The sequence below is a fragment of the Bradyrhizobium tunisiense genome (assembly GCF_042263385.1).
GTDB lineage: Bacteria > Pseudomonadota > Alphaproteobacteria > Rhizobiales > Xanthobacteraceae > Bradyrhizobium > Bradyrhizobium tunisiense.
Genome location: NZ_JBHLEV010000004.1, coordinates 220979 through 277932, shown reverse-complemented (window position 1 = coordinate 277932; position 56954 = coordinate 220979). Strand labels below are relative to the sequence as shown.

Below are 56954 nucleotides of genomic sequence, written 5' to 3'. Positions count from 1 at the left end.
ATCCAGAACTGCATCCACGGAGAAATTGTGGATTGCTTCGTCGCTTCGCTCCTCGCAATGACGGTGGAGAGAGCGTTCGCTACGGCGTCAGCACCGTACGTCCGACCACAGCGCCCTGCTGCAACTGCACCAGCGCATCGTTGGCCTTAGCGAGCGGTGCCGTCGTCACCGGGATCGGCGGCACCTTCTTCGTTCGCACGAGATCGAGCAGCTCCTGCGTCTCACGCAGATTGCCGACATAGCTGCCCTGAATCGTAATGGCCTTGATCGGAATCAGTGGCAGCGCCCAGGTCGCGCCGCCGCCGAACAGGCCTACGATGACGAGCTTGCCGCCCTTGGTGAGGCAATCGAAACCGAGCTGTGTCGTCGCGGCGTTGCCGACGAGGTCGATCACGGCGCGGATCGGCCCGCCCGCCTTCTTCGCAAGCTGCTCCAGCGCATCCGGGGCCTTGGGATCGACGGTGGCAAGCGCGCCGGCCTTCTCTGCCGCCTCACGCTTCCTGGCATCGATGTCGACCATGATGGCGCCCTTGCCGCCCATCGCCTTCAGGAGCGACAGCGCCATCAGGCCGAGACCGCCGGCACCGAACATCACGATCGGCGTGTCGAAATGCTGTTCGACCTTCTTCAGCGCGCTGTAGGTGGTGACGCCGGAGCAGGCATAGGGCGCGGTCGTCGCCGGGTCGAGGCCTTTCAGATTGAGCAAATAGCGCGGATGCGGCACCAGCATGTGATCGGAATAGCCGCCGTCGCAATAGACGCCGAGCGAGCGCGGCGTCAGGCACATGTTCTCGTCACCCGCCAGACACGTGGCGCACTTGCCGCAGCCGATCCAGGGATAGACGAGGCCGACATCGCCAGGCTTCAGGTCGCCCTGGTCGGTCGGCTTCACGTCCGGACCGAACGCCAGGATTTCACCGACGGTCTCATGGCCCATGGTCAGCGGCAGGTTGATGCCGCGGTCCTTCAGCGACAGCGGCTTGCGGCCATGGCCGAGATCGTAGCCGCCTTCCCAGATGTGGAGATCACTGTGGCAGACTCCGGCCGCCTTCACCTTAATCAGCACCTGCGTGCCCGACGGTTGCGGCGTCGCCTCGTCGAACTCCTGTAGCGGCGCCTTGAAATCGGCAACCTTGAAACTCTTCATCGGCGTCCTCCCGCATGGTTCTTGTTGTCGCGCCACCATGCCATGGCCGGCGAGGCGAGACAAACCGGTCTTAGTTCAGGCCAGCGGATGGTGGCAAGCCGCGAACTGGCCGGGTACGACCTCGCGCAACTCCGGTATCTCCGCGCTGCATTGCTGATCGGCGCGCGGACAGCGGGTGCGGAAGCGGCAGCCGGACGGCGGCGCAATCGGCGATGGTGGCTCGCCGGCCGCCACACTCTCGGCGGGACGCACATCCGGATCAGGCACCGGGATCGCCTGCAGGAGCAGCCCGGTATAGGGATGCGCCGGCCTTGCAAACAATTGCTCCGAGGGCCCGACTTCGCAGAGTCGGCCGAGATACATCACCGCGACCCGGTCGCTAACCGCTTTGACGACGGCGAGATCATGCGCGATGAACAATAGCGTCAGACCGAAGCGCGCCTTCATCTCTTCCAGCAGATTGAGGATCTGTGCGCGGATGGAGACGTCGAGCGCCGACACCGGCTCGTCGCAGACGATGAACTCGGGATTGAGCACCAGCGCGCGCGCGATGCAGATGCGTTGGCATTGCCCGCCGGAGAATTCATGCGGCAGGCGGCCCGCGACGAGATCGGGGTCGAGCCCGACCGCGGAGAGCACCTCGTGAACGCGTCGTCTGCGCTCGGCAGCATCCTTGACGCCGGCGATGATCAGCGGCTCGGCGACGATGTCGCCGATACGCCGGCGCGGATTGAGTGAGGCGATCGGATCCTGGAAGATCAGCTGCACGCGCCGGCGCATCCTGCGCAGCGCCTCGCCCTGCATCGCCGTCAGATCCTCGCCGTCGAACATGACCCGGCCGGAATTGGCGCGGCGCAGTTGCAGGACCGCGCGCCCCAGCGTCGACTTGCCGCAGCCGGATTCGCCGACCAATCCCAGCGTCTCGCCGCGCGCGACCTGAAGGCTGACGCCGGAGACGGCATGCACGGTCTTGTTGCCGAGACCATATTCGACCACGAGATTGTCGACGTTCAGCAGCGGCTCGGGACGCACGGCAAGTTGCATCATGCGCCGATCCCCTCGGCCATCCGGATCGGATGGAAGCAGGCATAGAGATGATCAGGCATCTCGGCGCCCCTCAGCTCCGGCTTGGCCTCGTGGCAGCGTCCCGACGCATAGCGGCAGCGCGGCGCAAACGAGCAGCCCTTCAGGGGCCGCGTCGGATCGGGCGGACGGCCGGAGATCGCCGGCAGCGGCGTATGCGGCGCGGCCTCGAGCTTGGGGATCGCCGCCAGCAGCGCCTCGGTGTAGGGCATGTGCATGCGCTTGAACAATGCCGACGTCGGCGCCCGCTCGACCACCCTGCCCGCATACATCACCGCGACCTCGTCGGCGCGGCCGGCGACGACGCCGAGATCGTGGGTGATGATGATCATCGCCATGTGGCGGCGGCGCTGCTCGCGCGCCAGCAGATCGAGGATCTGCGCCTGGATGGTGACGTCGAGCGCCGTGGTCGGCTCGTCCGCGATCAGCAGCTTCGGCTCGCACGACAGCGCGATCGCGATGGCGATGCGTTGGCGCATGCCGCCGGAACATTGATGCGGATATTGCACCAGCCGCTGCTCCGGCGCCGGAATGCCGACGGCCGCCAGCAGCTCGACGCTGCGCTTCTTCGCCGCCGGGGCATCCAGCTCGAGATGCTCCTGGATCGTCTCAATCAGCTGGGTGCCGATGGTGAGCACCGGGTTGAGGGAAGTCATGGGATCTTGGAACACGACTGCGAGATCGCGCCCGCGCAAGCGCCGCAGGCGTTCCGCATCGAGCTGCACCAGATCCTGGCCATCGAACATCACACGTCCGGTGAGTTTTGCCTTTTTCGGCAGCAGCTGAAGCACCGCGCGCGACAGCATCGTCTTGCCGCAACCGGATTCGCCGACGATGCCGAGCGTGCGGCCCGCGTCCAGCGAGAGATCGACATGATTGACGGCGCGCAAATTGCCGCGCGGCGTCGGCAGCTCGACCGCGACGTCCTCGATGGTCAACAGCGCGGTGTTCACAGCGCCCCCTGCCGCGGGTCGGTCAGCGCCCGCAAGGTGTCGCCCACGAGGTTGAACGCCAGCACGGTCAGGAACAGTCCCGCCGCCGGCAGGAAGGCGAGCCGCGGCGCGATGTCGAGGCTCTCGCGTCCCTCGCCGATCATGCTGCCCCAGCTGGCCATCGGCGGCGGCACGCCCAGGCCGAGGAACGACAACGCGCCTTCGACGACGATGGTGACGGCAACGCCGAGCAGGAAGAAGGCGAGCAGCGGCAGGATCACGTTCGGCAGCAGCTCGCGCAGGATGATGCGGGCATGGCTGGCGCCGAGCGCCTCGGCAGCGATCACGAATTCGCGCCGCGCCAGCGTCAGCGTCGCCGCGCGCGCCACGCGCATGAAGGCGGGAATGCCGAGCACGCCGAGGATCAGGGTGAGATTTTGAACGGATTGGCCGAGATAGGCGGTCACCGCGAGCGCGAAGATCAGCGGCGGAAAAGCCAGCAGCACGTCCATGCCGCCGACCACCAACGTCTCGAACCGGCCGCGAAAATAGCCGGCAAAGAGACCGAGGGCGCCGCCGAAAACGAGGCTGATCATCGGCGCGATCAGCCCGACTGTCAGGGAGACGCGCGCGCCGAAGATCAGGCGAGCGAGCTCGTCCCGCCCGAGCCCGTCGGTGCCGAGCCAGTGTTCTCCAGAGAACGCCGCGCGGCGCTCCAGCATGTCCATATCGGTCGGATTCTGCAGCGGCAGCACCGGCGCGAGGATTGCGAGCGTGAGGATGATTGCAAGCCAGCCGCTCGCGAGCCAGAACAGGACGCCGAGCTTGCGCCGGCGAACGGGCGCCGGCACGGCTTCGTCTTGAAGTGACAGCTCAAGCGTGGCCATGGCGGATCCTGGGGTCGAGCACGGCGTAGAGCATGTCGACGATGAAGTTCACGATGACGAAGCCGCAGGCGACCAGCAGCACCACGCCCTGGAGGATGATGAGGTCGCGGGTGTAGATCGCGCCGACCAGCAGCCGGCCGAGTCCCGGCAGCGCGAAGATCGATTCCACGATCAGCGTCCCGCCGAGCAATCGGCCGATATTGATACCCGTCACGGTCACGAGGGTCAGCGACGATGGCTTGAGGGCGTGCACGAACAGGATGCGCGCCGGCTTGAGGCCTTTCGCCTTGGCGAGCGCGATATAGTCCTCCTGCAAAGTCGCGATCATGTCGGAGCGCAGCACCCGCATGATGCCCGGCCATTCCGCCAGCGCCAATGTCAGCGCCGGCAGCACGAAGAAGCGCAGATTGGCGAGCGGCGCCTCGGTGAACGGCACATAGCCGGTCGCCGGCAGCCAGCGCAGCTCGACCGCGAACAGATAGATCAGGAGGATCGCGGTCAGGAAAGACGGCATCGACAGCATGGCGAAGGCGCTGCCGGTCATGAAGCGATCGAACGCGCCGCCGGCGCGCGCGGCGCAGGCGATCGCGAGCGGCACCCCGATCAGGAGCCCGATGAACTCGGCCATGAGCATCAGTTGAAGCGAGACCGGGAAGCGTTCGGATACCGCCTCCAGCACAGTCTGCCCGGTGCGAAAGGAACGGCCGAGATCGCCTTGCAGGACGTGACCGAGCCAGCTCAGATAGCGCCACCAGAGCGGCTGATCGAGCCCCATGTCATGGCGCAGTGCCGCGACATTCTCCGGCGTTGCCTGATCGCCGAGGATGACGAGCGCCAGATCACCCGGCAACAGCGAGGCGATCAGGAAGGTCAGCAGGGACACGGCGAGCAGAACCGGCAGCATGGCAAGCAGCCGCCGAACGACGAAGTTCAGCATCGCGCGTTCATTCAAGCCAGGTGGTGGAGACGTCGATCACGCCGTTGTAGATCTTCGGAAAGCCTTTCAGCTTGGTGCTCGACAAAGCGTAATAGGTGTTCTGGAAGGTCCAGAACCAGATCGCCTCCTTGTTGATCAGGCGGCTGATCGCGCAATAATCCTCGGTGCGCTGGCCGAGATCGGCGGTGACGCGGGAATGGTCGAGCAGCCGGTCCAATTCCGAATCGCTGAAGTTGGACAGCGCCAACGGGCTGCCGCTACGGAAGTTCGCATACATCTGCGGATCGGGATCGGCGAGGTCCACGATGCGCCACGGTGTCAGCTGGAACTGGCGGGTGAAGGCGCGCGAGGGAATGGTGGCCTGGTCGACCTGCTCGATCTCCATGTTGGCCCCGACGCGCTTCCAGAACTGCTGCAGCACCTGGCCGACCATGCGGCCGCGCGGCGTCGCGGTCACCAGCATCTTGAACTCGACCGGCTTGCCGTAATCCTTGATCAGGGCCTTGGCCTTTTCGACGTCGAACGGCAGTGCGCCGTCGTCCTTGCACTTGACCCAGGATCCGTCGCCATAGGGATTGCTCGCGGGGCGGCTCAGCCCGTTGCTGATCGCCTGTGACATCTTCGGACGGTCGATCGCCATCACCAGCGCCTGTCGCACGCGGACATCGTCGAACGGCGCCACTTTGGTGTTGAAGGCATAGACCTGCGCGCCCGAGCCCTTGTAGGTGTGCACGGTGAGCTTGGAGTCCTTCTGCGCCCTCATGATATTGTCGGCGTCGTTCTCGTCGTCCCAGATGATGTCGGCCTCGCCCGATTGCAGCGAGGCGAAGCGCGACTGCGCGTCGGGCAGCGGCTTCAGGATGATGCGATCGAGATACGGGCGGCCCTTGTCCCAGTAATTCGGGTTCTTCTCCAGCACCATGCGGTCGCCGGCGGTCCATGATTTCAGGATGTAGGGACCAGTGCCGACGGGATTGCGATTATAGTCGTCGCCCTTGCTCTTCCAGGCCGTGGGCGAGTGCACGACGTTGTTCTGGCTCTGAATGGTGATCACCGCCGGAAGGTTCACCGAGGGATCGGTGAGATTGTAGACGAGCGTGTAATCGTCAGGCGCCAGCACTTCCTTGACGTTGGTGATGTAGAAGGCGCAGCGACACTTGTTGGCCGGGTTCTTCTGCCGGTCGAAGTTTTCCTTGAAGGCCTGCGCGTTGAACGGCGTGCCGTCGTGGAATGTCACGCCCTGGCGCAGCTTGAAAGTCCAGCTCATGTAGTCGTCGGAATGGGTCCAGGACACCGCAAGTTTCGGCGCCGCCTCGCCTTTCTCATTGAGCGTGGTCAGCGTGTCGAAGATTGCGGCGGCGGCGGTGAAAGTCGAAGTGTCGTAGACGCCGACCTTCAGCGGGTCGAAGCCGGCGATTTCCAGCTCCTGGCCGACGGTGATGCTGCCGCCTGATTTCTGCGCCTGTGCCGGCGCGACCAGTGCAAATGCCGCAGCAAGGAAAATCGGCACGCGCTTGCGTGCAACGGCAGCCGCCTTCGTCATGGTTCCTCCCGGGATCCTCGTCCGATGTTTCGGATCGTTGAATGACTGGAAAGCGAGATTGACGACAAATACACGGGACGGCAAGAGGAACGGACGCGGGCTCGAGCGCGGATGTGCGGCGCAATGTGATTTAGTTTGTCGCGGCCGTCTTGCCCGGCGAAACCGGCGCATCGCTCGCGGGGCCGATTTCATCGCGCAACGCGTCCGTATGCTCGCCGAGCACAGCCACCGTCCTGGCGGGCGTGGTGTCGGCGCCCGACATCCGGAACGGCAGATTGAGCACCTGAAAGGAGCCGGCCTCGTCGCGCACCTCGGAGAGCGCCTGCCGGTGCGCGAGCTGCGGATCGGCCAGCGCCTCGGACACTGTCCGATAGGCCGAAGCCGGGACGCCGGCCGCGCCGAGCGCGGCAAGGCATGCGTCGGTCCTGAGCTGCCGTGACCAGGCCTCGACGCCATCCATCATCTCGACCCAGTTCTCGCGGCGCGCGGCGTAGGTCGAGAAGCGTGGATCAGAGATCCAGGCGGGGCGGCCGATCACGCCCATCAAGCCTTGAAACGTCTTCTCGCTGGCGACAGTGATCATGACATAGCCGTTTTCCGTCTCGGTTGGCCCGAACATCGGGCGCGCGGTGGGTTTCACCGCGAATTGCGAGGTCTGCAACTCGGTCAGCGTCAGCGACAGCATCGTTTCCATCATGGAGACATCGATGTGCTGGCCAACCCCTGTCACCGTGCGCTGATAGAGCGCGGACGCGATTGCGCCGAAGCCGTAGGTGCCGGTGACGACGTCGGCATGATAGATGCCGCAATGATCGGGGCGGCTGCGGCCGGGCTGATAGGACAGATGCGCCATGTCGTAGCCGGAGGCCGCGTGGACCACCGGCGCATAGGCCGGCAGCTCGGCCGAGGGGCCGGTCTGGCCGTAGCCCGAGATCGAGCAGTAGATCAGCTTCGGGTTGATCTGGCGCAGGCTGTCGTAGTCGAGACGCAGCCGCCGCATCACGCCGGGGCGGAAATTCTCGACCAGGATGTCTGATGTCGCCGCCAGCCGGCGCACCGTCTCCTTGCCGTCCTCGGATTTGAGGTCGAGCACCAGGCTCTTCTTGCCGACATTGAGCTGGCCGAACGCCGTGCTGCACCCCTGGCGCAGCGGTGGTCGGGTCCGCATCGTCTCGCCGCCATCGGTCTCGATCTTGATAACCTCGGCGCCCATGTCGGCCAGCATCCGCGTGCAATGGGGACCGGCGATCGTGGTCGAAAAATCCAGCACCCGCAGGCCCGCGAAGGCTTTTGTCGTCGTCCCCTCATGCTTATCTGCTAGCTGCATGCCTGCCTGCGTCCTTGGGCTCTCTTAGGAACTATCGAAGTTCTCTGTTGTTGATGCGGCGACCCTAGAGGGCGGCGGCTGAGTAGGAAAGTGTTTACCGAACGGACGCGCCGCGTGGGCGGGCTTTAAGATTTCCAGGACAACTGGACCTGTTCTTGCATAGCAGCAGACGGGATCGACAGAGGGCAGCTGTTCTTGAGGGTCTTGTTCGTCACGACAGAGATGGACGACTTCGTCCGTGTCGGCGGCCTTGGAGCCGTTTCCGCTGCCCTGCCCCGCGCCCTTCGCTCTTTTGCCGATATCCGGATCATGCTGCCCGGCTATCGCGACATCATCGAGCAACTCACGCATATTCAGGTCGTCGGCCGCTGCCCGGCTTTCGCGGAGATGCCGGCCTGCTCGCTCGGGCGAGCCGCGACCAAGGACGGCCTGCCGGTTTACGTGCTGTTGTGCTCACAGCTCTACGACCGGCCCGGTAACCCCTATGGCGACGAGTCCGGGCGCGATTGGCCGGACAACGACATACGCTTTGCGCGCTTTGCCTCGGCAGCTGCTGAGCTGGCCATGGGCAAGCTGGACAAGAATTGGGCAGCAGACCTGATCCATGCCAATGACTGGCCAGCCTCGCTCGTGCCGGCCTATCTCGCCTGGCGCGGCGCCAAGCTGCCGTCGATCCTGACCATTCACAACCTCGCCTATCAGGGTCTCTTCCCGAAGGACGCGCTGCGGCGGATCGGCGCACCGGAGAGCTCCTTCCACATCGACGGCGTCGAATTCTACGACCAGGTCTCCTTTCTCAAGGCCGGGCTGGTCTATGCCTCGCACCTCACCACCGTCAGCGGCACCTATGCGCGGGAGATCACGACGGAGGAATTCGGCTGCGGCCTCGAAGGCCTGCTTCGCGTCCGCTCCGACGCTTCCGAACTCACCGGCATCCTCAACGGCATCGACGAGAGCTGGGACCCGCGCTCCTGCGCCCAGCTTGCCCAGCAGTTCGGCGCCGGCGACTGGATCGGCAAGAAGGCCAATGCGGATTACGTCCGCAAGCAGTTCGGCCTCGCGGTGTCGCGTGGGCCGATGTTCGGCATCGTCGCCCGCCTCGTACATCAGAAGGGCATCGACCTCGTGCTGTCGGCCGCCGACGAGATCGTCGATGCCGGCGGACAGATCGTCGTGACGGGCTCGGGTGAGCCGGCGCTCGAGCAGGCCCTGATCGACGCCCATCGCCGCCGCCCTGACGCCATCGGCGTGGTGATCGGCTTCAACGACGCCCAGGCGCGCCGCATCTTCGCCGGCAGCGACTTCACGCTGATGCCCTCGCGCTTCGAGCCGTGCGGCCTCAGCCAGATGTACGCCCAGCGCTTCGGCTCGCTGCCGATCGGCCACCAGACCGGCGGCCTCGCCGAGACCATTACCGACGGCGAGACCGGCTTCCTGTTCTCGAAACCCTCGCGCGAGTCTTTCCTGGGCGGCGTCCGCCGCGCCTTCTCGGCTTTCGTGGCGCAAGACCAGCTCGACACCATGCGCCGCAGCGCCATGGGACGCTCGTTCTCCTGGAGCATCTCCGCCGGCAGCTACAGCGCGCTGTATCGGAAGCTGGCGTCCGTGTGAGACGCGACGGCGCTTCCACGGCCTCCGTTAATACGAGCCCCACCCCAACACCGTTTAGCCCGAGAGCTTCACAAGCTCTCAGGATGACGGGGCTAGTCTAGAAGCAGCGGAGATCCTCACCCCTTCCCGCGCACCTCCATCTGCGGCCGACCGATCCAGGCGCGGTTCAGGCAGCGGATCATCCAGTCGGGCTTCGGCTCGCCCCGCAAGCGCGCCTGCGCTTCCTGATAGGGGCCGACATAGCGCAGCCGGTTCGGCAGTCTTGGATAGACGCGCCGGATCCATCTCACCGCACGGTCAGCAGATCTGGTGTCGCGCTCGTCGAGCACAAACCCGAAGCCCGCACGCAACCGCTCCGGCAACATCCTCGCCGTGAGCGCGCGATACCAGCGCGGCGGCCGCAACCATGGACGCGCACCGCCAAAGATCTGCGTCGCGATCTCGCGTGCCGCCGGGCTCACGGTCAGCGTCTCCGATTGCACCATCCCCGCGGTGTAGGCTGTAAAGCCCGACCAGTCCGCCGGCAGGTCGTCCGCCGTCAATCCGAACAAGGCGCCGAACAGCCGGCTCTCGGTCCAGTAGCGCTCGCGCTCCTCCGCCGAGAGAGGTGGCAGCACCAGGTCGTGCGCCATGAGCGCGGACTCAACCAGCGTCGCGTACACCCACCGCAGCGACGGGATGTCGTTGGCACAATAGCGCGAGCCTGCCGCGAAGGGACCGACCGTCTCGGGCATCTCGCCGACGATCACGCCGTGGCGCCGATGCAATTGCCGAGACGACAGCAAGGCCCGGTCGAGCGAGCCGAACACCATGGCAAAGACGATGTCGAAGGTGCGATGGAAGCGGCCGATCGGGTCGGCCAAGGTGCGGGAATGCTCGGCGATGGCGGCGGCGACCCAGGGATGCGCCAGTTGCAGCAACAGCGCGCGTCCTGCGCCGAGAAAGATGACGGCCTCCCGGTCGATCCGCCAGGTCACCGTGTCAGGACCGAACACACCGGCAACCGGTCCCGCCGCGTCGGCGCGGACCCGATCGAGTGTTGCTTCGAGATCCTTCTCAGCGACCAATTGCAGGCCTCGTGACGAAGAGACGGCAACAGTAACCCAGACGGCGCCCTCGGGAAATCGTCATCGCTCAAGACAATGAGCGACGAGGCCTTCACTCCGCCGCAATCGGCAGCACGTCCATGTGCTCGTGCAGCACCACCCCCGCGAGCGGATCGAATTCGCCGATCCACGGTTTGCGTTCGAGCACGGACCTCGTGTGAGCATAGCCGGCGTCCCAGCGCCGCATGATGCCGGACGGGCTGAAGTCGATGTCCTTGGTATGGGTCTCACGGTCGAGCTGCGGCGCCAGCAGCCGCACGACATGCATCCTGGTCGGGCAGCCGTAGCCGACCAATTCCTTTACCGCGGGGTCGCGGCGCTCGCTCTCGGAGAGACGCGCGGCGAGCTGGTTGATGACGTGGCGCAGTCGGTGGGCCTGCTGCTGGCGGGCAATCTGGCTCGCGATGCGGCTGGAGTACTGCACGTCCTTGTGCCGGTTCAGCACCTCCGCCATCGTCGTCGGCTCGGCGCCGACGGGATTCCACAGGTGCACAGCGAAGATCAGCGAGTTCTTGCGCGGATTATCGTCGAACACAGCCTCCGTCGGCGTGTTCGAGAGAATGCCGCCATCCCAGTAAAGCTCGCCGTTGATGCGCACCGCCGGAAACGCCGGAGGCAACGCGCCCGAGGCCATGACATGCTTCACGGTCAGTTCGCCGTCGCGGCTGTCGAAATAGCGCATCTGGCTGCTGCGGACATGTGCCGCGCCGACCGTCAGCCGCGGTGAACAGCGATTGACCAGGCTGAAATCGACCAGCTCCAGCAGCGTCTTCTCCAACGGCGCGGTTGAATAGAAGCCGGCGTGATCCGCTCCCAGCGGATAGGAATCCCCCGCATGCGCAAGCGCGTTGGGACGAAAAAAACCGGGAATGCCGTGGGTGACGGTCGACCAATAGGCCAGCTTCTCGTTGAAGCCGGGAAAGGCGGTTCGCAGATTCCAGACCGGGTTCTGCTCCATCCGCTTCCAGAATTCCTTCAAATGGGCCAGCCGCTGGCCGGGCTCGTTGCCCGCGATCAGGCTCGCGTTGATCGCGCCGATCGAGGTGCCGATGATCCAGTCCGGCTCGATCCCGGCCTCATGCAGCGCCTGGTACACCCCAGCCTGGTAGGACCCGAGCGCACCGCCGCCCTGGAGCACCAGCACGACCTGCCCCGGCAGTGTTGCACCCTTGCTCTGCGTGTTGTCCTGCATGCCGTTCATGTCTTGCTCCTGGTCAGCTTGCACCGATCGAATTCGTCGCTGCAGCTTGTTGCGCCGGCCCATGTCAATGCGCGGTCCAGCCGCCATCGACCGGCAGCGCGATGCCAGTAATCGAAGCGGCCGCGTCCGTCGACAGGAACACCGTGAGTGCGCCGAGCTCACCGACCGTGGCAAAGCGCTTGTTCGGCTGCTGCGCGAGCAGCACGTCGCGGATGACCTGATCGCGGGAAATGCCGTGCGCCTTGGCTTGCCCGTCGATCTGCGCTTCCACCAGCGGCGTAGAGACGTAGCCCGGACAGACCGCGTTGCAGGTGATCCCCTCCTCCGCAGTCTCCAGCGCCGTGACTTTGGTCAGACCGACGATACCGTGCTTGGCGGCGACATAGGCCGCCTTGAACGGCGAGCCGACCAGGCCGTGCGCCGAGGCAATGTTGATGATCCGGCCAAAACCGTTCTGGCGCATCGCCGGCAGCGCGAGCCGCGTCGTGTGGAAGGCCGAGGTCAAGTTGATCGCAAGGATCTGGTCCCATTTCTCGATCGGAAACTGCTCGAGCGGCGCGACATGCTGGATACCGGCGTTGTTGACGAGAATGTCGAGCCGACTCGATTGGGCGATGGTGGCCGCGATCATCTCGGCAATGGACTTCGGCCTCGTCATGTCGGCCGGAGAGTAACTCGCCTTGACGCCGAACTCGGCGGCGATCTGCTCGCGCGCCCGCCCGATCTCGCTGGCGACGCCGAGGCCGTTCAGAACGACATCGGCGCCGGCCGCAGCCAAGGCGCGTGCGATGCCGAGACCGATGCCGCTGGTGGAGCCCGTGACCAGCGCCACCTTGCCGGCGAGTACGCGTGAAGGCTGAGATATCTGCGGCTTCAGCGGTATATTCATGGCATGGGCTCCGTTGGCGACGACTGGGCTTCCAGCTTTCGCAGAACCCTGGAGGATCGCCGGCGCAAACGGAAATACTGGCTGGCTTCCGACTCCATACGTCCGCGCTATCGCGGGCGGGATGTCATTTCCCGCTCCGATCGGTTAGATTTGCGGCCGATCTTGCTGGGAGCCGATCCATGGAAATGCACCAGGTCCGCTATTTCCTCGCGGTGGCGCAGCTGCTGAATTTCACGCGCGCGGCAGAGGAGTGCAACGTCACGCAGCCTTCGCTGACGCGCGCGATCAAGCAACTCGAGGCCGAGCTTGGCGGCGATCTGTTTCGCCGCGAGCGGCCGGCGGCGCAACTGACCGAGCTCGGCCAGCGCATGCATCCGCTCCTGAAGCAGTGTTTTGACGCCGCCGCCGGTGCGCGCTCGCTCGCCTCCTCGTTCAAGAGCGGCGAAGTCGGCGCGCTGCGCATTGCCTTGACGCATTCGATCGACCTCGCGCTGCTCATTCCCCATCTCGATCAGATCAAGCGGCAATTCAACCGGCTCGAATTCCGCTTCCTGCGCGGCTCGAATCGGGAGGTCGGCGACTTCCTCAAAAAGGGGGGAGCGGAGCTCGGCATCGCCGCCGAGATCGACGAGACCTGGGACCGGCTCGACGTCTGGCCGCTGTTCACCGAGAGCTTCGAGCTCGTGGTCGGTGACGGACATCGGCTGGCCGGCCGCAACAGCATCGAACTGGACGATCTGCGCTCGGAGCAACTGCTGAGCCGGACCTTCTGCGAGCACTCGCGACGCATCGCGGCGAGCCTGCGCGAGCACGGCATCGAGCATGGACACGAGATTTCAAGCGAGCGCGATCTGATCGAGCTCGTCGAGGCCGACATCGGCGTCGCCATGGTGCCGCACACTTCTCCCCTGCCGGAGAAGCTGACGCGAACCGCCGTCGCCGGGCTGGACGCCCGCCGCACAGTCAGCCTTTACGGGGTGGCCGGCCGGCAGCGCACGGCGGTCGCCAATGCCGTTATGCGTATGCTGCGCGGCGCAGACTGGCGCGAGATCGCGGGATAGCGGGCTCTTCCTTCTCCCCTTGTGGGAGAAGGTGGCGCGAAGCGCCGGATGAGGGGTTCTATCCGCGTACTCGACGCAAAAGACTCACGCGCGGAGAGACCCCCCTCACCCGTCTCGCCGCTCGCGCGGCGAGCCACCCTCTCCCACAAGCGGAGAGGGAAAGAACACGCCGCGCCATCAAAATTCCAGACCTAGCTCTCCCTGCTCGCATCCTCCAACGCCGCGAGCAGATCATCGATCTCCATGCGTTTGCGGAAATCGGGGTCGACGAAGCGGGCTTTGACGATCCCGTCGCGACCGACCACGAACACTGCCGGGATCGGCAGTATCCAGCCGTCATTGCCGTGGAATTTCGCCATGTCCTGATAGGATAACAGGTCCTGGATCTCGGCGCCAAGCCAGATCGCGAGATTGAGGGACAGCGCATAGCCGTTGTCGAGATCGGTCAGGACCGGAAACGGCGCGCCGGATTCGGCTTTGAGCTGCCTCGTGTATTCCTGCGTCTCCGGCATGACCGCAACGATCTGCGCCCCGGCGGCCTTGATACGATCGAGCGCCTGGACCACGGCGCGGACATTGAGCCGGCAATAGGGACACCAATGGCCGCGGAAGAACATGACGGCCAGCGGGCCGCGCTCCAGCAACGAAGGCAACGTGACGAGACGCCCGCCCTCGTCCGGCAGCATGAACGGCGGCATCGCATCGCCCGGGCGCGGCGCGGCTTCGCCACCGCCGTTCCCGCCCAGTCTCGCCACGAGGCGATCGACGGCCTCGCCATAGGCCGGAAAGACCGTACGACTGGCATCGGCATAGGCGCGGAGCTGTTCGTTCAGCGTGCCCTCCATGTCGCGGCAGCGCTGGAAGGCAAGTCTGAGCTGTTCGGCATCGGCTGGCGAGAGGAATGTCATCTTCTGCTCCGGCATGGGCGAATATTAGTTTCCCGGCTGGGCCGCCCGCAAGGGCGGCATGGATGCCACGATCGGTTCAGTTGACGTAGAAATTGCCGGTCGGATCGAGCCGTCCCGAGGTGGAGTACAGCGATCCGTTGTTCATGAAGAAAACGGTGTTGTCGGGCACCTTCCTGGCGTTCTTCATCATCGCCTCGTGACTCTTCTCGGCCGAGACCATGGCCATCGCCGACATCTTGCCGGGTCCGCCATAGACATAGGCCGTGCCGGCCTTGAGGTCCCAGGCGGCCTCCGAGAAGGCCGCGGTGCCGATGACCGCAAACGCAGCGGTGAAAATCAGGGCCTTGGACACTCTCGTCACGACATGCTCCTCCGGATCGACGCGAACGCCCGCCAATCGGGCGCTTGCCATCGGACGCCGAAAGCTGCGGAAGCGGAAATGCCGATACCCAATCGGTTCGATAGCGGGCGCGTATCGCGCTGCGATAGCGCCGGGCTATCGCAGCGAGAGCGAAAGGGCATTTCAGAACGAGCGTTGTTTCAAACAAGGTCCTGACACAGCCGGTGACCACCGCGGTCGCGGCCAACACAGGAGACTCTCATGTTCAAGCATCGCACATTGCTCCGCGCGGTCTGGCCGGGCCTCGCGGTCTTCGCCGCGCTTACGCTCTCGGCGCAGCCAGTCGTTGCCGGCGAGTGCCCGGCCGGCAAGATCAAGCCGAACGCCCAGCAGATGGTCGACTACAAGCCCGTCGGCGTGACCGATGTTACGCTCGGTGCGATCGACCTCGGCAAGCAGCCGGCCCGTATCGAGGGCCGCGAGCTGCGCTTCCGCAAGCTGACCATCGAGCCCGGCGGCATCGTGCCCTGGCACAGCCATGACGACCGTCCCGCGCTGATCTTCGTGCAGCAGGGCGAGATCGTCGAATACGCCTCCAATTGCGTCGATCCGATCTTGCACAAGGCCGGCGACATTCGTCCCGAAGTTCACGGCACCTCGCATTGGTGGAAGAACCTCGGCAAGGAGACCGTCATTCTGTATGTCGGCGACGTCCGCAAGGATCCCAACGACCACCACATGTAACGGGTGCACCCAGCCCCAGCGCACTCGTTACGAGATGTGGCGCCCGGGACTCCCCACCCCGGGCGCCGCATCCCCACAGGACAATCGCCATGACCGATCTTTCCGCGCCGATCAAACCGGCCGCAACGACGATGGAGGCGCACGCGCCGGGTCTGGCGCTCCGCTCGCTCGTGATCGGCCTCACCGCATTCCTGACCGTGGTCGACCTCTTCGCAACGCAGGCGATCCTGCCCTCGCTAACGCGGCACTACGGCGTCACGCCCGCGGCGATGGGGTTTGCCGTCAACGCCAGCACCTTCGGCATGGCCGTTGCCAGCGTCATCGTCGGTCTTTTTAGCCCGAACATCGACCGGCGGACCGGCATCCTGCTCAGCCTGACGCTGCTGGCGATCCCGACCAGCCTGCTGGCCTCGGCGCCGAACCTTGCCGTCTTCACCGCCCTGCGCGTCGCGCAGGGTCTGTGCATGGCGTCCGCCTTCGCGTTGACACTGGCTCATCTCGGCGAGCAATGCAGCGCGATGGACGCCGGCGGCGCCTTCGCGGCCTACATCACCGGAAACGTCGCGAGCAACCTCGTCGGCCGGCTGATCTCGGCGGCGGTCGCCGATGGGCTCGGCCTCGCCTGGAATTTCTACTTCTTCGCGGCGCTCAATCTGGCGGGCGCGGCGCTGGTTTACTTCACGATCAAGCACGTGCCGCCGATGCAGGCGGCGGCGCCGGCGAAATCTCCGCTGGCCGCCATGATCGCGCATTGGCGTGATCCGCGATTGCGCGCGGCCTTCGGCATCGGCTTCTGCATCCTGTTCGCCTTCATCGGCACCTTCACCTTCGTCAATTTCGTTCTGGTCCGGCCGCCGCTGACGCTGGGGATGATGGATCTGGGCCTGGTCTATTTCGTCTTCCTTCCATCGGTCGTCACGACGCTTCTGGCCGGCAAAGTGGCATCAAAGCTCGGAACGCGTCCGACGATCTGGGGCGCGCTCGCAGTTGCCGGGCTGGGCCTGCCCTTGATGCTGATGCCGCATCTGAGCGAAGTCCTCACGGGCATGGTTCTGGTCGGCGTCGGCACCTTCTTCGCGCAGGCCGCTGCCACCGGCTTCGTCGGACAGGCGGCGACCGACAACCGCGGCATCGCCAGCGGGACGTATCTTGCGTGCTATTTTGGCGGCGGGCTGGTCGGCACGGCCGTGCTCGGTCGTCTGTTCGACTCCTTCGGTTGGCGAGCATGTGTCGCCGGGGTCGGCATGGCGCTCGCGGCCGCGGCCATGCTCACCTTCGCCCTGAGGCGCTAACGATTGGCCGGCACATCCTGCGGTGGCTCGTCGTCGGCGATGGCGCGCCAGGCGGCGCCGTCGAGATCGTCGTACTGGCCGCTTCTGAGCGACCACAGGAAGGCGACGAGACCGGCACCTCCGAGCATCAGCGCCAGTGGAACGAGGATGACCAGGATTTCCATCACACGATCTCCCGCGAGGCGCTGCGCGCGCGCAGCGAATTCAGCATGACCAGGATCGAGGATCCGCTCATTGCAGCCGCCGCGATCAGGGGCGTCACCACGCCGCTGATGGCAACCGGCACCGCCAGGACATTGTAGCCGATCGCAAGCCAGAGGTTCTGCCGCATCAGGTGCAGCGCCTTGCGCGAAGCGTCGATGGCCGCGACCACCGGAGCCAGCGGCCGGCCGAGGAAGACGAGGTCGGCAGTGGCCTGGCTCAGATGCGCGGCCGAGATCGGCGACATCGAGACATGGGCTGCCGCGAGCGAGGGCGCGTCGTTCATGCCGTCGCCGACCATCAGCACTTTCGCGCCGCGCCGCTTCAATTCCTCGATCCGCGCGATCTTGTCGGCCGGGGTGACGCCGGCGCGCCATTCGGGAATGTCAAGCGCATGGGCCGCCGCCTTCACCGCCTGCTCGCGGTCGCCGGAGAGAATCTCGATGCCGATGTTGCGCGCCTTCAGTGCCGCGATCACGGTCTGTGCATCCGGACGCAGGCCTTGGCGGACCGAGAGGATGAACCTTTCCTCGCCCTTGCTGAAAGCGACGATGGAGGCTTCGGGATCGACCATGGCACTGCCGACCAATGCCTCCGCTCCGCAGAAAGATGGACGGCCGAGACGAATCTCGACGCCGTCCACGGTCGCACGGACGCCCTGCCCGGTCTCCTCGACCGCACCGACGACAGGTGATCTGGCGGCGGCCGCCTGCGCGACGGCGGCGGCAACCGGATGATGGCTCGACAACGCGAGGCGGCCGGCGAGCTCGAAGACATCGGCGGGAAGGTCCGAGGCATTCATCACTTCGAGATCGGGCAGCGTCAGCGTGCCGGTCTTGTCGAAGATGACATGGTCGGTCTCGGCCAACCGCTCGATCGCGTCGCCGGAATTCAGCAGCACGCCGGACTTGAACATCGCGCCGGAGGCGATCGTCTGCACGGTCGGAATAGCAAGCCCCAGCGCGCAGGGACAGGTGATGATCAGCACGGCGACGCCGGTTACGATCGCATCATGCCAGGACGCGCCGGCAATGACCCAGCCGAGAATGGTGATCAACGCGGTCGCATGCACCACCGGCGCGTACAGCCGCGAGGCGCGGTCGGCGAGGCGCATGTAGCGCGAGCGCGCCTGCAGCGCGTTGTCGAGCAGCCGCGTGATCTCGGCGAGCAGCGTCGCCTCGGACGCGGCCGAGACCCGCACCCGCAGGGTGCCGGAGATGTTCATGGAGCCCGCATAGACCGGCGTGCCCTGCCCGGCCGTGACATAGAGCGTCTCGCCGGTGATCAGGCTCTGGTCGATCTCCGAACGTCCCTCGATCACCGTGCCATCGACCGCGCAGCGCTCGCCGGGCCTGAGCAGCACGATGTCGCCGGGATGGATCGCGGCCACCGGCACCTGCGAGATTTCGTCAGGGCCGACGAACTTCGCGGCCGTCTCCGCCTTCAGCGCCGCAAGATTGCCGGCGACGGCGCGGGTCCGCCGCCGCATGTTCTGGTCGAGGAATCGCCCGACCAGCAGGAAGGTCAGCAGCATGATCGCCGCGTCGAAATAGGCGTGCTCGGCGTGGTGGATGGTCTCGACCACGGACATGCCGAGCGCCAGGATCACCCCGATCGAGATCGGCACGTCCATGTTGGTTGTCTTCGCCGACAGCGCGCGCCAGGCCGAGCGGAAGAACGGCTGACCGGCATAGGCCGCCGCCGGCAATGCGATCAACGCCGACAGCCAGTGGAAGAAGTCGCGCTGCTCGGGCAGCATGTCCGAGACGTTACCCGACCATACCGGGATCGACAGCATCATCACGTTCATGGTGGCGAACGCCGCGACGCCGAGGCAGCGCAACAGGAGGCGCGATTCGGCGACCTCCGCCACCTCCGCACTCTCGGTCTCGAACGGATAGGCCTTGTAGCCGAGTTCCTCGAGCCGATCGATGAAGCGGGAAGGATCGAGCGTGCCCGCTTTCCATTCCAGCGCGACGCGGCGGTCGGTCAGGTTGACGCGCGCCAGCGTGACGTCGGGGATTGCAGACAGGCCGCGTTCGATCTTGGCCATGCAGCCGGCGCAGTGAACGCCTTCGACCGCGAGATCGATGTGCTGGACACCCTCGCCCGCGGTCCGGACGTAGTGCGAAAAATCCCGCGTGACGTGCATGACGAAGTCCTTCAGTTCAGGATCACGCGGTTGCGCGACAAGAACACGCGCGTTCCCCGCGCCTCACCCTCGATCACCAGATCCCATTGACCCGGCCCGACGGACGCAGCATTGCCACGATAGAGGCCGATGCCGGCCTCGGTGAGCTCGACGGCGAGATCAGCGCGCTTGTCGGTCGGCCGCTCCAGGCGTCCGCCGAATTTCAGTCCGGCGATCGGCTGACCGCCGGCATCGCGCGCTTCGACCTGGACCACGGCGCCGCCGTCGCTGCGGCGCTTGATATGGGCGTTGACCTTCCATTTGCGCAGCGCCTGGTCATGCGCCGCCGAGATCTCGCGGTCGTAGGTCAGGCCCGCGGCATAGGGGCTGTCGACATCGGTGCCGGGCAGCGTCGCGATCGCCAGCTTCATCATGGTGACATTGACGCCGATCACGAGACCGAAGAATGCGACCAGCATCAGGAAGACCTTCGTTCCGGTCAGCGGCTTCGGGGCGGATGCCATGGCTTGCTCCAGACTTTTCTCAAGGAGAGACGAAATTGTCGGTGGCGGAAGCGACTTCGCCGAGCCCGATATCGGTAACGTGGAAACGGACGGGGACCGACTTCTCCGGATTGTTCTCGGCCGGCGCGGTGACGAGCAGCCGCAGCTCGCTGGTGGAGTCGCGCGGGATCACGATCATCGGCCGATCCGGCGTCACCGAATCGACGCCGATCACGTGAATGGTCGCGTTGGCCGGACCGTTCGCGTCGATCGCGATGACGCGGTCGTAGCCGCTCTTGTTCAGCAGGCGCACCGTGTAGGCGTTGCGGATCGAGCCGTCGCTGAGCTTGACCGCGACCGGATTTCGGTCGTGCAACACGTTGACGTCGAGCAGGCTGCGCGTCGCCAGCGTGTAGACCATGAAGCCGCCGATGGCCACGATGATCGCGCTGTAGACGATGGTGCGGGGCCGGACGACGCGGTAGATCGGCGCCTTGCCTTCCTGGCGGCGATGGATGTTGATGTCGTTGTCGTAGCCGATCAGGCGCTTCGGCCGGCCGATTTTCGTCATCACGTTGTCGCAGGCGTCGATGCAGAGACCGCACTGGATGCATTCCATCTGCGGTCCGTTGCGGATGTCGATGCCGGTGGGGCAAACCGCGACGCACTGGTAGCAATCGACGCAATCGCCGACCTGCTCGCCGAGCGCACGCAGCTCGGCGGCCTTCTTGACCGACGTGCGCTTCTCGCCGCGGTCGTAGCGGTAGGTGACGTTGAGTGCCCATTCGTCGGTGAGTGCGGCCTGGATCCGCGGCCACGGGCACATATAGGTGCAGACCTGCTCGCGCATGTAGCCGGCGAGCAGATAGGTCGTCGCGGTGAGGATGCCGATCCAGATGTAGGCGATCATGGGCCCTTGGAAGGTGACGAGCTCCTTCACCAGCGTCGGCGCATCGTTGAAGTAGAGCACCCAGGCGCCGCCGGTCCACCAGGCGATCATGAGCCAGATCGAATGCTTGAGCACGATCTCGGAGATGCGCTCGAGCTTCATCGGGTCGGACGATTTGTCCTTCTTCATCCGCTCGCGCCGGTCGCCCTCGATCAGACGTTCGACGGCGTAGAACAGGTCGGTCCAGACGGTCTGCGGACAGAGATAGCCGCACCAGATCCGGCCGCCGACCGAGTTCATCAGGAACAGCGCCACCGCAGCCACGATCAGCAGGCCGGTGAAGTAGTAGACCTCCTGCGGCCACAGCTCGATGAAGAAGAAGTAGAAGCGGCTGTTGGGAAGATCGATCAGAACGGCCTGGCTGGGAGCGCCGAGGCCGCGGTTCCAGCGCACGAAAGGCAGGAAATAATAGACGCCGAGGCAGACCGCCATCAAGCCCCATTTGATGCGGCGGAACGTTCCGGAGACGCTCTGGGGATAGACCTTCTTGTGGGCCGCATAAAGCGGCCCGCTATCGTCCGCCGGCTTCAGCTCTTTCGGGTTGACGATCTTGTTCATCGCGGAATCTTCTCAAGAGGTGCGATTGAACCTAGACCCGGTGTCCGCCGGTCACTTGATCCAGCGCAAACGGGGGCGTTTTTCTGCGCCCCCGTTTGGAAATCGGCCGTGGTCCGCCGGCTTATTTGCCGCCACCGAGCGAGTGGACGTAGACCGCCATCGCCTTGATGGTGGCGGGATCGAGCCGGCCTTCCCAGGCCGGCATCACGCCGGCGCGGCCCTGGCCGATGGTCTCGATCAGGCTCGCCTCGTCGGAGCCGTAGAGCCAGATCTTGTCGGTCAGGTTCGGTGCGCCCAACTCCTGGTTGCCTTTGCCGGCATCGCCGTGACAGGCGGCGCAATTCTCCGCGAAGATCTTCTCGCCCTTGGCGGCATCGAAGCCGTTGCGGGTCGAAAGGCCCGCCAGCGACCGCACGTAATTGGCGACGGTGACGATCTCGTCGCTCTTCAGCACGCCGTCCTTGCCGAAGGCGAGCATCTGGCCCTCATGCGTCTTGGCATGGCCGGACCGCACGCCGAACTGGATGGTCTGCATGATCTGGTCGAGCGTGCCGCCCCACAGCCATTCGTCGTCGTTCAGGTTCGGATAGCCCTTGGCGCCGGCGCCACCAGAGCCGTGGCAGGGCGCGCAATTGTCGCCGAACACGGTCTTGCCCTTGGCGCGTGCGAGCGCCAGCAAGGCCGGGTCCTTCTCGATGTCGGCGAGCGAGGCCGCGCCCAGCGCCACCATCTTGTCACCGCGGATCTTCTCGAGGTTGGCGAGTTCGACCGCGACGTCGGCGCGCGAGGAGTAACCGAACATGCCCGTGGTGTTGCTGGAGATCAGCGGCCAGGCCGGATAGACGACCCAGTAGCCGATCGACCAGACGATGGTGAGGTAGAAGCAGATCACCCACCAGCGCGGCAGCGGCGTGTTGAGCTCCTTGATGCCGTCCCACTCGTGTCCGGTCGTGGACTTGCCGGTGACGGTATCGATGTCGCTAGAATGGTCGGTCATGGTTCTCTACTCCTCCCGCAAGGGCAGGTGCGCGGCTTTGTCGAACACAGCCTTGTTACGGGGCCAGAATGCGTAGGCGATGATCGCGAGAAAGATCGCGACGAACACCGGTGTCCAGATCGTCGTCACGAGATCGGACGCTAGATTATGGACTGTCAGGATGGCTTTCATCGTTCATGCCTTCTCAGCGAAGATTGGCTTTCTCGTTGTAGATCTTGAAGTCGACCAGCGTGCCGAGCATCTGCAGGTACGCGACCAGCGCGTCCATCTCGGTCGGCGTACCGATCTTGCCGTCGAAGTTGCGCACGACGGCCTTGGCGTAGCGCTTGCCGAAGGCGTCGGTGCCGGCATTCTCGGGGTCGGCCTGGGCCTTCAGGTCGGCGGCCGCATTGGCGATCTGCTCGTCGCTGTAGGGGACGCCGACGGTCCTGAGCGCGCGCATGTCGCCGGCGATCGCATCGGGGTCGATCTCGTTCTTGCTGAGGAACGGATAGCCCGGCATCACCGACTGCGGCACGATCGCGCGCGGATTGGTCAGGTGGGTGACGTGCCAGTCGTCGGAGTATTTGGCGCCGACGCGGGCAAGATCGGGTCCGGTACGCTTGGAGCCCCACTGGAACGGGTGATCGTACATGCTCTCGGCGGCGAGCGAGAAGTGGCCGTAACGTTCGACCTCGTCGCGCAACGGCCGGACCATCTGCGAATGGCAGAGATAGCAGCCCTCGCGAACGTAGACGTTGCGGCCCACGAGCTCCAGCGGCGTATAGGGCCTGACCCCGTCGACCTTCTCGATCGTGCTCTTGAGGTAGAACAGCGGGGTGATCTCGACGAGACCACCGACCGCGATCACCAGCAGGATGCCGACGATCAAGATGATCGAGTTCTTTTCGAAGATTTGGTGACGTGTCCAGAACGACATGGTTGAGCTCCTCACTCCGCCGGCTGAAGAGCGACGGGCATCTGGACTTCCTGTTCGCCGACGCGGACGGTCATCCAGAGGTTATAGGCCATGATCAGCGCGCCGATCAGGAACAGACCGCCGCCGGCGGCGCGGATGATGTAGAAGGGATGCATCGCCTCGACGGTCTCGATGAAGGAATATTCGAGGAAGCCGAGCGAGGTGTAGGCGCGCCACATCAGACCCTGGAGGATGCCGGACACCCACATCGCCGAGATGTAGAGGACGATGCCGAGGGTCGCGACCCAGAAGTGCCAGTTGACGAGCTTCAGGCTGTAGAGGCCCTTGCGATTCCAGGCCCACGGCACCAGGCAATAGAGCGCGCCGAAGGAGACGAAGCCGACCCAGCCGAGCGCGCCGGAATGCACGTGGCCGATGGTCCAGTCGGTGTAGTGGCTGAGCGAGTTGACCACCTTGATCGACATCATCGGGCCTTCGAAGGTCGACATGCCGTAGAATGCGACGGAGACCACGAGCATGCGCAGCACGGGATCTGTGCGCAGCTTGTCCCAGGCGCCCGACAGCGTCATCAGGCCGTTGATCATGCCGCCCCAGGAGGGCATCCACAGCATGATCGAGAAGGTCATGCCCAGCGTCTGCGTCCAGTCCGGCAGCGCCGTGTAGTGCAGGTGGTGCGGGCCGGCCCAGATGTAGAGGAAGATCAGCGCCCAGAAGTGGATGATCGACAGCCGGTAGGAATAGATCGGCCGCTCGGCGCGCTTCGGGATGAAGTAGTACATGATGGCGAGGAAGCCGGCGGTCAGGAAGAAACCGACCGCATTGTGGCCGTACCACCACTGGAACATGGCGTCCTGGATTCCGCCCCAGGCGACGTAGGACTTCGAGCCGAACACCGAGACGGGAAGCGCCGGATTGTTGCCGAGATGCAGGACCGCGATCGTCACGATGAAGGCGAGATAGAACCAGTTCGCGACGAAGATATGCGGCTCTTTCCGCTTGATGAGAGTGGCGACGAAGACGAGCAGATAGACCACCCAGACGATGGTCAGCCAGAGGTCGGCATACCATTCCGGCTCGGCATATTCCTTCGATTGCGTGACGCCGAGCAGATAGCCGGTGCCGGCGATCAGAATGAAGAAGTTGTAGCCCAGCACGACGAACCACGGCGCGAGATCGCCGGCGAGGCGCGTGCGGCAGGACTTCTGCACCACGTAGAACGAGGTCGCGATCAGCACGTTGCCGCCGAAAGCGAAGATCACGGCGGAGGTGTGCAGCGGCCGCAGGCGGCCGAAGCTGGTCCAGGGCAGATCGAAGTTCAGCGCCGGCCAAGCCAGTTGCGAGGCGATGATAAGGCCGACGAGGAAGCCGGCAATGCCCCAGAACATGGCCATGAAGGAGGAGAACTTGATCGGGCCCATGTTGTAGTTCGGGCGGCCGTAGATCTCCGCCGGCGGAAGCGCCGCCGGACGGTCGAGGTAGCGGTTGACGATGACGAACACCGCGGCCAGGCTCGCAGCCGCGCTGAGCGCGGCATGGAAGGCGAAGGGTGCGTCGAGCGCCTTGGCCGAAGCGATCACGCAGAGGAAGGCGGTGACTGCGAACACGACAGCCAGGCCGCTTTCACCGATGGTCATGGATTTGGAGATGGAGGGCTGGCTCATGCGGATTCTCTCTGAAAGAACACGCCGCCAGAAACCACATTCACCCTCGCGGGGAATTGATTGAAATCAAGATAGGTGGATTTCTGTTAACGTGGACTGATGCAGCGCCAGTCGAAATGCCTTCTCCCCGTAGGCGCACGGCCATCTCCGTTGAGGGCTTTTCCTGAAACCATCCTTCGAGAGTCCGCTCAAGGCGGACTCCTCAGATGAGGGCGGAGTGCGTGGCAGTTAGATTCAACGGGCACCGGCGTCGATTAGCCTCGTCCCGAGGAAGGCGCGTAGGCGCCGTGAGGACGAGACGCGCCTGAAACGAAAACCTCCGTGAGATTACGGAAGTTGGAACCTCATGACCGAAGGGGGCCGCGTTCAGTCGCGCGCCGTCGCCTTGAGGGCCGCGATGACGTCCTCGCGGGCGATGATTCCGACCAGTTTCTGCGCGCTATCGAGAACGATGATGCTCCTGATGCGGTGTTCAACCATGATCTGGAGCACGCGCGTCAGCCGCGTGTCGGGACTGACATAGATGAACTCGGGCGTCATGACGTCGCCGATCTTGCGGCTCATCAGGTCGTGATAGCGGGGCAGCATCTGGCTCGGCGTGAAGGCGAAGCATTTCAGAATGTCGAACTTGGTGACGATGCCGACCACCTGTCCATCGTCCTCCACCGGATAGGAATTGAAATCGTCGGTCTCGAACATCTCGCTGAGCTCGAGCAGGTCTCGGTCGCGCTGCACCGCCTTGACGTTGCGCGTCATGTAGCCGTCGACGGTCTGTTCAAGAAATCTGTACACGGCGCGTCCTCCTCAATTCGATTCTACCTGCCGTCAATGTGACAGCAGCACGCTGCGGGCAGTCTGCGTGACCAGATACTGGGTGACGCCGCCCAGGATCAGTTCACGAAACCTCGAATGACCATAGGCGCCCGCTACGATCAGGCCGGCATCGACGTCGCCTGCGGCTTTCTCCAGTTGCGCGGTGGCGGTTTCGTTCCGGGCGCCTTCGCAGATGCGCGCCGTCGCGGTGACGCCGTGGCGGGCGAGCCAGGCGGCAACGTCGGTGACGCCGGCCGTCGCGACCGAACGGTCGTCATCGCGCTCCGGAATCGTGGCGATGGTGACGTCCCTCGCCTTGCGCAGAATTGGCAGCGCATCGGCCACCGCCCGTCGCGCCTCCGGCGTGTCCTTCCACGCCACCAGCACGCTGCGCAGGTCGAGCCAGTTGGCCCGATCGGGGACGACGAGGAGTGGGCGGCCGGCCTGCATCACCAGATCCTTGGGGCTCGCGAGCGCGAACGCATCGGAGAAGGCCGGGCTCTGCCCGCCGCTGACCACGATGTCGGCGCAACGCGCCTGCGCCAGGGCGAATCGCGCCGGAAAATCCATGGCGCTGCGCCACTCCGCATGTCCGCCACGATTCCTGGTAGCGGCACGGAATTGTGCCTCCAGGCCCGCCAGTCGCCGGCTGATCGAAGCTTCGCCCTCGTCGATCAGCGCTTGCGCCTCTGCGCCGTCGGTGAAATAGAGCGGCGGCGCAAACCGCGCCGCGGCGACCCCGACGATGGCCGCTTCGAATCGTTCGGCGAGCTCGCCGGCGACCTGAAGACGCGCCTCGTTGGACTGATCGAGCGCCAGACTGACCATCACCGTCGCGTACGTCATCGGAATTCTCCAGTGCAAAAAGCTCAGTAAGATTTACGCCAGCCTCCGCACATGGGGATGAGATAGATCAAGGAGGCCGCCGGCACCCGATTTGCCCTCCTCAGACTCGACGGAACTTGCCTCCGGCCCGGCCTTAGGCGACATTAGGGGAGCGGTAACCCCGTCCGGGGCCGCCGCATCAGGATCAGGAGCTTCATTTGTCGCCGACCCGCGTAACGCACTCGCAGGACGATGGTCGGGGCGAACGTTTCCGCGTTCGGATCGAAGGATTTGGCGTCGGCACCTGGGATCTCGACCTCGCGACGCGGGAATTGGACTGGTCCGAGACCGCCAGCGCTCTGCTCGGCGTCGAGCGGAATCAGCCGGCGAGCTACGACCTGTTCATGTCGCAGCTTCAGCCCGCGGACAGAGAGCGGGTCGAGAGCGCGATCAATCGCGTTTCCGAGCGGGGCGGCAGCTTCGATGTATCCTTCAGGATCACGAATGCCTCCGGCACCGGGCAATGGATCCGCGCCCGGGCAGGACTCCTTCGGGACGAAGCCGGCGCCGCCCGTCATCTCACCGGCATCTTTCTCGACATCGACGAGGAAAAGCAGGTCGAGGAGGCGTTGCGCACACGCGAGACCCACCTCCGCTCCATCCTTCAGACCATTCCCGACGCCATGATCGTCATCGACGGCCACGGCATCATGCAGCTCTTCAGCTCGGCCGCAGAGCGCCTGTTCGGCTGGTCAGAGCACGAGGCGATTGGCCAGAACGTCAACATCCTGATGCCGGAGCCCGATCGCACCCGCCACGACGGCTACATCGCCCGTTACCGCACCACGAACGATCCGCACATCATAGGCATCGGCCGCATCGTGACCGGCAAGCGCCGCGACGGCACGACTTTTCCGATGCATCTGTCGATCGGCGAGATGGAATCCGGCGGCGAGCCCTATTTCACCGGCTTCGTCCGCGATCTCACGGAGCACCAGCAGACCCAGGCCCGGCTCCAGGAATTGCAAGCTGAGCTCGTCCACGTCTCGCGGCTGACCGCGATGGGCGAAATGGCCTCCGCGCTCGCTCACGAGCTCAATCAGCCGCTGGCGGCGATCAGCAATTACATGAAGGGATCGCGGCGCCTCCTCGCCGGCAGCAGCGATCCCAACATGCCGAAGGTCGAAAGCGCGCTGGATCGCGCAGCGGAGCAGGCCTTGCGCGCCGGCCAGATCATCAGGCGCCTGCGCGACTTCGTCTCCCGCGGCGAATCGGAGAAGCGGGTCGAGAGTCTGTCCAAGCTGATCGAGGAGGCCGGTGCGCTCGGGCTCGCCGGCGCGCGCGAGCAGAACGTGCAGCTCCGCTTCAGCCTCGATCCTGACGCCGATCTCGTCCTTGCCGACCGCGTGCAGATCCAGCAGGTGCTGGTCAATCTGTTTCGCAACGCACTCGAAGCAATGGCGCAGTCGACGCGGCGCGAACTCGCCGTCGCCAACACCCGTGCTGCCGACGACATGATCGAGGTGGCGGTCTCCGACACCGGCTCGGGCTTCCGGGAGGACGTCATTCCAAACCTGTTCCAGACCTTCTTCACCACCAAGGACACCGGCATGGGCGTGGGTCTCTCCATCAGCCGCTCGATCATCGAGGCTCACGGCGGCCGCATGTGGGCCGAGAGCAATGCAGCGGGCGGAGCGACATTCCGCTTCACCTTGCCGGCAACCGACGAAAGCTGATTCATGACGACCAAGGGACATGTCTACGTTATCGACGACGATGCCGCGATGCGCGATTCGCTGAACTTCCTGCTGGATTCCGCCGGATTCGGCGTCACGCTTTTCGACAGCGCAATCGCCTTTCTCAATGCCCTGCCCGGGCTCGGCTTCGGCTGCGTCGTCTCGGACGTGCGCATGCCCGGCCTCGACGGGATCGAGCTGCTGAAGAGGATGAAGGCGCAGCAAAGCGCGTTCCCAATCCTGATCATGACCGGTCACGGCGACGTGCCGCTCGCGGTCGAGGCGATGAAGCTCGGGGCGGTCGATTTTCTGGAGAAGCCGTTCGAAGACGACCGTCTCACCGCCATGATCGAGTCGGCGATCCGCCAGGCCGAGCCCGCCGCCAAGAACGAAGCCGTCTCGCAGGACGTCGCCGCCCGAGTCGCGTCCTTGAGTCCCCGGGAGCGCCAGGTCATGGAAGGACTGATCGCGGGCCTATCCAACAAGCTGATCGCACGCGAATACGACATCAGCCCGCGCACCATCGAGGTCTACCGGGCCAATGTCATGACCAAGATGCAGGCGGGCAGCCTCTCGGAACTGGTCCGGCTGGCGATGCGTGCCGGCATGCTCAACGATTGAGACAGGTCAATCCCCCGTTCCGGCGCTGTGCTAGCCTAAGCAGCATGATCGAGGTCGGTTCACATCATGAGCGGCCGTCGTCGTCAGCGCGCCGCACCGTCTATGTGGTCGATGATGACGCCGCCGTCCTGGGGTCCCTGCGGTTCCTGCTGGAGACCGACGGCTTCGCCGTGCGAACCTTCAGGAGCGGCACGGCACTGCTCAATGTCAGCGGCGCGCCCGGTCCGGACTGCTACGTCATCGACTACAAGATGCCGGGCCTCAACGGTATCGAGCTCGCCGGCCAGTTGCGCGAATCCGACCGCGACGCGCCTGTGATCCTGATCACCGGCTATCCCGACGAGAATATCTCGGCCCGGGCTGCGACGGCGGGCATCAAAGACGTGGTTTTGAAGCCGCTTCTGGACGAAAACCTCGTCAAGTGCATCCGCCATGCCATCCAGGACCGCGCCCGCGCCTGACCTACGGGATTCTACGTAGGTAATCGTCCTTAAGATATCGCTCGAAATTTCCGGATGGCACAATCCAGCGTAGCAATGCTCCATCACAACGGAGATGGCGCAGATGCTCACCCAGACGATCAACACCCAGGCGATCAACACCCAGATTGTTGGCAAGATTGCCCCTGCCCATCCCGACCAGTTCGGTGCCGTCACCGGCCACGTCGGTCTGGTCGCCACGGAATTCTCCTACCGCAAGGACGAGGAGATCTACGGCGAGGACGAACCGTCCGAATATGTCTACCAGGTCGTGTCAGGCGCCGTGAGCAGCTACAAGCTTCTGTCCGACGGCCGCCGCCAGATTGGTGCCTTCCACCTTCCGGGCGACGTGTTCGGCCTCGAATCCGGTCCCACTCACCGCCTTGCCGCCGAAGCCATCATCGACACCACCGTGCGCCTCGTGAAACGTGCAAGCCTCGAGAAGGCCGCGGGCACCGACGTCCAGGTCGCTCGCAAGCTCTGGGCGATGACGGCCGGCGAGCTGCGCCATGCCGAAGACCACATGCTGCTGCTGGGCCGCAAGACCGCAATGGAGCGCGTTGCGACCTTCCTGCTCGAAATGGACCGCCGCCTCGCCGTTGCCGGCATGATGGCGCTGCCGATGTGCCGCCGCGACATCGGCGACTATCTCGGCCTCACGCTCGAAACCGTGTCGCGCGCACTGTCGCAGCTTCACGCCCAGGGCATTCTCGGCTTCTCCGGCGCCCGCCAGATCGTGCTGCGCAACCGTCAGCGTCTGCAGCATCTCGACGCCTGATCTTCCTCCCCCTACCCGCTTGGCCGGCCGAACTCGTTTCGGCCGGCCATTTTCTTTGGTCCGCGATCATGCCTTGCGCCGTGTCTCCGGCATCACGAAGAGAACCAGCAAAAGCCCCGTCGCGGCAACGCCCGACAGCCCGATGAAGGCCGTGGCATTGCCGAACTTGTCGCTGACATAGCCTCCGAGCGCCGTGCTCAGCGACGCGCCGATGCCGGTGGCGGTGCCGACGATGCCCTGCGCAAGGTTGAAGTGCCCGCTGCCGAAGGCGACGTCGGCCACGATCAGCGGAATCATCACAGCGAACACTGCCGCTGTGATGCCGTCGAACACCTGCACCGCGACCAGCAAATACGGGTCGCGCACGGTCGCAAACAGCAGGCCGCGAATCATCAGCGCGCCGAATCCGATCAGAAGCAACGGCCGCCGGCCCCAGAGCTGCGCCTTGCGGCCGACCGTCGGCGACAGCAGCGCCACGATCGCTTGCGGAACGACGATGCAGAATGCGACGAGCACCGTTGCCCACTGGCTGGACCGCGCCGTCACGGCACTTGCCATCAGCGGCATCATCGCAGCATTCGCAAGCTGCAACAGCAGCACGCTGAGGGCGAAGACGATGAGCGGACGCTGCCGGATCAGGTGCCAGAGATTGGTGTCGCCACGATCGGCCGCTTCAGGCGGCATCTCGCCGTGACAACGCCTGATATCGACCTCATGCTCGCGGATGCGCGAGAGCGCGATCAGGGTCGGGATAACAAGCAGAAAGGTCACGAGGAAGACCGCCCGGCTCGACAGCAGATAGCCGACGGTCCCCATCACCGCCGCCGCGATGCCGCTGCCCAGCGAGGCGAAGCGCGCGTTGCGCCCCAGACGCTCGCCGATCGCGAGCGGGCCGACGAGACCGAGGCTGATCGCGGCGATCGCCGGGCCCAGCACGCAGCTCGCCGCCGCGTGCAAGGTGGCCGCGGCCACCACGACGGCGAAGATCGGCATTGCCGCATAGGCCAGCGCGCAAGCGCCGATCGTCGCGATAGCCAGGGCGGCGACCAGCCGCTCCGATTTCGCGGCATCGATGATCGCCCCGCCCGGCATCTGTCCGATCAACGCGACGATCCCGCCGATCGACAGCACGAGGCCGATCTCGACCTGGGTCCATTTCTGGGTGGTCAGATAGACCGCAATGAAGGGACCGAATCCGGTCTGGACGTCGGCGAGGAAGAAGATGAACCAGTCGAGACCGCGCAGGCTCTGGCGCGACGGCGCCGGAATGCCAGCCGCCGACGGCGCGACGACGTTGTCCTGTTCAACGCGGCCGTCGCCATCCGCTCGGTTCGGCTTCCTCGACAACAGCACGGCCGGTCAGCCCTCCCCGCACCTCACTGGATCGCTTGCAGCGGTTGAAGGCTGCCGGACGCACCGAGCACGACGATCGGCGTGTCTTCCTTGTATTCCGGCGCGGCCGCGACCTGCGCCTTGGTCAATTCCAGCGTGATGCTGTCCTTCTTGTTGGCGATCTTGCCGAAGCGCAGTGCGTTCCAGTCCACCACGATCTTGCGGCTGCCGACGCCGAGAAACCCGCCGAAATCGATGGCCGCGGCGCGGACATGGCCGCCGCGATCGACGACGACATCGACGATGCGGCCCATGTCCTCACCGGCAGCGCTGCGCACGTCGCGGCCGAGCACGCCGTGGGCCTCGCTGGCGCCGATGATGGTCACCGACGGCGGTGGGGCGGCGTCCTTCGGCGTGACGGGCACCGTCGAAGCCGGCGGCTGGGTCGCCGGCGCATTCGCCTCGCTCGGCCCTGTGGGAGGCTCGTCTGCGGCCCGCGAGGTGGCGACCGCCAGGTTCGCGACGAGGACGATGCCAAGAATCAATGCTCCGATCGCACGCATGACGCCCTCCTTGCGCGCCGCTAGCGCGCCAGCACGATCGAGACCTGGATCTGGCCGCGCGTGCGCAACACCTCCAGCGCCACGTCGTCGCCGTGGCGGCTGACGCGAAGATCGACGCTGGATTCGCCCAGGCGAAGATCGCGCAGGATCACCTCGTGGAGAAACGTCGGCAGATGCGGGTTGCGCAGGCGAATTTCGCCGCGCGCCACGTCGAACTCCAGGCCGAGGGCCGCTTCCAGCAGTGTGAACGGCGTCGCGCTGGCCCAGGCCTGCGGCGCGCAGGCGACCGGATAGAGCGTCGGGCCGCGCCGCTTTTCGCGCCGAAAGCCGCAGAACAATTCGGGCAACCGGCGCAGGTCCATGTAGGTCGCCGCGTCGAAAAGTCCCTTGAAGACATGCGCCACCGAGTGCTTGAGGCCGTAGCGCGCAAGCCCGAGCGCGATCAGTGCATTGTCGTGCGGCCAGATCGACCCGTCATGATAGGACATCGGGTTGTAGCGCACCTCGCCTCGCGCGACGGTGCGGATGCCCCAGCCCGAGAAGAAATGCGGCCGCATCAGATCGGCCGCGACGAGGCGGGCACGGTCCTCGCGGATCATGCCGCTGAACAGGACCTGACCGGCGTTCGAGGTCCGCACCTTGCACTGCCGCTTCTTGCCGTCGAGGGCGAGCGCATAGGTGCCGAGCTCCTCGCACCAGAACGCAGCCTCGAAACGGTCGGCCAATGCCCTGGCCTCGGCCTCGAGCTTGCGCGCACAGTCCGGCTTGCCGAGCCGCAAGGCGCAACGCGCGGCGAGCTGCTTGGCGGCGTAGACGTAGCCCTGGACTTCGGCGAGCGCGATATTGCCTTCCGCGAGCTTTCCGTCGGCGTGGAAGATCGCGTCATACGAATCCTTCCAGCCCTGGTTGGCGAGCCCCTTCTCGGTCGCGCGCTGGTATTCGACGAAGCCGTCCTGGTCGGGATCGCCGGGACCGTCGATCCAGGCCAGCCCCGCCTCGATTGCCGGCCATAGCTCGATCAACGTGGCCTCGTCGCCGGTGCGCTCGAAATAGCTTCCGGCCAGCAGGACGAACAGGGCGGTCGAATCCACGCTGCCGTAATATTGCGCGAACGGCACCTCGCGCAGCGCCGCCATCTCTCCGCCGCGCATCTCGTGCAGGATCTTGCCGGGCGCGGCATCGGCGAGCGGGTCCGTCGCCTTGGCCTGGAAATGCGCGAGCCGGCGCAAGACGCCCTTGGCGACGCGCGGATCGACCCACAGCATCTGGAGCGCGGTGATCAGGCCATCGCGACCGAACGTCGTCGAGTACCAGGGAATGCCGGCATAGGGATAACGCCCCTCCGGCGTCTCCGTCATCAGCATGTTGAGGTCGGCCATGGCCTGGCACAGCACCTCGTTGAAGATGTTGTTGGAGGTCTCGATGCTCGCGGCACCGATCGTGGACTGGCGCATCTCGCGGCGATGGGCGAGCAGCCCCCTGAAGAAGCGCGCAGGCTTCTCCGCGATCGGCCGGTTGCAGGACACGGCCACGAACAGCGATTCCGATTCATGCGGATCCAGTTCGATCTGCCAGGTTGCGGCATTCACCGACAGCCGCGTCGGACGCGGGTCGAAATGCAGGCCCGTGGTGCGCTCGGCGTCGTCGAGACCGCGATATTCAAACAGCACGTCGGTCGGCCCGAGCAGTTTGCTCGTGCCGGTCCCGCGGCGCGGGCGGCGCTCGCCGCGGACCTCGAACAGGTCGGCAAAATCGTTGTCGAACAGCAGCGTCAGCTCGAAGCTGGCGCGTGCGTCTCCGTGGTTCTGCACGCCGATGCGCTGATAGGCAGTGTCGCGCCATAGGAAGATCGTGCGCACGATGTGCAGCAGGTCCTTCTGAAACACCAGGTGGCCCTGACGGTAGATGTCCGGATTGGTCAGATCGACGGTCAGCGCCGAATTGTCGTCGCGCAGATTGGAACCGAGCAGCAGCGGCTGGAGATCGTCGAGCACGAGCTCCAGCCGCGCCAGATAGCGCGTGTCGTAGTGAAACAGCCCGTCCGGGCCGCCCGCGGAGGCGCCGATGTCGCCATGGCTGTCGAGCACGATGAACATGTCGTCGTGCTTGAGGGACCGCCGCGGCCGTGCCGCGGGCCCGGTCATCGGGATGTAGAACGTCTGCTCCGCGACCTGTTCCGGGGTCCGTGTCACGGAGACGAGTTGGGTTACGGCTTCGGCCGACATGAGCTGCTCCCCTGCGCTTGTTTCAAGAAACGCGACCGACTCGAGAACGCGACTGTTGGTTTACGCGGCGGCTTGCGCGAGCCGGCTCATTTCCTGCGTGACCAGCTCTCGATAGGGCCCGTGGCCCTGCATCAGGCGTTCGGGCGAACCATCTTCGATGATCTTACCATTCTTCAGCACCACCACGCGGTCGAAATTTCGCAGCGTCGCGAGTCGGTGCGCGATCGCAATCACCGTGCGCCCGCGCATCAGCCGTGACAAGGCCTCGCGGATGGCCTCTTCCGACTCGCTGTCGAGCGCCGCCGTGGCCTCGTCCAGCAGCAGAATCGGCGCGTCCTTGAGGAAGGCGCGCGCGATCGCGATGCGTTGGCGCTGGCCGCCCGACATCTTGACGCCGCGGTCGCCGACCATGGTGTCGAGGCCTTCGGGCAGGCTGTCGATGAAATCGCAGCGCGCCGCGATCGCCGCGCGAAGCACCTCGTCGTCGGTCGCGTTGGGGCGGCCGTAGCGGATGTTCTCGCGGATCGACCGGTGAAACAGGGAGATGTCCTGCGGCACGACGGAGATCGCCTCGCGGAGGCTCAGCTGCGTGACCTTCGAGATATCCTGCCCGTCGATCGTGACGCTGCCCTCGTCGACGTCGTAGAAGCGCTGCAGCAGCGTGAACAGGGTCGATTTGCCGCCGCCGGACTGGCCGACCAGACCGACGCGCTGACCGGGCTGCAAGCGAAGGCTGAAGCGCTCGAAGATCTTCTCGCCGCCGGGATAGCCGAAGGTGACGTTGTTGTACGCGATCGCCGCGCCGCTCTTCACCAGCGGCTCCGCCTCGGGGTGATCGCTCAATTCGTGCGGCACCAGCAGCGTCGCGATCGCCTCGGTCAGGCGGGCGACGTGCTGGGTGACGTCGACCAACGCCACCGCAAGATCGCGCGTGGCGCTCAGGATGGAGATGCCAAGCGTACAGACCAGCACGACGTCGCCGGTGGTCGCTGCGCCCTTCTGCCAGAGCGTGACCGCCCAGGCCATCAGCGCGATCGTCAAGAGCACGGTCACAACGGCATGCAGCAACCGCAGCTTTTCCAGATAGCGCAGGCTGCGGCTTCGCGCCGTCAGCTCCCGGTTCACCGTCGCGTCGAACCGCTCGTGCTCGTGGCCGATGCCGCAGAAGGCCCGCACCAGCGGCATATTGCTGATGACGTCGATCATCTCGCCGTCGACCACGGCGGCCTTGTCGGCGAAGTCGTCATGCAGCGGCTTGCCCGCCGCGGCGAGACGGAACATCGCAACCACCATGCCGCCGGCGATCACGGTCAGGCCAAGCGCCATGTAGGGACTGACGGTTCCAATTAAGGCGATTGCCGCAATTGTGGCAATGCATGGCGGCAATACGTTCCAGACGAACATGTTCTCGACCGTGAACACGGCGTTCGACGTCGCCGTGATGCGGCTCGTCAGCATGCCCGGCATCCGATCGGAGAAGTAGCTAGGCGCGTGCCCGGTCAGATGACGAAATATGTCACGGCGTAAATCACCCGTGACACCGACGAAGGTGAAGCTCGCCGTCCAGCTCGCGATCCGCCACAGGAAGTTGTCGGCGGCAATGAGCGACATGAGTAAAATGAATGCCAGCCATACGTTCCCGCCCTGTGATGGCCCCGCGGACAGGCTGTCGACCAACGATTTGACGCCGTACTGGGTGCCCACGGAGCAGGCAACAGCTGCCACGACAGCGGTCAGGATCACCAGATGCGAGGCGAGACGACGCCGGAGATAGCGCAAGACAAAGGCAAATGGCCTGCGCGCGTATCCAGAAAGCTGATCCATATGGCTATCGCCCCGTTATGCTGGTTCTTCGTTTTGTTACTGATCGACTGAACATCGACCTCTTCGCCTCGGTTCCCGGGCCGGGCGATCACGACATGCGGATGCGGACGATCTGAGAAGATGTAGTGGCAGCATCGCGACAGCCCGCAGACGTGTCGAATATGTAACGTTCGCAGGAAGGAACTTCGCAACTGCGGGAACGTTCCCTTGTCTGGCATGCCGGTGCCGTACTGGCGGGGGTTCAACTTTCATGATCGCAGAGGAGATGGTGAGATGCGCATCGCGCAGGTAGCTCCGTTGACGGAGGCTGTTCCACCCAAGCTGTATGGCGGCACCGAGCGGGTGGTGCATTGGTTGACGGAAGAGTTGGTAGCCCTCGGGCACGATGTGACCTTATTCGCCAGCGGCGATTCGCAGACGTCAGCCAAGCTGGATGCGCTGTGGCCCCGGGCGCTCCGTCTCGACGGTTCCGTGCGCGATCCCAATGCGCTGCACATGGTGCTGCTGGAACGCGTGCGGCAAAAATGTGACGACGAGGAGTTCGACTTCCTCCATTTCCATCTCGATTACTATCCCTGGTCGCTGTTCCACCGGCAGCCGACACCATTCCTGACCACGCTGCACGGCCGGCTCGATCTGCCGGAGCACCAGCCGGTCTTCAACACCTTCTCCAAGATGCCGGTCATCTCGATTTCCAACGCGCAGCGACGGCCGGTGCCGCAGGCCAATTGGGTGACGACGATTCATCACGGTCTTCCGGAGAACCTGCTGACACCGAAGCCGGTGAAGCAGGAATACCTCGCCGTTCTCGGCCGCATCGCGCCCGAGAAGGGCGTCGACCGCGCCATCAAGATCGCGACCCATTGCGGCATTCCGCTGAAGATCGCAGCCAAGGTCGATCGTGCCGATCAGGAATATTACGACGAGCTGATCCGGCCTATGATCGAGAACAATCCGCTGGTGGACTTCATCGGCGAGATCAGCGATCACGAGAAGTCGGACTTCCTGAGCGGCGCGCTCGGACTTCTGCTGCCGATCGACTGGCCGGAGCCGTTTGGCCTCGTCATGATCGAAGCGATGGCCTGCGGAACGCCGGTCGTCGCCTTCAACCGCGGCTCGGTGCCGGAGATCATCGACGATGGCCTCACCGGCTTCATCGTCGAGGACGTCATCAGTGCCGCTGGGGTGGTGAACCGCCTTTCGCAGCTCGATCGCGCAGCGATCCGCAAGCAGTTCGAGACGCGCTTCACGGCGCGGCGAATGGCGCTGGACTATCTCGCGGCCTATCGCAGCCTCGCCGAGGAACAGGCGCCGCGGATCAAGCTGGTGAGCAGCGCGGAGTAAGAGGGCGCTGCCGCCGCATCGCGGCTCCCCGTCAAAACGCCCTCTCCCCTTGTGGGAGAGGGCTCTAGAACCTTCCGACATACTCGCTTGGGTGAGGGGTTGCTTCCGCAGAGAACTCTTCTCGGTAGAGAGAGCCCCCTCATCCGGCGCTTCGCGCCCACAAGGGGAGAAGGAGGAAGCCGGCGGCGCTCCACCCGCCCTACTTCACCACCGCCCGCTTCGGTTCGACGATCTCGAACATTCTCGGGAATTCATCCATCAGGCCCATCAGCTCGGCGAGCCTCATCGGGTTGCCTGACAGCTTGATCTTGCCGGATGCGACGGCTTCCGGAAAGCTCGTCAGCTTGGCAATCACCTCGTCGAGCGTGGCGCGCGCCAGCGTGAAGCTGGCATCGGCCCCTTCCGTCTGCACGCCCTCGGTGTAGGTGAGCGCGCAGTTCTCCAAATTGAGCACGAAGATCTCGCCGGTGTCGGAGAAGCTCCAGTTCAAGACGATGTGCTTGCCTTCCGCCTTGGGGCCGTTGAGGCGAATACCCAGCACATCCCAGAGCTGGGAGGTGCGAAGCGCCGCCAGCGTCTCGCGCGGCATTGGCGGGCGCGCCGGCACTTTCGGCATGCCCAGGCGCAATTCCTGCGCACCGAACAGATAGGCGTTGCGCCAGGTCGCGCTTTCCGCGGCGTAGCCGAGCTGCTCCAGCGTGTCGGCGAGCAGACCACGCGCCGCCGCATTGTCGGGCTCGGCGAAAACGAGATGGCCGAGCACTTGGGCCACGAAACGAAACTCCCCCGTCTCGAAATCCGCAGTCGCCCGCGCGAGGATCGCATCCGCTCCGCCCATATACTCGACGTACTTCTTGGCTGACTCCACCGGCGGCAGCGGATCGAGGTTGACCGGGTTGGCGTCGTACCAGCCGAGATATTTCTGATAGATCGCCTTCACATTGTGCCGGATGTGGCCGTAATAGCCGCGGCCGTGCCAGGCACCTTCCAGGCTCTTCGGCAACTGGATCGTCTCCGCGATCTCGGAGGCGGTGAGGCCGTGGTTCATCAGGCGGATGGTCTGGTCATGCGCGAATTTGTAGAGGTCGCGCTGCTGCCGGATCATCGTGCCGATGCGCTCAGCTCCCCACACCGGCCAGTGATGCTGACCGCACATCGCCTCCGCCTTGCCATCCCAGAGCTGCAGGGCCTCGTTCAGATATTTCGACCAGGCCAGCGCGTCGCGCACGTCGGATCCGCGAAACGGCAACAGATTATGGAAATTGTGCGTGCAGTTCTCGGCGAGGTTCAACAGCTTGTAGCGCGGGATGAAGAAGTGCATCTCCGCCGGGGCTTCGCTGTTCGGCGCCATCTGAAATTCGAACTCGACGCCGTCGATGACGCGTGTGTCACCCGTCGCCATGATCAGGTCGGTGGGGCGCAGCAGCGCAACCGATCCTGCAGCCATCGACTTGCCGAGCCCGCAATCGACCTGCCCGCGCGCGCCCTTTGCGAGCAGCGGGCCGAACTGGTACTGCGCCCGGCGCAACATTGCGGGTCCCGCAATGATATTCTCGGAGACGGCATGCTCCATGAACAGGTTCGGCGCGATGATCGGCACGCGTCCAGCGGCAAGTGCGTCCTCCTCCAGCACGCCGCGCGCGCCGCCCCAATGGTCGGTGTGGGTGTGCGTGAAGATGACGGCGGCAACCGGCTTCGAACCTCGATGCCTGAAATAGAGATCGAGCGCGGCACGGGCGCCTTCGGTCGAGGTCAGGGTGTCGACGACGATGACGCCGTTGTCGCCTTCGATCAGCGTCATGTTGGCGATGTCGAGCCCGCGCACCTGGTAGACGCCGGGCACGACCTCGAACAGGCCGTGCTGCATGTTGAGCCGGGACTGTCGCCACAGGCTCGGATTGACGGTGGGCGGCGCCTCTTCGGTGGACAGGAAGCCGTAAGGCGCAAGACTCCAGACCGTCCGGCCTTGCGGGTTCGTGATCTCTGCATTCTCGATCGTGCCGAGAAAGCCGCGCGTGGCATCGTCGAAATCCCGCGTGTCGGAGAACGGCAGCGCGTTCAGCATGGCCTCGTGCCGTGCGATGACGGAGGGCGAGGCGTCCTTGGGTTCACTGCTGTGCTCGATCATGCTTGCTCCTCCGCGAAGGTCTTCTCTTTCCTTCTTCCCTTGTGGGAGAAGGTGGCGCGAAGCGCCGGATGAGGGGTATATCTCCGCGAGCTCAACGAGAGCTGGGCGAGCGGAGAGAGACCCCTCACCCGTCTCGCGGCTACGCGGCGAGCCACCCTCTCCCACACAAGGGGAGAGGGTTAAGCAACTACATCCCCAGCAGTCTCGGCAGCCACAGCGACAGACCGGGCCAATACGTCACCACCACGAGGAATCCCAGCATGGTGAGGAGCCATGGCCACACCGCGACCGTGAGCTCGGTGATGCCCATCTTGGCGATGCCCGAGGCGACGTAGAGGTTGAGGCCGACAGGCGGATGGCACAGGCCGACCTCCATGTTGACCGTCATCAGGATGCCGAAATGGATGGGATCGATGCCGAGCTTGACCGCGACCGGAAACAGGATCGGGGCCAGGATCAGGATGATCGAGGACGGCTCCATCACGTTGCCCGCCACCAGCAGCAGCAGGTTGACCAGCAGCAGGAAGCCGATCCACCCAAGACCCAGGTCGATCATCCATTGCGCGAGCGCTTGCGGCACGTTCTCGTAGGTCATCAGGAACGAGAACAGCACCGCGTTGGTGATGATGTAGAGCAGCATCGCCGAGAGGTTCGCCGATGACAGCAGAACGCGCGGCACGTCGCGCAGCTTCAGATCCTTGTATATGAACACTGCGACGATGAATGCGTAGACCGCGCTGACGGCGGCAGCTTCGGTCGGCGTGAACAGGCCGCTGTAGATGCCGCCGATCACGATCACGATCAGCAGGATGCCCCAGATCGACTTGCGGAATGCGTCGAGACGCTCGAGGAAGGTCGCCTTGCGAATCCGTGGATAGTTGTTGCGCCAGGCGCGATAGAACGTCGTCATGCCGAGCAGCGTGGCGAGCGCAAGACCCGGCACGATGCCGGCGATGAACAGCTTACCCACCGAGGTGTTGGTGGAGACGGCATAGAGAACCATCGGGATCGACGGCGGAATGAGGATTCCGAGCGAGCCCGACGTCGTGATCACGCCCGCGCCGAACCGCTTCGGAAACCCCTGCGCCACCATCGCGGGAAGGATCACCGAGCCGATCGCGACCACGGTCGCCGGCGAGGAGCCGGAGATCGCGGCAAACAGCGCGCACGCGACCACCCCCGACAGCGCGAGACCGCCGTACCAATGGCCGACCAGCGAGGTTGCAAACGCGATCATCCTGCGCGCCACGCCGCCATGGGTCAGGAAGTTGCCGGCGAGGATGAAGAACGGGATCGCCATGATCTCGAAATTCTCGATGCCGGTGAACAGCTTCAGCGCCACCGATTCGGTTCGCACGTCGGTCAGCGTGAACATGAAGCTCAGCACGGTGAGACCAAGCGCGATCGAGATCGGCATGCCCGTCAGCATCAACGAGAGCAGAAGCGCGAACACGATGAGGACGCGCAGGCCCTGCGGGAGCGTAATGACATGGCCCGCATGGGCGACGCACAGCGCGACGATCAGGACCGGCAGCAGCATCAGGATCCAGCCGAGCGGGCTGCGCTCGTCGCGGACGACCTGGCTGTGCGTGACCGGCGCGGGATGCACCGGATCGGCCTCGACGCCCTCGACGCCAGCCATGTCGTGATGCGGAAGTTCGCCGGTGCGGTAGAACGACCAGGCGACCTGCAGGAAACGGTAGCACATCAGGCCGGAGCCGATCGGGATGGTGAGATAGACCATCCACATCGGCGCTTCGAGGTCGTTAGACTGCTGGCCGCTCTGCCACATGTGGCTGACGAAGGCAGCCCCGAAATAGCCGACGATGGCGGTGAAAAGCGCGCCGCACAGAAGGCCGAAGGTGATGACGCGGCGGCGCGATCCGCCAGGAAGGATATTGACGAGCACGTCGACGCCGACATGGATGCCGGTCCGCACGCCGTAAGCGGCGCCGAACTTCGCCATCCAGATGAACATGTAGATGCAGAGCTCCTGCGCCCAGGACAGGTCGAGCGCGGCAAGCCAGACGAACGCCGCGCGTGCCGGGACGGCCAGGAAGGCCAGGTTGCGGGCTTCGGCCCATTTGGCGATGTCGATCGACAGTCCGGCCCCGTAACGGTGCAGCACGGCGACGAAGATGAGCGACGTTGCGGCCGCGATCATCGTCGCGATCAGCCACTCCTCGAGATGATCGAGAAAACGATTCAGTGCGCGCAGCAACTTGATCCCCCCAGCATTGGCTCGTCCATTCGGATGCGAAACGGCCGGGAGCGCGTTCACCCCCGACCGTCGTTGTCTTTTCTGACAGGCGGCCGTCAGTTCATCTTGACGTCGAGTTCCTTGGCGACGAGGTCGAGCACCTCCTGCCCGACCCGGCCCTTCGCCCATTTGTAGGTCGGCTGCATCGCCTCCTGCCACGCCTTGCGATCGGCATCGGTGAGGTAGTGCAGCGTGGTCTTGCCTGTCTTCTTGATCTCGGCCAGCGCGTCCTCGTTCTCCTGGCGCGCGATCGAGTTGGTGTAGTCGGTGGCCTCCGCCATCGCCTTGTCCAGTTGGGTGCGGATATCGGGCAGCAGACCAGACCAGAACTTCGAATTGACGATGACGGCATATTGCAGATGCGCATGGTAGGACACGGTGATGTCCTTCTGCACCTCGTAGAACTTCTGCGTCAGGTAGTTGGATGCCGTGTTCTCGCATCCGTCGACCACGCCGGTCTGCAGCGCCTGGTAGACTTCGGAGAACGCCATGATCTGCGGAATCGTACCGACGAGGCGGAAATATTGGTCGGCGACCTTGGATCCCGAGATGCGAAACTTCAGGCCCTGGAAATCCGTCGGCTTTATCAGCGGACGATTCGAGGAGACCATGTGGAAGCCGTTGTCCCAGTAAGCGAGGCCGGTGATGCCCTTGGCCTCGAGCTTCTGGAACAGCCACTTGCCGATCGTGCCCTTGATCGCGTTGGAATAGGCCTGGTCGTCCTTGAACAGCCAGGGCAGGTCGAGCGCCTCGAACTCCTTGATGCCCAGCGGCGCGAATTTCGCGGTCGAGGGCGCGAGCATGTGCACCGAGCCGAGCTGGAGCGCCTCGATCTCCTCCTTGTCCTTGTAGAGCGAGGAGTTCGGGTAGACTTCGACCTTGACCTTGCCGTCGGCGTATTTCTCAGCGAGCTCCTTGAACTTCAGCGCGCCCTTCCCCTTCGGGGTGTCGTTGGCGACGACGTGGCTGAACTTGATGACGATCGGAGCTTGGGCTTGCGCAACGACAGGGGCCAGAACGAGCGTAGCCGCCGCGACCGCGAGAAGCAGTTTGCGCATGAAGACCTCCCCAACAACCTCGAGAATCGGGCTCTTCTTGTTTTGCTGGCCAGTCGTGGCAGCTATCCGCAAGCCGAACAACTAGACCTAAGCCCAATTTGCCGCAGCCAAGCTATCTTGACGGGTGCGGTCAGCGCAACCCGACCCTCGCGTCCGTCCAAGGGAACTAGCGCTTATGTCGCATTGCGGCAGCGCCCTCAGCCCTTGCGCTGAGCAACAATGAAGAGGCGCCGGAACGGGAATAGGGTCTGCCCCGCCGCAGTCCTCGGATAGGCTTTCGCAACGCGCGCGCCATAGGCGGCTTCGAACGCCATCTTCTCCTCGCCTGCGAGCACGTCGAGATAGCGCGTCAGCCAGGTCCCCTTGGTCCATTCCTTGACGGGGTTCTCGCCTTCGAGCACTTGCAGATATTCGGTCTCCCAGATGTCGATGCTGGCCGACATAGGCGCGAGAATATCGTGATAGAAGGCCGGCCCCTCGACCGGCGGCGGCGTGACGAGATGTTCGAGCTTGGACCGCCACGGACCATCGAGCGCGGTCTCGCCGATCAGCACATGCGATGGCGCGGTAAAATTGCGCGGCATCTGCACGGCAAGCATGCCGCCGGGCATCACCTTCTCCATCATCGCCGGGAACAGAGCCGCATGATCGGGCAACCAGTGCAGTGCGGCATTGGAATAGATCAAGTCGTATTGCTTGACGGGGCGCCAATGGCCGAGGTCTTGGTGCAACCATTCCACATCCGGCGCGGCCTTGCGCCCGGCCGCGACCATCTCGGCCGACCCCTCGACGCTTGTCACGCTTGCCTCGGGCCAGCGCTCCTTGATCAGTTTCGTCACGTTGCCGGCGCCAGCTCCGAGATCGGCGATGGCCCGCGGCGCAATATCCGGAATCCGCAGCAACAGGTCGACGGCGGGCCGCAGCCGGTGGCCGGAGAATTTCAGGTATTGCTGCGGATCCCAGACCATCGCCCGACGCCTTCTCTTTTTCGTTTTCCTTCGCCAAGGCTCTTGTCCTTCGGCCAGCCTCTTGGTTACCACTGCTCGTCCGGGTCGGGCAATTCGCAAAGCCCGCGGGGACAGGGCGGAAAACGAACAGCACAAAGCAAGCAAGACCAAGAGAGCGTGCGACCATGGACCTCGGGCTCAAATCGAAAACCGCTGTCGTCACCGGCGCGAGCATCGGCATCGGCCGCGCCATCGCCAAGGGCCTCGCCGCCGAAGGCGTGCGTGTCGTCGGCGTGGCGCGCCGCGCCGATCTGCTTGCCGAGCTGGTGAAAGAGGTCGGCGGCGGCTTGATCGTCCCGTTCGCGCAGGACGTGATGGCCAAGGACGCCGCCGAGACCATCGCAGCGTTCGCGCTCAAGGAGTTCGGCCATGTCGACATCCTCGTCAACAATGCCGGCGGCAGCCGTCCCCTGCCCGTCGATGCGCCCGACGGCAAATGGGACGAGGCGATCGCGCTCAACTTCACCAGCTACCGCCGGATCGCCCATGCGCTGCTGCCGCAGATGATCGCGCGCAAATGGGGCCGCATAGTCAACATCACCGGCAAGTCCGAGCCGGAGGGCCTCAACGCCGCCTTCGCCGCCAAAGCCGCCGTACACGCCTGGGCCAAGGGTCTGTCACGCGAGATCGGCAAGCACGGCATCACCATCAATTGCATCCCGCCCGGCCGCATCATGAGCGAGCAGATCCGCCGCAATTACCCTCCGGATTATCGGGAGCGCTTTGCCGAGGAGGAGATCCCGGTCGGCTATTGGGGCGAGCCGGAAGATCTGGCCGCCCTCGCGGTGTTTCTGGCCTCGCCGGTGGCACGGTACATCACGGGCACGGTGATCCCGGTGGATGGCGGCCTGCGGAGGTATCAGTTCTAGGAGTTCATGCGATGCGTTCGGCGGCGCGCACTTCGTCCTCAGCTTCAGGGAACATGGGCCCAATCCAGTCGTTGCCTCCGCTCACTGGAGGAAAGTTCATGCCAAAGACATCGCGCGCTGAGATCGCAAAGGCGATGGCCGGCATCGACATCGCCATTTTGTCGACCCATACCGAGAATGGCGAGATTGCCAACCGTCCCATGAGCAACAACGGCGACGTCGCCTACGACGGCACCTCGTACTACTTCACCTACGAACAGGCGCGAACGGTATCGGACATCCAACGAAATCCCAAGGTAGCGCTCGGATTCTCCTCGGAAGCTGGCCTTTTCTCTGAGGGTATCTACCTCGCCGTCGAAGGGACTGCGGAACTGATCCGGGACAAGGCGGCCTTCCAGCAGCACTGGACCAGCGATCTCGACAAGTGGTTCGACCGCGGCATCGATACGCCAAGCATCGTTCTGATCAAGGTGAAGGCCAACCGCGTGACCTACTGGAAGGGCCGCGAAGAAGGCGAGGTCGCGCTCTGATCGGCTGGGTCGTGCGGCGCCTGTTCGATTGGCTCTTCCGTAACCGCGAAACCGGCGCGATCACCATCGCTCAGTGGCCCAACCTCGTTCTTTGGACCGTGATCTTCGCGGCAGTTCTGCTTTGGATCTGGCCGTCCGCGGGCAAGGCCAGCCTCGGCCTGACGATCATCGTGAAAGGCGGGCTCATCATCTGGGGCGCCGACGAGATCATCCGCGGCGTGAATCCCTGGCGGCGCTGTCTGGGCGCCGCCGTCATCGTCTATCAGGTTGTGACCCTCCTGCCCTGAAAGCGGGAAGTCATCGCTGGGCGGCGCCTCTCGCCTATGACGGTCGAGCGAACATCATCCCTGGCCCGCCGGCGGGACGACATACAGCGTCAACGCAAAGACCGCGTAGATGAGAATCATCAGCGCGCCGACGAACCAGGCCGAGCGCCCGCTGGACGTGATGAAGGCCGATGTCACCGTCGCGATCATTATCATGGTGACGGCGCCCGGCCAGAACTGCAGGTCCATCGGCTTCGGCCCCACGACATAGCTGAGCAGCACCAGCGCTGGTGCGACGAACAGCGCGATCTGCGAGGCGCTGCCGAGCGCGATGCTGACGGCCATGTCGAGCCGGTCCTTGCGGGCCGCGGCGAAGGCCACCGCGAATTCGGCGGCGGCGCCGACCAGCGAGACGACGATGAAGCCGACGAAGGCCGGGCTCATTCCGAAGGTTTCCGCCGCCTTCTGCACCGATTCAACGAAGATCTCGCTGACCAGCGCGACCAGCACGGTGACGACCAGCAGCGTGCCGACGGCTATTCCGATCGGCCAGTGCACCTCCTTGTTGTCGTCGCCGTGACCGGCGCTGGCGAACAATTCCTTATGCGTTCGCAGCGAAAACAACAGGCCGAGCCCGTAAGCAACGATGAGCAGGACCGAAATGCCAAGGCTGAGCTTGTTGAGGGTGCCCCCGCCCTGCGGCAGGTGGTCGAGATCGGCGACCGCCGAGGGCGCAAGCAGGGCGACGGTCGCCATGAGCAGCAGGCCGGACGAAAGCCGCGCACCGGCGCGGTTGTATTGCTGCACGTGATAGCGCAGGCCGCCGAGCAGCAGGCAGGCGCCCAGCATGAACACCGCGTTGGTGACGATCGCACCCGCGATCGAGGCCTTCACCAGCATGTACTGGCCGGCCCGCAGGGCCGTAATGGCGATGATCAGTTCGGTCAGATTGCCGAGGGTAGCATTGAGCAATCCGCCCACGGCATCGCCGGTCTTGGCGGCGACCGCCTCGGTGGCGTGGCTGAGTAGCGCCGCCAGCGGGACGATGGCCAGCACCGCGAGCACGAACAGCAGCGTGTGGGAATGCGGCACCACCGCCTCGGCTACCAGCACGATGGGCACGAAGGCCAGCATCCAGAGCAATGGGGTATTGCGGATTTCCCTGAGCAGAGTCTGCATGTGGCCCCTTCCAACGATGCGCTGATGGAAAGGTCGGGCGGCCGCACAGGTCGAGTGTTGATCTGTCTCAACGTCGGCGTGGTGGAGACGGCGCGCGCAGGCGCGCATGCGGCCTACTGCCGGCCGATCGCCGGCACGTTGGAATCCTGCCAGTGTTTTGCCCGACGTGTCAATTTGATTGCGACCGTGCCCGACGTTGCGACCCGGCGGGAAAATGCTTGATCGATCAAAGGGCCTCCTACTGTGCATGGGGTTGTTTTTCGATTTTTGTTATGGCCTCGCCCTGCAATCGCAGCGCCGCAGCATCGCCTGACCTTCGCGCATACACAGCATGCAAGCGTGCGCCTGTGGAAGCCGGCGCCGCCGTAGTACATGCCGAACGTCCCGCCGCCGGAGCAGCGCGCCAACGAAAATGACAATCACGTTACCTGCCGCCGCGCGCGAGCCCAATCCTCCCAGCGCCGATGGCCTCCCGGCCCCGCAGCGGCGCTGGGCGATCGCCGCGATCTTCACTGCGCTGGCGATGGCCTCGCTCGACACCGCGATCGCCAACATCGCCCTGCCCGCGATTGCCGCCGACCTGCACGTCACGCCGGAGCAGTCGGTCTGGGTAGTCAACGTCTACCAGATCGCGTTGGTGGCGACGCTGCTGCCGCTCGGGGCGCTCGGCGAGATCGTCGGGCACCAGCGCATCTATCTCGGCGGCCTCATCCTGTTCACCATCGCCTCGCTGTTCTGCGCGGTGGCATGGTCGCTGGACAGCCTGCTCGTCGCGCGCACCCTGCAGGGCTTGGGGGCGAGCGGCATCATGAGCGTCAACACGGCGCTGGTACGCTTCGTCTATCCCGGAAGGATGCAGGGCCGCGGCTTCGGCCACAATGCGCTGGTGGTCGCGACCGCCTTCACCTTCGGGCCCTCGATCGCCTCGGCGATCCTGGCGCTGGGCCCGTGGCCGTGGCTGTTCGCCGTCAACATCCCGTTCGGCCTGGTCGCGATCGGCATCGGCTTTGCGATGCTGCCGAAGACGCCGCGCGCGGATCACGGTTTTGACTTTCTCGGCGCGATTCTCGCCTCGGTCTGCCTCGGCCTGTTCATCACCGGCATCGGCAGCGCCGCGCATAATCTGTCGCCGGTGGTCGTGGGCATCGAGCTGGTCACGGCACTCGTGCTCGGAATCATCCTGACGCGCCGCCATGCCGACCATCCCGCGCCGATGCTGCCGATCGATCTGTTCAGCCGGCCGATGTTCGCGCTGTCGGCGGCGACGGCGGTGTGCTCCTTCGCGGTGCAGGGTCTCGCCTTCGTCTCGCTTCCGTTCTATTTCGAGGACGTGCTCGGCCGCTCCCAGGTCGAGACCGGCTTCTTCATGACGCCGTGGCCGCTGGTGGTCGCCATCATGGCGCCGATCGCCGGACGTCTGTCCGATCGCCACGCAGTCGGCCTGCTCGGCGGCATCGGGCTCGTGCTGCTCGGTCTCGGCATGGCGCTGCTCGCGACGCTGCCGGCCAATCCCGCCATCCTCGACATCATCTGGCGAATGATGATCTGCGGCATGGGATTCGGCTTCTTCCAGGCGCCGAACATGAAGGCGGTGATGGGAAGCGCGCCGCCCCATCGCAGCGGCAGCGCCTCCGGCATCGTCGCCACCGCGCGATTGACCGGTCAGACCACGGGCGCCGCGCTCGCGGCGGCCTGTTTCGCGCTCGCGGGCCACGAGGGCGCGACATTGGCGCTGGCCCTCGGAGCCGGCTTTGCCGCGCTCGGCAGCGTGATGAGCTTTTTGCGGCTGGCGGTGAAGTAAGCTCTCGAGCCAGGTATCAAGCCGCCGTCACATCGACCGTCACCGGCGCGGTTTCGTCGTCCAGCGCCGCCAGGCGCTCATCGATGGCAGCGATGACCTTGCGCGAGAACGGTCCGAGATGGGCGTAGGCGGCGATCATCTGCACGGCAATGCGCGCGGATGTCGTGTCGCGCTTGGCGCAGTTCATGAAGGTCTGCCACAGCGGTGCACGCGCCTCGGGCAGGGCGGTGACCACCTTGTGCACCGTCTCCATCGCACCGATCTTGGCGCGGATATCGCCTTCGGCGAGCTCGTGACGCTGCCTGGACCGGTCGAGCAGCGTCATCAGGCGATCGACCCGTCCTGCATAGGCCACCGGGCTGTAGACGTGCTCCAGCACCCGCTTGTAGTCCGTCAGGATGTCGCGCAGTGGGCGCACTGGATCGAAGTTGATCCCGGCCGTGCACTGGTCCGCGCCGATTGTCGGCGCCACATCGTGGCCCGGATGCAGCCGGCCTTCGCGCTCCAGGCGGCGCGTCAGCTGCGTGTTCGGCAGGGCATAGAGCAGTCCGACCATGCTGACGGGGATCGCCGCCTCTTCGATGAAGTCGATCATGGCGTCCGCCATCGAGACTTTCTCATTGTCGAATCCGACGATGAAGCCCGCGGTGACGAGCATGCCGGCGGCGTAGATCTTGTGGATGCTCTCGGCAATGTTGCGCCGCGTGTTCTGCTTCTTGCGCATCGCGATCAGCGTCGCCGGATCCGGACTCTCGATGCCGACGAAGATTGCGAAGAAATTCGCCGCCCCCATCAACTCCAATAGTTCGGGATCATCGGCCAGATTGACCGAGGCTTCGGTCGATAATTCGAACGGATAGCCGTGGGTGCGCTGCCATTCGGCAAGCTTGGGCAGGAATTGCCGCAACGACTTCTTGTTGCCGATGAAATTGTCGTCGACGAAGTCGAGATGGCCGCGATAGCCCATCTTGTAAAGCGTCTCGAGCTCCACGAACATCTGCTCGACCGTCTTGGTGCGCGGAACGCGTCCGTACAATTCGATGATGTCGCAGAACTCGCAGGTGAACGGGCATCCGCGGGAATATTGCACGCCGAGATAGAGGTAGTCCTCGAACTTGAGCAGGTCGAAGCGCGGCACCGGCGTCTTGGTGACGTCGGCCTGGAACTTCGGCGCGGTGAAGGTGCCGGAGCGTGCCCCGCCCTCCCAGGCCGCGATGAAGTCGTCGATGACACTCTCGGCCTCGCCGAGCACCCGGAAGTCGGCCCGCTCATAGAGGTGGGGGCTGGAGGTGGGATCGGGACCGCCGACGACCACCGGCTTGCCGGCCGCGCGGCAGAGCTCGATCAGACGCAGCGTATCGGCTTGCTGCGGCATCATTCCGCCGGTGAAGACGACGTCGGCCCAGGCGATATCTTCGTCGCCGAAGGAGGCCGTGTTGCAGTCGATCAACCGGACCGTCCAGCTCTCGGGCAGCATGGCGGCAACGGTGATCAGGCCCAAAGGGGCCGCAGGGCGCTTCACGCCCAACACTTTGCAGGATTCACCGAAGGTCCAGAAGGACTCTGCTGAGAACAGCGGATAGAGCATCAGCACGTTGCAGGGGGTCGGCACCTTCATGGAACTCCTTGTGGCGTCAGCCCTAGTGTACCAAAGCGCCCAGATCTTGCACCCCGGCAAAAGGGACAAACTGTCGCCTGTCGGAACCGTCGCGCCAAGCCGCATGATCGGCGTTCAGGGAGGGGTGTCGCCGCCAGCCGCAATTTCCGGCAGCATGTGACGCCATTCGATCCAATCCTCTCGCGGCCGCGACAATCTTCGCCGACCAACCCTCGGACTGTTGATTTGAACGGTTCCAGTTGGCCGGACAAAGTGCGCCCTGAGTTCAATCGGTGGATTGGGCCAATAAGGGGACTTGCGATGGCAAATCTAACAATCAACGGAAAAACCTTCACCCTCGACGTCGAGCCGGATACGCCGCTGCTCTGGGCGATTCGCGAGAATGCCGGCCTGACCGGCACTAAATATGGCTGCGGCATCGCACAATGCGGCGCCTGCACTGTTCACATCGACGGCGTGGCAATGCGTTCCTGCGGCATATCGGTCAGCGAGGCCGCGGGCAAGAAGATCACCACGATCGAAGGGCTCGCCTCGGGCGATTCCCTGCACAAGGTGCAGGAAGCCTGGATCGCCCAGGACGTGCCGCAATGCGGTTATTGCCAAAGCGGCATGATCATGGCGGTGGCAGCGCTGCTGAGCGAAAAGCCGAAGCCGACCGATGCCGACATCGACGAGGCCATCACCAATATCTGCCGCTGCGGCACCTTCGCGCAGGTGCGCGAAGCGATCCACACGATCGCAAGCGCGTAAGGAAATCCCACATGAACAAGCATGTTTCGCCGCGGCTCAACCGCCGCGCCTTCGTCATCGGCACGGCCGCAGTCGGCGCCGGCCTGGCCATCGGCCTCGACATTCCCTTCGGCGGCCCCGCCGTGGTCCGCGCCGCCGACGGCTCGCCCGAGATCGGGGCCTGGGTCGTGGTCAGGCCCGATGACACCGTCGTGATTCGCATCGCCCGCTCCGAAATGGGCCAGGGCTCACTGACAGGCCTCGCCCAACTCGTCGCCGAGGAACTCGAATGCGACTGGACCAAGGTCACGACTGAATATCCGACGCCCGGCCAGAGCGTCGCGCGCAAGCGCGTTTGGGGCGATTTCTCGACCGGCGGCAGCCGTGGCATCCGCTCCTCGCAGGACTATGTCCGCAAGGGTGGCGCCACCGCACGCGTGATGCTGATCCAGGCCGCCGCCGACGCATGGAAGGTGCCGGTCTCCGAATGCAAGGCTGCCAACAGCGTCATCACCCATACGCCATCGGGCAGGACCACGACTTACGGCAAGGTCGCCGAGGCTGCGGCGAAGCTGACGCCGCCGGCCGAGGTCAAGCTGAAGGATCCGAAGGACTGGCAGCTGATCGGCAAGGGCGTGAAGCGGCTCGACACCGTCGACAAGACCACCGGCGCCATGATCTACGGCGCCGACGTCAAGCTACCGGGCATGCTGAATGCCGCGATCAAGGACTGCCCCGTCTTCGGCGGCAAGCTGAAGAGCTTCGACGAAGCCAAGATCGCAAGCATGAAAGGCGTCAAGAAGGTCGTCAAGGTCGGCGATACCGCCGTCGCGGTCGTTGCCGACACCTGGTGGCACGCCAAGACCGCGTTGGAGGCGCTGCCGATCGTCTGGGACGAAGGCGACAACGCCAAGGTTTCCAGCGAGTCGATTGCGAAGTGGCTGGCCGAAGGCCTCGATGACAAGCAGCCGGCCTATGTCGGCAACAAGAACGGTGATGCCAAGGCGGCAATTGCCGGTGCCGCCAAGAAGGTCGAGGCCGTCTATTCCTATCCCTACCAGAACCACGCCACCATGGAGCCGATGAACGCCACCGCGCTCTACACCGCGGACAGATGCGAGGTCTGGTGCGGCACGCAGAATGGTGAGGCGGCGTTTGCCGCGGTGCTGGAGGCATCCGGCCTGCCGGCTGAGAAGTGCGACGTGCACAAGGTGATGCTCGGCGGCGGCTTCGGCCGGCGCGGCCAGACCGACTATGTCCGTCAGGCGGTCCTGATCGCCAAAGAGATGCCGGGCACGCCGGTCAAGCTGTTGTGGTCGCGCGAAGAGGATATGGCGCATGGCCGTTATCACCCGATCACCCAGTGCAAGATGACCGGCGCGTTCGACGCCAACAACAACCTGGTCGCGCTGCACTACCGGCTGTCCGGGCAGTCCATCCTGTTCTCGCTTCGCCCCGAAGCGTTGCAGAACGGAATGGATCCGGCGGCGTTCCAGGGCGTCGCCCAATCCGGCGAGGCCGCGTTCGGCTATTCGGTGCCGAACCTGTTAGTCGAGCACGCGATGCGCAACCCGCACGTTCCTCCGGGCTTCTGGCGCGGCGTCAACGTCAATCACAACGCGATCTACATGGAATGCTTCATGGACGAGCTGGCCCAGGCCGCAGGCCAGGACCCGCTCGAATTCCGCCGCAAGCTGATGGGCAATCATCCCAAGCATCTGGCGGTGCTCAATGCGGTCGCCGAGAAGATCGGCTGGACCACGCCAGCACCGCAGGGCATCTACCGTGGCATTGCCCAGGTCATGGGCTATGGCAGTTATGTCGCCGGCGCCGCCGAAATCTCGGTGACGGACGGCAGCAAGATCAAGGTGCATCGCATCGTCGCCTCCACCGACCCCGGCTACATCGTCAATCCGGCGCAGGTCGAGCGGCAGATCGCGGGCTCCTTCGTCTATGGCCTCTCTGCGCTGTTCTATGGCGGCTGCACCGTCAAGGACGGCAAGATCGAGCAGACCAACTTCGACACCTACAACTCGATGCGCATCAACGAGATGCCGAAGGTGGAATCGGTGATGGTGCCGAGCGGCGGGTTCTGGGGCGGCGTCGGCGAGCCGACCATCGGCGTTGCCGCGCCGGCCGTGCTCAACGCCTACTTCGCCGCGACTGGCAAGCGCGTCCGTTCGGTGCCGCTGCGCGACCAGAACATCACCTTTGCGTAAATGAGCGCTGCGGCTGCCAAGACGGCAGCCGCAGCATTTTTCCGGACAAGACTCATGAATGTGCCGGTGACACGACGGAATGCCGTCCTCGGCATTACCGGCGCGGCCACATCGCTCGTCGTACCGTCGTTCCTGCACGCGCAATCGGCGGGCCGCATCGTCGTGGTCGGCGGCGGCTTCGGCGGCGCCGCCTGCGCACGGGCGCTCAAACGCGCCGATGCGAGATTGCAGATCACGTTGATAGAGCCGAACAAGACCTTCATCTCCTGCCCGCTCAGCAACGCCGTGATTGCAGGCCTGCGGGAGATGGAGGCGCAGCATTTCGGCTATGACAAGCTTGCCGCCGACGGAATCGCCGTCGTCGCACAGGCTGCAACGGGCATCGACACGCAAAAGCGTAGCGTGACGACGGCCGATGGATCTGCGTTTGGCTATGACCGTCTCGTGCTATCGCCCGGCATCGACTTCCATCTCGAAGCCCTGCCCGGCTATGACGACGCCGCATCGGAAAGGATGCCGCACGCCTGGAAGGCCGGCGCACAGACCCTTTTGCTGCGCAGGCAATTGGAGGCGATGGCCGACGGCGGCACGGTCGCCATTGCAATCCCGGCCAATCCCTCGCGCTGCCCGCCTGCGCCTTACGAACGCGCCAGCCTGATCGCGCATTACCTGAAGACGAACAAGCCGCGCTCGAAAGTGCTGATCCTCGACGCCAAGGACAGTTTCTCCCAGCAGCGGCTGTTCGAAACGGCCTGGAAGGAGCTTTATGGCGACATGATCGAGCGCATTGCGCTGTCGCAAGGCGGCCGCATGACTTCGGTTGATCCGGCGACCATGACCATCGTCACCGAGTTCGGCAACTACACGCCCGACGTCGCCAATGTCATCCCGCCGCAACGTGCGGGACGCATCGCCGAGATCGCGGGTGCTAACGATGCGACCGGCTGGTGCCCGATCGATCCCGTGTCCTTTGAATCAAAGCTCGCCCGGAACGTCCACATCGTCGGCGATGCATGCCTCGGCGGTGGCATTCCCAAATCGGCGTCGGCCGCAAGCGGACAAGGCAAGGCCTGCGCCGCCGCGATCGTCGCTTTGCTCGCGGGCCGAGCGCCGGAGGCACCACGGCTCACGGGCGTCTGCTACAACACCGTCGCCCCCGGTTACGGTTTTTCACTCGCCGGCAACTACCAGCCAAAGGGCGACATCTTCGCCGAGGTCGAGGGCGGCGCGACCAGCCCGGTCGATGCACCGCGCGAACTGCGGGCACGCGAGGCCGCGGAGACGGAGCGCTGGTTCGAAACCATCACGGCGGACACCTTTGGCTAGAGCAATGATGGGATCAGGCTGTCGCCATGCACGCAGTGCGCTCCCTTCCCCGCCTGCGGGGGAGGGTTTGGAAGAGGGTGTCACCACTCGCGAGAACCTCCCAGAGCAAAGAGCCCTCACCCGCGTCTTCGGCGCGGCCTCTCCCGCAAGCGGGAGAGGTAAGAGGAGCCCGCGGCTCGATCTCTCGTCTCACGCCCCTGTCGCTGCGCTGTTGGCCCTCAGTCTTGCACTTGCCACGAGCGCGACGGCGGACACGCTTGCGCCCTACAAAATCGTCGGCGACGGCATTCCGGCCTCGCTCACCGGCTCGCCCGGTGATGCCGCCCGCGGGCGCGCACTGGTACTCGCGCGCACGACGACCTGCATCCTCTGTCATTCCGGGCCGTTTCCGGAGACGCGGTTCCAGGGAGACCTCGCGCCCGACCTCGCCGGCGCCGGGAACCGATGGACAGTGAGCCAGTTGCGGCTTCGACTGGTCGATGCGTCGCGTTTCAACGCACAGACCATCATGCCGTCCTATTATCGCAACGACGGCCTCGCGCGAGTCGGACGAAATTTCGCCGGCAAGCCGATCTTGTCGGCCACGGAGATCGAGGACATCGTGGCTTTTCTTGCAACGCTTCGGGACTAATTCATGCCAACCACGCGACGACAATTCCTGAACCTCGCCGGAGGCGTGACGGTCGCCGGGACCATCCCGATCGCGACGCTGCGACCGCTCGACGCCACGCCGGCCATGCTCACCACCGCGATCCGCAATGTCGTCGGCGAAGCGCAATTGCGCACCGGCAAGGTCAAGCTCGACATTCCGCCGCTGGTCGAAAACGGCAACACCGTGCCGATGACGGTCAGCGTCGCAAGCCCCATGACCGCGGATGACCACGTCAAGAGCATCCACGTTTTCAACGAGAAGAACCCGCAGCCGAACATCGGCAATTTCTATTTCGGTCCCTTCGCCGGCCGTCCCCAGGTCTCGACCCGAATCCGGCTCGCCGACACCCAGAAGGTGGTCGCGATCGCCCGCCTCTCCGACGACACTTTCTGGCAGGTTGCCGCAGAGGTCGTCGTGACGCTGGCCGCCTGCACCGAGGAGATGAACTGATGCCCGCGCTCATCAACGTTCCCGCAAAGGCCAAACGCGGCGACGTCATCGAGATCCGCACGCTGACCTCGCACATCATGGAGACCGGCTTCCGCCACACCGTGGACGGCAAGCTCGTGCCGCGCGACATCATCACGAGCTTTACCTGCCGCTACAACGGCGCCGAGGTTTTTCGCGCCGATCTGTTTCCGGCAATCGCGGCCAATCCTTATTTGTCGTTCTTCACGACCGCCAGGGAGAGCGGCAAGTTCGAATTCGAATGGATCGGCGACAACGGCTTTTCGTCCACCGCGTCGGCATCGATCATTGTCGAATGAGCGTTTGGCGCGCGATAGCAGCGGCAGCGTTGTTCTCCGCGGCGCCTGGCCTGCTCGCCGGTGAACTCCCGCCCGAGGCGCGCCGGTCCGGTTATTCGTTCATGGGGCTAGAGACGCGCGCCATGCAGGATGACGACACGGCCAATCCGGGCATGCTGTTCGTGCTCGACGGCGAGGCGCTGTGGGGAAAGAAGACCGGCAATGCCGAGAAGGCCTGCGCGGATTGCCATGGCGATGCGCGCAGCAGCATGAAGGGCGTCGCCGCGCGCTACCCCGCCATCGACAAGGCGCTGGCGCGCCCGGTCACGCTCGACCAGCGCGTCAATCTGTGCCGCACCAATCACCAGCAGGCTACGCCTCTGCCTTACGAAAGCCGGGACCTCCTGGCGCTGTCCGCTTTCGTCGCCCATCAATCGCGCGGCGCTCCGATCACTCCCGGCGATGATCCGGACCTCAAGCCCTACGTGGACCAGGGCCGTGACCTCTTCATGCAGCGCGAGGGGCAGCTCAACCTCGCCTGCACCAATTGCCACGACGACAATTTCGACAAGCGCCTCGCGGGCGCGCCGATCACGCAAGGACAGCCGACCGGCTATCCGATTTACCGGCTGGAATGGCAGACGCTGGGATCGCTGGAGCGGCGCTTACGCAGTTGCATGAGCGGCGTGCGCGCCCAGGCCTATGATTACGGCTCGCCCGAGCTGGTTGCGCTCGAGCTCTATCTGATGTCGCGGGCGCATGGCCTGCCGATGGAGACGCCGGCGGTGCGGCCCTGAACGAGAACGGCTGGGATCACCCAGCCGTTCCGCAAGGAGCTTGACCTCGTTGACTACTCCGCCGGCGCGGCCGACATCTCCGTATGCGCGGCATAGTGTTCGCTGGCGCCGAGCTTGCTGGCCGCGAAAAGTCCGGCAGCCATCACGGCATAGGCCAGCGCGACAGCGGGCGTCACGCCAAATCCGCCGCCGATGCCGACGGCCTCGCCGTGCATGAAGCCGAAATAGGTCAGGACCGCACCGACCAACGCGAAGGCCGATGCCTTCTCGAAGTCACGCTCGATGATGAAGACACCGATCGC

At 64.8% G+C, this 56954-nt stretch carries 53 protein-coding genes and 1 pseudogene (1 of these 54 cut by a window edge); 20 read left to right on the top strand and 34 right to left on the bottom strand.

Annotated elements, in window-relative coordinates; translation table 11 throughout:
* Positions 1-79 precede the first annotated feature (79 nt).
* The 7 genes from ACFDR6_RS20135 to ACFDR6_RS20105 form a co-directional block, all read right to left on the bottom strand.
* Positions 80-1147: an alcohol dehydrogenase gene (locus tag ACFDR6_RS20135; protein WP_375859268.1), complete on the bottom strand. Its 1068-nt coding sequence runs from the start codon at positions 1145-1147 to the stop codon at positions 80-82.
* Between the two features lie 75 nt (positions 1148-1222).
* The gene (locus ACFDR6_RS20130) at positions 1223-2179 is read right to left on the bottom strand and encodes an ABC transporter ATP-binding protein (protein WP_375859563.1); all 957 of its coding nucleotides are present in this window, start codon (positions 2177-2179) and stop codon (positions 1223-1225) included.
* An 11-nt stretch (positions 2180-2190) separates the two neighbouring features.
* Positions 2191-3183, bottom strand: a complete 993-nt coding sequence (locus ACFDR6_RS20125; RefSeq protein WP_375859267.1) for an ABC transporter ATP-binding protein — start codon at positions 3181-3183, stop codon at positions 2191-2193.
* Complete coding sequence (locus ACFDR6_RS20120) at positions 3180-4049, bottom strand: ABC transporter permease (RefSeq protein ID WP_317240531.1); 870 nt, start codon at positions 4047-4049, stop codon at positions 3180-3182. Before ACFDR6_RS20120 ends, ACFDR6_RS20125 begins: the two co-directional genes overlap by 4 nt.
* A complete protein-coding gene (locus ACFDR6_RS20115; protein WP_317240532.1) occupies positions 4036-4986 on the bottom strand; it encodes an ABC transporter permease in 951 nt (316 codons plus the stop codon). Before ACFDR6_RS20115 ends, ACFDR6_RS20120 begins: the two co-directional genes overlap by 14 nt.
* 7 nt (positions 4987-4993) lie before the next feature.
* Complete coding sequence (locus ACFDR6_RS20110) at positions 4994-6529, bottom strand: ABC transporter substrate-binding protein (protein ID WP_375859266.1); 1536 nt, start codon at positions 6527-6529, stop codon at positions 4994-4996.
* Positions 6530-6659: 130 nt separating this feature from the next.
* Complete coding sequence (locus tag ACFDR6_RS20105) at positions 6660-7856, bottom strand: CaiB/BaiF CoA transferase family protein (protein WP_317240535.1); 1197 nt, start codon at positions 7854-7856, stop codon at positions 6660-6662.
* Between the two features lie 195 nt (positions 7857-8051).
* Here ACFDR6_RS20105 and glgA point away from each other — a divergent pair, with 195 nt between their 5' ends.
* Positions 8052-9467: a glycogen synthase GlgA gene (gene glgA / locus ACFDR6_RS20100; protein ID WP_212081064.1), complete on the top strand. Its 1416-nt coding sequence runs from the start codon at positions 8052-8054 to the stop codon at positions 9465-9467.
* Between the two features lie 116 nt (positions 9468-9583).
* On the opposite strand, the gene ACFDR6_RS20095 is transcribed toward glgA, so the two are convergent.
* The 3 genes from ACFDR6_RS20095 to ACFDR6_RS20085 form a co-directional block, all read right to left on the bottom strand.
* Entirely contained in the window at positions 9584-10534 is a 951-nt protein-coding gene (locus tag ACFDR6_RS20095; RefSeq protein ID WP_317240536.1) for an oxygenase MpaB family protein, read from the bottom strand.
* Positions 10535-10625: 91 nt separating this feature from the next.
* Positions 10626-11774, bottom strand: a complete 1149-nt coding sequence (locus ACFDR6_RS20090; protein ID WP_375859265.1) for a patatin-like phospholipase family protein — start codon at positions 11772-11774, stop codon at positions 10626-10628.
* A gap of 64 nt (positions 11775-11838) precedes the next feature.
* The gene (locus tag ACFDR6_RS20085; RefSeq protein ID WP_212081061.1) at positions 11839-12663 is read right to left on the bottom strand and encodes a 3-hydroxybutyrate dehydrogenase; all 825 of its coding nucleotides are present in this window, start codon (positions 12661-12663) and stop codon (positions 11839-11841) included.
* Positions 12664-12842: 179 nt separating this feature from the next.
* Here ACFDR6_RS20085 and ACFDR6_RS20080 point away from each other — a divergent pair, with 179 nt between their 5' ends.
* Positions 12843-13724 carry a LysR family transcriptional regulator gene (locus ACFDR6_RS20080; protein WP_375859263.1) on the top strand — a complete coding sequence of 294 codons (882 nt, stop codon included), beginning with the start codon at positions 12843-12845 and terminating at the stop codon, positions 13722-13724.
* Between the two features lie 191 nt (positions 13725-13915).
* Here ACFDR6_RS20080 and ACFDR6_RS20075 read toward each other — a convergent pair whose 3' ends face one another.
* Together ACFDR6_RS20075 and ACFDR6_RS20070 are read right to left on the bottom strand one after the other, a co-directional pair.
* On the bottom strand, positions 13916-14632 hold the full coding sequence (locus ACFDR6_RS20075; RefSeq protein WP_317240538.1) for a peroxiredoxin-like family protein: 717 nt from the start codon (positions 14630-14632) through the stop codon (positions 13916-13918).
* A 76-nt stretch (positions 14633-14708) separates the two neighbouring features.
* Positions 14709-14993, bottom strand: a complete 285-nt coding sequence (locus ACFDR6_RS20070; protein WP_375859262.1) for a hypothetical protein — start codon at positions 14991-14993, stop codon at positions 14709-14711.
* Between the two features lie 240 nt (positions 14994-15233).
* On the opposite strand from ACFDR6_RS20070, the gene ACFDR6_RS20065 reads away from it, so the two are divergent.
* Together ACFDR6_RS20065 and ACFDR6_RS20060 are read left to right on the top strand one after the other, a co-directional pair.
* Positions 15234-15716, top strand: coding sequence for a cupin domain-containing protein (locus ACFDR6_RS20065; RefSeq protein WP_375859261.1), 483 nt, complete (start codon positions 15234-15236; stop codon positions 15714-15716).
* An 89-nt stretch (positions 15717-15805) separates the two neighbouring features.
* A complete protein-coding gene (locus ACFDR6_RS20060) occupies positions 15806-17008 on the top strand; it encodes an MFS transporter (RefSeq protein ID WP_375859260.1) in 1203 nt (400 codons plus the stop codon).
* Here the strand turns inward: ACFDR6_RS20060 and ccoS are convergent.
* The 10 genes from ccoS to ACFDR6_RS20010 form a co-directional block, all read right to left on the bottom strand.
* A complete protein-coding gene (gene ccoS, locus ACFDR6_RS20055; RefSeq protein ID WP_375859259.1) occupies positions 17005-17172 on the bottom strand; it encodes a cbb3-type cytochrome oxidase assembly protein CcoS in 168 nt (55 codons plus the stop codon). The two genes, ACFDR6_RS20060 and ccoS, sit on opposite strands and share 4 nt — an antisense overlap.
* Positions 17172-19361, bottom strand: a complete 2190-nt coding sequence (locus tag ACFDR6_RS20050; RefSeq protein WP_375859258.1) for a cation-translocating P-type ATPase — start codon at positions 19359-19361, stop codon at positions 17172-17174. Before ACFDR6_RS20050 ends, ccoS begins: the two co-directional genes overlap by 1 nt.
* Before the next feature lie 11 nt (positions 19362-19372).
* Complete coding sequence (locus tag ACFDR6_RS20045) at positions 19373-19864, bottom strand: FixH family protein (RefSeq protein WP_375859257.1); 492 nt, start codon at positions 19862-19864, stop codon at positions 19373-19375.
* 19 nt (positions 19865-19883) lie between these two features.
* On the bottom strand, positions 19884-21350 hold the full coding sequence (gene ccoG / locus ACFDR6_RS20040; protein WP_375859255.1) for a cytochrome c oxidase accessory protein CcoG: 1467 nt from the start codon (positions 21348-21350) through the stop codon (positions 19884-19886).
* A gap of 121 nt (positions 21351-21471) precedes the next feature.
* Entirely contained in the window at positions 21472-22347 is an 876-nt protein-coding gene (gene ccoP / locus ACFDR6_RS20035; protein WP_317240542.1) for a cytochrome-c oxidase, cbb3-type subunit III, read from the bottom strand.
* Positions 22348-22353: 6 nt separating this feature from the next.
* Positions 22354-22518: a cbb3-type cytochrome oxidase subunit 3 gene (locus ACFDR6_RS20030; RefSeq protein WP_028135114.1), complete on the bottom strand. Its 165-nt coding sequence runs from the start codon at positions 22516-22518 to the stop codon at positions 22354-22356.
* Between the two features lie 13 nt (positions 22519-22531).
* Complete coding sequence (ccoO, locus tag ACFDR6_RS20025; protein ID WP_317240543.1) at positions 22532-23266, bottom strand: cytochrome-c oxidase, cbb3-type subunit II; 735 nt, start codon at positions 23264-23266, stop codon at positions 22532-22534.
* Between the two features lie 11 nt (positions 23267-23277).
* On the bottom strand, positions 23278-24927 hold the full coding sequence (gene ccoN / locus ACFDR6_RS20020) for a cytochrome-c oxidase, cbb3-type subunit I (protein ID WP_212081050.1): 1650 nt from the start codon (positions 24925-24927) through the stop codon (positions 23278-23280).
* A gap of 366 nt (positions 24928-25293) precedes the next feature.
* Entirely contained in the window at positions 25294-25719 is a 426-nt protein-coding gene (locus tag ACFDR6_RS20015) for a CBS domain-containing protein (protein WP_317240545.1), read from the bottom strand.
* Between the two features lie 33 nt (positions 25720-25752).
* Complete coding sequence (locus tag ACFDR6_RS20010; RefSeq protein WP_375859253.1) at positions 25753-26586, bottom strand: universal stress protein; 834 nt, start codon at positions 26584-26586, stop codon at positions 25753-25755.
* 197 nt (positions 26587-26783) lie between these two features.
* Between ACFDR6_RS20010 and fixL the strand changes: the two genes are divergently transcribed.
* From fixL to ACFDR6_RS19990, 4 genes are all read left to right on the top strand, one after another.
* The gene (gene fixL, locus ACFDR6_RS20005) at positions 26784-28301 is read left to right on the top strand and encodes a sensor protein FixL (RefSeq protein WP_212081047.1); all 1518 of its coding nucleotides are present in this window, start codon (positions 26784-26786) and stop codon (positions 28299-28301) included.
* A gap of 3 nt (positions 28302-28304) precedes the next feature.
* Positions 28305-28922, top strand: coding sequence for a response regulator FixJ (fixJ, locus tag ACFDR6_RS20000; RefSeq protein WP_317240547.1), 618 nt, complete (start codon positions 28305-28307; stop codon positions 28920-28922).
* Positions 28923-28966: 44 nt separating this feature from the next.
* The gene (locus tag ACFDR6_RS19995) at positions 28967-29383 is read left to right on the top strand and encodes a response regulator transcription factor (RefSeq protein ID WP_212081045.1); all 417 of its coding nucleotides are present in this window, start codon (positions 28967-28969) and stop codon (positions 29381-29383) included.
* Positions 29384-29486: 103 nt separating this feature from the next.
* On the top strand, positions 29487-30179 hold the full coding sequence (locus ACFDR6_RS19990; RefSeq protein ID WP_375859252.1) for a helix-turn-helix domain-containing protein: 693 nt from the start codon (positions 29487-29489) through the stop codon (positions 30177-30179).
* A gap of 66 nt (positions 30180-30245) precedes the next feature.
* Here ACFDR6_RS19990 and ACFDR6_RS19985 read toward each other — a convergent pair whose 3' ends face one another.
* The 4 genes from ACFDR6_RS19985 to ACFDR6_RS19970 are packed head-to-tail and all read right to left on the bottom strand — an operon-like array spanning position 30246 to position 36123.
* A complete protein-coding gene (locus tag ACFDR6_RS19985) occupies positions 30246-31532 on the bottom strand; it encodes an MFS transporter (RefSeq protein ID WP_375859251.1) in 1287 nt (428 codons plus the stop codon).
* A gap of 23 nt (positions 31533-31555) precedes the next feature.
* Positions 31556-32074 carry a PRC-barrel domain-containing protein gene (locus ACFDR6_RS19980; protein ID WP_375859250.1) on the bottom strand — a complete coding sequence of 173 codons (519 nt, stop codon included), beginning with the start codon at positions 32072-32074 and terminating at the stop codon, positions 31556-31558.
* 20 nt (positions 32075-32094) lie between these two features.
* Positions 32095-34299 (bottom strand): amylo-alpha-1,6-glucosidase, encoded by a 2205-nt coding sequence (locus tag ACFDR6_RS19975; protein WP_375859249.1) that lies wholly within the window; start codon positions 34297-34299, stop codon positions 32095-32097.
* A 60-nt stretch (positions 34300-34359) separates the two neighbouring features.
* Positions 34360-36123: an ABC transporter ATP-binding protein gene (locus tag ACFDR6_RS19970; protein WP_375859248.1), complete on the bottom strand. Its 1764-nt coding sequence runs from the start codon at positions 36121-36123 to the stop codon at positions 34360-34362.
* Between the two features lie 273 nt (positions 36124-36396).
* Between ACFDR6_RS19970 and ACFDR6_RS19965 the strand changes: the two genes are divergently transcribed.
* Positions 36397-37467: a glycosyltransferase family 4 protein gene (locus ACFDR6_RS19965; protein WP_212081039.1), complete on the top strand. Its 1071-nt coding sequence runs from the start codon at positions 36397-36399 to the stop codon at positions 37465-37467.
* Between the two features lie 199 nt (positions 37468-37666).
* On the opposite strand, the gene ACFDR6_RS19960 is transcribed toward ACFDR6_RS19965, so the two are convergent.
* The 5 genes and pseudogenes from ACFDR6_RS19960 to ACFDR6_RS19940 form a co-directional block, all read right to left on the bottom strand.
* Positions 37667-39595 (bottom strand): alkyl/aryl-sulfatase, encoded by a 1929-nt coding sequence (locus ACFDR6_RS19960; RefSeq protein WP_317240552.1) that lies wholly within the window; start codon positions 39593-39595, stop codon positions 37667-37669.
* A gap of 187 nt (positions 39596-39782) precedes the next feature.
* Entirely contained in the window at positions 39783-41063 is a 1281-nt protein-coding gene (locus ACFDR6_RS19955) for a TRAP transporter large permease (protein WP_375859562.1), read from the bottom strand.
* A 219-nt stretch (positions 41064-41282) separates the two neighbouring features.
* Positions 41283-41759, bottom strand: a pseudogene (locus ACFDR6_RS19950) (TRAP transporter small permease); the annotation flags it as partial.
* 152 nt (positions 41760-41911) lie between these two features.
* The gene (locus tag ACFDR6_RS19945; RefSeq protein WP_375859247.1) at positions 41912-42913 is read right to left on the bottom strand and encodes a DctP family TRAP transporter solute-binding subunit; all 1002 of its coding nucleotides are present in this window, start codon (positions 42911-42913) and stop codon (positions 41912-41914) included.
* 197 nt (positions 42914-43110) lie between these two features.
* Positions 43111-43881, bottom strand: a complete 771-nt coding sequence (locus tag ACFDR6_RS19940) for a methyltransferase domain-containing protein (protein WP_375859246.1) — start codon at positions 43879-43881, stop codon at positions 43111-43113.
* A 164-nt stretch (positions 43882-44045) separates the two neighbouring features.
* Between ACFDR6_RS19940 and ACFDR6_RS19935 the strand changes: the two genes are divergently transcribed.
* The 3 genes from ACFDR6_RS19935 (at position 44046) to ACFDR6_RS19925 (ending at position 45606) form a co-directional block, all read left to right on the top strand.
* The gene (locus ACFDR6_RS19935; RefSeq protein ID WP_317240554.1) at positions 44046-44789 is read left to right on the top strand and encodes an SDR family NAD(P)-dependent oxidoreductase; all 744 of its coding nucleotides are present in this window, start codon (positions 44046-44048) and stop codon (positions 44787-44789) included.
* Between the two features lie 98 nt (positions 44790-44887).
* On the top strand, positions 44888-45319 hold the full coding sequence (locus ACFDR6_RS19930) for a pyridoxamine 5'-phosphate oxidase family protein (RefSeq protein ID WP_375859245.1): 432 nt from the start codon (positions 44888-44890) through the stop codon (positions 45317-45319).
* A gap of 11 nt (positions 45320-45330) precedes the next feature.
* Positions 45331-45606: a hypothetical protein gene (locus ACFDR6_RS19925; RefSeq protein WP_375859244.1), complete on the top strand. Its 276-nt coding sequence runs from the start codon at positions 45331-45333 to the stop codon at positions 45604-45606.
* Positions 45607-45660: 54 nt separating this feature from the next.
* Here the strand turns inward: ACFDR6_RS19925 and cax are convergent, their stop codons facing one another.
* Entirely contained in the window at positions 45661-46764 is a 1104-nt protein-coding gene (cax, locus tag ACFDR6_RS19920) for a calcium/proton exchanger (RefSeq protein WP_212081031.1), read from the bottom strand.
* Positions 46765-47176: 412 nt separating this feature from the next.
* On the opposite strand from cax, the gene ACFDR6_RS19915 reads away from it, so the two are divergent.
* Positions 47177-48565, top strand: a complete 1389-nt coding sequence (locus tag ACFDR6_RS19915; protein WP_375859243.1) for an MFS transporter — start codon at positions 47177-47179, stop codon at positions 48563-48565.
* 16 nt (positions 48566-48581) lie between these two features.
* Here the strand turns inward: ACFDR6_RS19915 and ACFDR6_RS19910 are convergent, their stop codons facing one another.
* Positions 48582-50183: a B12-binding domain-containing radical SAM protein gene (locus tag ACFDR6_RS19910; protein WP_212081029.1), complete on the bottom strand. Its 1602-nt coding sequence runs from the start codon at positions 50181-50183 to the stop codon at positions 48582-48584.
* A gap of 300 nt (positions 50184-50483) precedes the next feature.
* On the opposite strand from ACFDR6_RS19910, the gene ACFDR6_RS19905 reads away from it, so the two are divergent.
* The 7 genes from ACFDR6_RS19905 (at position 50484) to soxA (ending at position 56652) form a co-directional block, all read left to right on the top strand.
* Positions 50484-50933 carry a (2Fe-2S)-binding protein gene (locus tag ACFDR6_RS19905; RefSeq protein ID WP_375859242.1) on the top strand — a complete coding sequence of 150 codons (450 nt, stop codon included), beginning with the start codon at positions 50484-50486 and terminating at the stop codon, positions 50931-50933.
* A gap of 11 nt (positions 50934-50944) precedes the next feature.
* Entirely contained in the window at positions 50945-53131 is a 2187-nt protein-coding gene (locus ACFDR6_RS19900) for a xanthine dehydrogenase family protein molybdopterin-binding subunit (protein ID WP_317240560.1), read from the top strand.
* Between the two features lie 54 nt (positions 53132-53185).
* Positions 53186-54457, top strand: coding sequence for an FCSD flavin-binding domain-containing protein (locus ACFDR6_RS19895; protein WP_375859241.1), 1272 nt, complete (start codon positions 53186-53188; stop codon positions 54455-54457).
* Between the two features lie 211 nt (positions 54458-54668).
* The gene (gene soxX, locus ACFDR6_RS19890) at positions 54669-55088 is read left to right on the top strand and encodes a sulfur oxidation c-type cytochrome SoxX (protein WP_249153031.1); all 420 of its coding nucleotides are present in this window, start codon (positions 54669-54671) and stop codon (positions 55086-55088) included.
* 3 nt (positions 55089-55091) lie between these two features.
* Positions 55092-55559, top strand: coding sequence for a SoxY-related AACIE arm protein (locus tag ACFDR6_RS19885; RefSeq protein ID WP_212081025.1), 468 nt, complete (start codon positions 55092-55094; stop codon positions 55557-55559).
* A complete protein-coding gene (gene soxZ / locus ACFDR6_RS19880; RefSeq protein ID WP_212081024.1) occupies positions 55559-55876 on the top strand; it encodes a thiosulfate oxidation carrier complex protein SoxZ in 318 nt (105 codons plus the stop codon). Before ACFDR6_RS19885 ends, soxZ begins: the two co-directional genes overlap by 1 nt.
* Positions 55873-56652, top strand: a complete 780-nt coding sequence (soxA, locus tag ACFDR6_RS19875) for a sulfur oxidation c-type cytochrome SoxA (protein ID WP_212081023.1) — start codon at positions 55873-55875, stop codon at positions 56650-56652. Before soxZ ends, soxA begins: the two co-directional genes overlap by 4 nt.
* A 53-nt stretch (positions 56653-56705) precedes the next feature.
* On the opposite strand, the gene ACFDR6_RS19870 is transcribed toward soxA, so the two are convergent.
* On the bottom strand, positions 56706-56954 hold the final stretch of the coding sequence (locus tag ACFDR6_RS19870) for a regulator (protein WP_212081022.1). The gene runs 1419 nt beyond the window's last position; the window shows 249 of its 1668 coding nt (coding positions 1420-1668); its start codon lies off the right edge, out of view — the gene reads right to left on this strand; it ends in the stop codon at positions 56706-56708.

Bases quoted from the DNA above. Each gene is read 5' to 3' on its own strand.
- ACFDR6_RS19945 (WP_375859247.1), bottom strand. From the start codon at position 42,913: ATGCGCAAACTGCTTCTCGCGGTCGCGGCGGCTACGCTCGTTCTGGCC.
- ACFDR6_RS20045 (WP_375859257.1), bottom strand. From the start codon at position 19,864: ATGGCATCCGCCCCGAAGCCGCTGACCGGAACGAAGGTCTTCCTGATG.
- ACFDR6_RS19900 (WP_317240560.1), top strand. From the start codon at position 50,945: ATGAACAAGCATGTTTCGCCGCGGCTCAACCGCCGCGCCTTCGTCATC.
- ACFDR6_RS19980 (WP_375859250.1), bottom strand. From the start codon at position 32,074: ATGCGTGCGATCGGAGCATTGATTCTTGGCATCGTCCTCGTCGCGAAC.
- ACFDR6_RS20060 (WP_375859260.1), top strand. From the start codon at position 15,806: ATGACCGATCTTTCCGCGCCGATCAAACCGGCCGCAACGACGATGGAG.
- fixJ (WP_317240547.1), top strand. From the start codon at position 28,305: ATGACGACCAAGGGACATGTCTACGTTATCGACGACGATGCCGCGATG.
- ACFDR6_RS20085 (WP_212081061.1), bottom strand. From the start codon at position 12,663: ATGAATATACCGCTGAAGCCGCAGATATCTCAGCCTTCACGCGTACTC.
- ACFDR6_RS19910 (WP_212081029.1), bottom strand. From the start codon at position 50,183: ATGAAGGTGCCGACCCCCTGCAACGTGCTGATGCTCTATCCGCTGTTC.
- ACFDR6_RS19905 (WP_375859242.1), top strand. From the start codon at position 50,484: ATGGCAAATCTAACAATCAACGGAAAAACCTTCACCCTCGACGTCGAG.
- ACFDR6_RS20010 (WP_375859253.1), bottom strand. From the start codon at position 26,586: ATGACGTACGCGACGGTGATGGTCAGTCTGGCGCTCGATCAGTCCAAC.
- ccoN (WP_212081050.1), bottom strand. From the start codon at position 24,927: ATGAGCCAGCCCTCCATCTCCAAATCCATGACCATCGGTGAAAGCGGC.
- ACFDR6_RS19915 (WP_375859243.1), top strand. From the start codon at position 47,177: ATGACAATCACGTTACCTGCCGCCGCGCGCGAGCCCAATCCTCCCAGC.
- ACFDR6_RS20135 (WP_375859268.1), bottom strand. From the start codon at position 1,147: ATGAAGAGTTTCAAGGTTGCCGATTTCAAGGCGCCGCTACAGGAGTTC.
- soxA (WP_212081023.1), top strand. From the start codon at position 55,873: ATGAGCGTTTGGCGCGCGATAGCAGCGGCAGCGTTGTTCTCCGCGGCG.
- ccoO (WP_317240543.1), bottom strand. From the start codon at position 23,266: ATGTCGTTCTGGACACGTCACCAAATCTTCGAAAAGAACTCGATCATC.
- soxZ (WP_212081024.1), top strand. From the start codon at position 55,559: ATGCCCGCGCTCATCAACGTTCCCGCAAAGGCCAAACGCGGCGACGTC.
- ACFDR6_RS20120 (WP_317240531.1), bottom strand. From the start codon at position 4,049: ATGGCCACGCTTGAGCTGTCACTTCAAGACGAAGCCGTGCCGGCGCCC.
- ACFDR6_RS19965 (WP_212081039.1), top strand. From the start codon at position 36,397: ATGCGCATCGCGCAGGTAGCTCCGTTGACGGAGGCTGTTCCACCCAAG.
- ACFDR6_RS19995 (WP_212081045.1), top strand. From the start codon at position 28,967: ATGATCGAGGTCGGTTCACATCATGAGCGGCCGTCGTCGTCAGCGCGC.
- ACFDR6_RS19895 (WP_375859241.1), top strand. From the start codon at position 53,186: ATGAATGTGCCGGTGACACGACGGAATGCCGTCCTCGGCATTACCGGC.
- ACFDR6_RS20110 (WP_375859266.1), bottom strand. From the start codon at position 6,529: ATGACGAAGGCGGCTGCCGTTGCACGCAAGCGCGTGCCGATTTTCCTT.
- ACFDR6_RS19975 (WP_375859249.1), bottom strand. From the start codon at position 34,299: ATGTCGGCCGAAGCCGTAACCCAACTCGTCTCCGTGACACGGACCCCG.
- ACFDR6_RS20105 (WP_317240535.1), bottom strand. From the start codon at position 7,856: ATGCAGCTAGCAGATAAGCATGAGGGGACGACGACAAAAGCCTTCGCG.
- ACFDR6_RS19940 (WP_375859246.1), bottom strand. From the start codon at position 43,881: ATGGTCTGGGATCCGCAGCAATACCTGAAATTCTCCGGCCACCGGCTG.
- ccoP (WP_317240542.1), bottom strand. From the start codon at position 22,347: ATGACCGACCATTCTAGCGACATCGATACCGTCACCGGCAAGTCCACG.
- ACFDR6_RS19935 (WP_317240554.1), top strand. From the start codon at position 44,046: ATGGACCTCGGGCTCAAATCGAAAACCGCTGTCGTCACCGGCGCGAGC.
- ccoS (WP_375859259.1), bottom strand. From the start codon at position 17,172: ATGGAAATCCTGGTCATCCTCGTTCCACTGGCGCTGATGCTCGGAGGT.
- ACFDR6_RS20090 (WP_375859265.1), bottom strand. From the start codon at position 11,774: ATGAACGGCATGCAGGACAACACGCAGAGCAAGGGTGCAACACTGCCG.
- ACFDR6_RS19960 (WP_317240552.1), bottom strand. From the start codon at position 39,595: ATGATCGAGCACAGCAGTGAACCCAAGGACGCCTCGCCCTCCGTCATC.
- ACFDR6_RS20030 (WP_028135114.1), bottom strand. From the start codon at position 22,518: ATGAAAGCCATCCTGACAGTCCATAATCTAGCGTCCGATCTCGTGACG.
- ACFDR6_RS20115 (WP_317240532.1), bottom strand. From the start codon at position 4,986: ATGCTGAACTTCGTCGTTCGGCGGCTGCTTGCCATGCTGCCGGTTCTG.
- ACFDR6_RS20065 (WP_375859261.1), top strand. From the start codon at position 15,234: ATGTTCAAGCATCGCACATTGCTCCGCGCGGTCTGGCCGGGCCTCGCG.
- ACFDR6_RS20080 (WP_375859263.1), top strand. From the start codon at position 12,843: ATGGAAATGCACCAGGTCCGCTATTTCCTCGCGGTGGCGCAGCTGCTG.
- cax (WP_212081031.1), bottom strand. From the start codon at position 46,764: ATGCAGACTCTGCTCAGGGAAATCCGCAATACCCCATTGCTCTGGATG.
- ccoG (WP_375859255.1), bottom strand. From the start codon at position 21,350: ATGAACAAGATCGTCAACCCGAAAGAGCTGAAGCCGGCGGACGATAGC.
- ACFDR6_RS20050 (WP_375859258.1), bottom strand. From the start codon at position 19,361: ATGCACGTCACGCGGGATTTTTCGCACTACGTCCGGACCGCGGGCGAG.
- ACFDR6_RS19990 (WP_375859252.1), top strand. From the start codon at position 29,487: ATGCTCACCCAGACGATCAACACCCAGGCGATCAACACCCAGATTGTT.
- ACFDR6_RS19930 (WP_375859245.1), top strand. From the start codon at position 44,888: ATGCCAAAGACATCGCGCGCTGAGATCGCAAAGGCGATGGCCGGCATC.
- ACFDR6_RS19885 (WP_212081025.1), top strand. From the start codon at position 55,092: ATGCCAACCACGCGACGACAATTCCTGAACCTCGCCGGAGGCGTGACG.
- ACFDR6_RS20075 (WP_317240538.1), bottom strand. From the start codon at position 14,632: ATGACATTCCTCTCGCCAGCCGATGCCGAACAGCTCAGACTTGCCTTC.
- ACFDR6_RS19970 (WP_375859248.1), bottom strand. From the start codon at position 36,123: ATGGATCAGCTTTCTGGATACGCGCGCAGGCCATTTGCCTTTGTCTTG.